At 72.8% G+C, this 56254-nt stretch carries 47 protein-coding genes and 1 pseudogene (2 of these 48 cut by a window edge); 17 read left to right on the forward strand and 31 right to left on the reverse strand.

What is annotated here, in order from left to right:
* Positions 1-233, forward strand: partial view of a baeRF3 domain-containing protein gene (locus JK361_RS31105; protein WP_201824558.1) — the 3' end only. The gene continues 862 nt to the left of window position 1, outside the view; the window shows 233 of its 1095 coding nt (coding positions 863-1095); its start codon lies off the left edge, out of view; its stop codon occupies positions 231-233.
* An 82-nt stretch (positions 234-315) separates the two neighbouring features.
* Positions 316-1341: a Gfo/Idh/MocA family protein gene (locus JK361_RS31110; protein ID WP_201824560.1), complete on the forward strand. Its 1026-nt coding sequence runs from the start codon at positions 316-318 to the stop codon at positions 1339-1341.
* On the opposite strand, the pseudogene JK361_RS31115 reads toward JK361_RS31110, so the two are convergent.
* Positions 1331-1435, reverse strand: a pseudogene (locus JK361_RS31115) (phospholipase domain-containing protein); the annotation flags it as partial. The gene JK361_RS31110 and the pseudogene JK361_RS31115 overlap by 11 nt on opposite strands.
* 69 nt (positions 1436-1504) lie before the next feature.
* Complete coding sequence (locus tag JK361_RS31120) at positions 1505-1918, reverse strand: SsgA family sporulation/cell division regulator (protein WP_201824562.1); 414 nt, start codon at positions 1916-1918, stop codon at positions 1505-1507.
* Between the two features lie 353 nt (positions 1919-2271).
* On the opposite strand from JK361_RS31120, the gene JK361_RS31125 reads away from it, so the two are divergent.
* Positions 2272-3708, forward strand: coding sequence for a PP2C family protein-serine/threonine phosphatase (locus JK361_RS31125; RefSeq protein ID WP_201824569.1), 1437 nt, complete (start codon positions 2272-2274; stop codon positions 3706-3708).
* A gap of 122 nt (positions 3709-3830) precedes the next feature.
* Here JK361_RS31125 and JK361_RS31130 read toward each other — a convergent pair whose 3' ends face one another.
* The gene (locus tag JK361_RS31130; protein WP_201824571.1) at positions 3831-5324 is read right to left on the reverse strand and encodes a DNA-binding protein NsdB; all 1494 of its coding nucleotides are present in this window, start codon (positions 5322-5324) and stop codon (positions 3831-3833) included.
* A gap of 333 nt (positions 5325-5657) precedes the next feature.
* On the opposite strand from JK361_RS31130, the gene JK361_RS31135 reads away from it, so the two are divergent.
* Complete coding sequence (locus JK361_RS31135; protein WP_201824574.1) at positions 5658-6803, forward strand: aminoglycoside phosphotransferase family protein; 1146 nt, start codon at positions 5658-5660, stop codon at positions 6801-6803.
* A gap of 275 nt (positions 6804-7078) precedes the next feature.
* Positions 7079-9079 carry an N-acetylmuramoyl-L-alanine amidase gene (locus tag JK361_RS31140; protein ID WP_201824576.1) on the forward strand — a complete coding sequence of 667 codons (2001 nt, stop codon included), beginning with the start codon at positions 7079-7081 and terminating at the stop codon, positions 9077-9079.
* A gap of 14 nt (positions 9080-9093) precedes the next feature.
* Here the strand turns inward: JK361_RS31140 and JK361_RS31145 are convergent, their stop codons facing one another.
* The 9 genes from JK361_RS31145 to JK361_RS31185 form a co-directional block, all read right to left on the reverse strand.
* Positions 9094-9591 (reverse strand): glycosyltransferase family protein, encoded by a 498-nt coding sequence (locus JK361_RS31145; RefSeq protein ID WP_070026621.1) that lies wholly within the window; start codon positions 9589-9591, stop codon positions 9094-9096.
* A 58-nt stretch (positions 9592-9649) separates the two neighbouring features.
* Positions 9650-11077, reverse strand: coding sequence for a 3-hydroxybutyrate oligomer hydrolase family protein (locus tag JK361_RS31150; RefSeq protein WP_201824583.1), 1428 nt, complete (start codon positions 11075-11077; stop codon positions 9650-9652).
* A 190-nt stretch (positions 11078-11267) separates the two neighbouring features.
* Positions 11268-12542 carry an extracellular catalytic domain type 1 short-chain-length polyhydroxyalkanoate depolymerase gene (locus JK361_RS31155; RefSeq protein WP_236053845.1) on the reverse strand — a complete coding sequence of 425 codons (1275 nt, stop codon included), beginning with the start codon at positions 12540-12542 and terminating at the stop codon, positions 11268-11270.
* A gap of 363 nt (positions 12543-12905) precedes the next feature.
* Positions 12906-13808 carry a universal stress protein gene (locus JK361_RS31160; protein ID WP_201824590.1) on the reverse strand — a complete coding sequence of 301 codons (903 nt, stop codon included), beginning with the start codon at positions 13806-13808 and terminating at the stop codon, positions 12906-12908.
* Between the two features lie 337 nt (positions 13809-14145).
* Entirely contained in the window at positions 14146-14388 is a 243-nt protein-coding gene (locus JK361_RS31165; RefSeq protein ID WP_201824592.1) for a DUF397 domain-containing protein, read from the reverse strand.
* Between the two features lie 118 nt (positions 14389-14506).
* The gene (locus tag JK361_RS31170; protein ID WP_201824594.1) at positions 14507-15673 is read right to left on the reverse strand and encodes a thiolase family protein; all 1167 of its coding nucleotides are present in this window, start codon (positions 15671-15673) and stop codon (positions 14507-14509) included.
* The gene (locus JK361_RS31175; RefSeq protein ID WP_201824597.1) at positions 15670-16740 is read right to left on the reverse strand and encodes a thiolase family protein; all 1071 of its coding nucleotides are present in this window, start codon (positions 16738-16740) and stop codon (positions 15670-15672) included. The genes JK361_RS31170 and JK361_RS31175 overlap by 4 nt, the downstream gene beginning before the upstream one ends.
* The gene (locus tag JK361_RS31180; protein ID WP_201824604.1) at positions 16737-17678 is read right to left on the reverse strand and encodes a Zn-ribbon domain-containing OB-fold protein; all 942 of its coding nucleotides are present in this window, start codon (positions 17676-17678) and stop codon (positions 16737-16739) included. Before JK361_RS31180 ends, JK361_RS31175 begins: the two co-directional genes overlap by 4 nt.
* Positions 17679-17692: 14 nt before the next feature.
* Positions 17693-18493 (reverse strand): crotonase/enoyl-CoA hydratase family protein, encoded by an 801-nt coding sequence (locus JK361_RS31185; protein WP_201824606.1) that lies wholly within the window; start codon positions 18491-18493, stop codon positions 17693-17695.
* 187 nt (positions 18494-18680) lie between these two features.
* Here JK361_RS31185 and JK361_RS31190 point away from each other — a divergent pair, with 187 nt between their 5' ends.
* Positions 18681-20297, forward strand: a complete 1617-nt coding sequence (locus JK361_RS31190; RefSeq protein ID WP_201824608.1) for an acyl-CoA synthetase — start codon at positions 18681-18683, stop codon at positions 20295-20297.
* Positions 20298-20337: 40 nt separating this feature from the next.
* On the opposite strand, the gene JK361_RS31195 is transcribed toward JK361_RS31190, so the two are convergent.
* Entirely contained in the window at positions 20338-21174 is an 837-nt protein-coding gene (locus JK361_RS31195; protein ID WP_201824609.1) for an alpha/beta fold hydrolase, read from the reverse strand.
* A 251-nt stretch (positions 21175-21425) separates the two neighbouring features.
* Between JK361_RS31195 and paaK the strand changes: the two genes are divergently transcribed.
* The gene (gene paaK, locus JK361_RS31200; RefSeq protein WP_201824613.1) at positions 21426-22745 is read left to right on the forward strand and encodes a phenylacetate--CoA ligase PaaK; all 1320 of its coding nucleotides are present in this window, start codon (positions 21426-21428) and stop codon (positions 22743-22745) included.
* Between the two features lie 116 nt (positions 22746-22861).
* Here the strand turns inward: paaK and JK361_RS31205 are convergent, their stop codons facing one another.
* The 3 genes from JK361_RS31205 to JK361_RS31215 form a co-directional block, all read right to left on the reverse strand.
* Positions 22862-24370: an acyl-CoA synthetase gene (locus tag JK361_RS31205; RefSeq protein WP_201824615.1), complete on the reverse strand. Its 1509-nt coding sequence runs from the start codon at positions 24368-24370 to the stop codon at positions 22862-22864.
* 176 nt (positions 24371-24546) lie between these two features.
* Positions 24547-26097, reverse strand: a complete 1551-nt coding sequence (locus tag JK361_RS31210) for an acyl-CoA synthetase (RefSeq protein ID WP_201824618.1) — start codon at positions 26095-26097, stop codon at positions 24547-24549.
* Entirely contained in the window at positions 26094-27203 is a 1110-nt protein-coding gene (locus JK361_RS31215; protein ID WP_201824620.1) for an NAD(P)H-dependent flavin oxidoreductase, read from the reverse strand. The genes JK361_RS31210 and JK361_RS31215 overlap by 4 nt, the downstream gene beginning before the upstream one ends.
* Before the next feature lie 162 nt (positions 27204-27365).
* Here JK361_RS31215 and JK361_RS31220 point away from each other — a divergent pair, with 162 nt between their 5' ends.
* Positions 27366-29153, forward strand: coding sequence for a serine hydrolase domain-containing protein (locus JK361_RS31220; RefSeq protein ID WP_201824621.1), 1788 nt, complete (start codon positions 27366-27368; stop codon positions 29151-29153).
* A gap of 83 nt (positions 29154-29236) precedes the next feature.
* On the opposite strand, the gene JK361_RS31225 is transcribed toward JK361_RS31220, so the two are convergent.
* Complete coding sequence (locus tag JK361_RS31225; RefSeq protein ID WP_201824623.1) at positions 29237-30799, reverse strand: phytoene desaturase family protein; 1563 nt, start codon at positions 30797-30799, stop codon at positions 29237-29239.
* 158 nt (positions 30800-30957) lie between these two features.
* Here JK361_RS31225 and JK361_RS31230 point away from each other — a divergent pair, with 158 nt between their 5' ends.
* Entirely contained in the window at positions 30958-32082 is a 1125-nt protein-coding gene (locus JK361_RS31230; protein ID WP_201824625.1) for a hypothetical protein, read from the forward strand.
* Positions 32083-32085: 3 nt separating this feature from the next.
* Here JK361_RS31230 and JK361_RS31235 read toward each other — a convergent pair whose 3' ends face one another.
* Complete coding sequence (locus JK361_RS31235; protein ID WP_307787363.1) at positions 32086-32964, reverse strand: oxygenase MpaB family protein; 879 nt, start codon at positions 32962-32964, stop codon at positions 32086-32088.
* A 364-nt stretch (positions 32965-33328) separates the two neighbouring features.
* Between JK361_RS31235 and JK361_RS31240 the strand changes: the two genes are divergently transcribed.
* Positions 33329-33787 carry a cyclic nucleotide-binding domain-containing protein gene (locus tag JK361_RS31240; protein WP_201824629.1) on the forward strand — a complete coding sequence of 153 codons (459 nt, stop codon included), beginning with the start codon at positions 33329-33331 and terminating at the stop codon, positions 33785-33787.
* Between the two features lie 61 nt (positions 33788-33848).
* On the opposite strand, the gene JK361_RS31245 is transcribed toward JK361_RS31240, so the two are convergent.
* Both JK361_RS31245 and JK361_RS31250 read right to left on the reverse strand, forming a co-directional pair.
* On the reverse strand, positions 33849-34547 hold the full coding sequence (locus JK361_RS31245) for a CBS domain-containing protein (RefSeq protein WP_201824703.1): 699 nt from the start codon (positions 34545-34547) through the stop codon (positions 33849-33851).
* A gap of 86 nt (positions 34548-34633) precedes the next feature.
* Complete coding sequence (locus JK361_RS31250; RefSeq protein WP_201824631.1) at positions 34634-36409, reverse strand: sensor histidine kinase; 1776 nt, start codon at positions 36407-36409, stop codon at positions 34634-34636.
* 366 nt (positions 36410-36775) lie between these two features.
* Here JK361_RS31250 and JK361_RS31255 point away from each other — a divergent pair, with 366 nt between their 5' ends.
* Positions 36776-37219, forward strand: a complete 444-nt coding sequence (locus JK361_RS31255) for a pyridoxamine 5'-phosphate oxidase family protein (RefSeq protein WP_201824633.1) — start codon at positions 36776-36778, stop codon at positions 37217-37219.
* 161 nt (positions 37220-37380) lie between these two features.
* Here JK361_RS31255 and JK361_RS31260 read toward each other — a convergent pair whose 3' ends face one another.
* Positions 37381-39774, reverse strand: coding sequence for a phosphoketolase family protein (locus JK361_RS31260; RefSeq protein WP_201824705.1), 2394 nt, complete (start codon positions 39772-39774; stop codon positions 37381-37383).
* A 132-nt stretch (positions 39775-39906) separates the two neighbouring features.
* Positions 39907-40095, reverse strand: a complete 189-nt coding sequence (locus tag JK361_RS31265; protein ID WP_372448761.1) for a hypothetical protein — start codon at positions 40093-40095, stop codon at positions 39907-39909.
* A gap of 535 nt (positions 40096-40630) precedes the next feature.
* Between JK361_RS31265 and JK361_RS31270 the strand changes: the two genes are divergently transcribed.
* Entirely contained in the window at positions 40631-41329 is a 699-nt protein-coding gene (locus JK361_RS31270) for a response regulator (protein ID WP_201824635.1), read from the forward strand.
* Between the two features lie 146 nt (positions 41330-41475).
* Here JK361_RS31270 and JK361_RS31275 read toward each other — a convergent pair whose 3' ends face one another.
* Positions 41476-42342 carry a universal stress protein gene (locus JK361_RS31275; RefSeq protein WP_201824638.1) on the reverse strand — a complete coding sequence of 289 codons (867 nt, stop codon included), beginning with the start codon at positions 42340-42342 and terminating at the stop codon, positions 41476-41478.
* 451 nt (positions 42343-42793) lie between these two features.
* Positions 42794-44206 (reverse strand): short-chain fatty acyl-CoA regulator family protein, encoded by a 1413-nt coding sequence (locus tag JK361_RS31280; protein WP_201824640.1) that lies wholly within the window; start codon positions 44204-44206, stop codon positions 42794-42796.
* A 378-nt stretch (positions 44207-44584) separates the two neighbouring features.
* Between JK361_RS31280 and aceA the strand changes: the two genes are divergently transcribed.
* The 3 genes from aceA to JK361_RS31295 all read left to right on the forward strand — a co-directional run bounded on the left by aceA (position 44585) and on the right by JK361_RS31295 (position 48419).
* Complete coding sequence (gene aceA, locus JK361_RS31285; RefSeq protein ID WP_201824642.1) at positions 44585-45868, forward strand: isocitrate lyase; 1284 nt, start codon at positions 44585-44587, stop codon at positions 45866-45868.
* Between the two features lie 104 nt (positions 45869-45972).
* Positions 45973-47553, forward strand: a complete 1581-nt coding sequence (aceB, locus tag JK361_RS31290) for a malate synthase A (protein ID WP_201824643.1) — start codon at positions 45973-45975, stop codon at positions 47551-47553.
* Complete coding sequence (locus JK361_RS31295) at positions 47550-48419, forward strand: 3-hydroxybutyryl-CoA dehydrogenase (protein ID WP_201824645.1); 870 nt, start codon at positions 47550-47552, stop codon at positions 48417-48419. The genes aceB and JK361_RS31295 overlap by 4 nt, the downstream gene beginning before the upstream one ends.
* Positions 48420-48784: 365 nt before the next feature.
* On the opposite strand, the gene JK361_RS31300 is transcribed toward JK361_RS31295, so the two are convergent.
* Positions 48785-49738 carry an ArsR/SmtB family transcription factor gene (locus tag JK361_RS31300; protein ID WP_307787364.1) on the reverse strand — a complete coding sequence of 318 codons (954 nt, stop codon included), beginning with the start codon at positions 49736-49738 and terminating at the stop codon, positions 48785-48787.
* Between the two features lie 102 nt (positions 49739-49840).
* Between JK361_RS31300 and JK361_RS31305 the strand changes: the two genes are divergently transcribed.
* Entirely contained in the window at positions 49841-50749 is a 909-nt protein-coding gene (locus tag JK361_RS31305) for an oxidoreductase (RefSeq protein WP_201824647.1), read from the forward strand.
* A 244-nt stretch (positions 50750-50993) separates the two neighbouring features.
* Here JK361_RS31305 and JK361_RS31310 read toward each other — a convergent pair whose 3' ends face one another.
* Both JK361_RS31310 and JK361_RS31315 read right to left on the reverse strand, forming a co-directional pair.
* On the reverse strand, positions 50994-52172 hold the full coding sequence (locus JK361_RS31310; protein ID WP_201824649.1) for an acyl-CoA dehydrogenase family protein: 1179 nt from the start codon (positions 52170-52172) through the stop codon (positions 50994-50996).
* A 123-nt stretch (positions 52173-52295) separates the two neighbouring features.
* A complete protein-coding gene (locus JK361_RS31315) occupies positions 52296-52667 on the reverse strand; it encodes a four-helix bundle copper-binding protein (protein WP_201824651.1) in 372 nt (123 codons plus the stop codon).
* A 155-nt stretch (positions 52668-52822) separates the two neighbouring features.
* Here JK361_RS31315 and JK361_RS31320 point away from each other — a divergent pair, with 155 nt between their 5' ends.
* Positions 52823-53188, forward strand: coding sequence for a DUF6479 family protein (locus JK361_RS31320; protein ID WP_236053847.1), 366 nt, complete (start codon positions 52823-52825; stop codon positions 53186-53188).
* Positions 53189-53254: 66 nt separating this feature from the next.
* Here JK361_RS31320 and JK361_RS31325 read toward each other — a convergent pair whose 3' ends face one another.
* The 4 genes from JK361_RS31325 to JK361_RS31340 all read right to left on the reverse strand — a co-directional run.
* On the reverse strand, positions 53255-53710 hold the full coding sequence (locus JK361_RS31325) for an RpiB/LacA/LacB family sugar-phosphate isomerase (protein WP_201824658.1): 456 nt from the start codon (positions 53708-53710) through the stop codon (positions 53255-53257).
* A 523-nt stretch (positions 53711-54233) separates the two neighbouring features.
* Entirely contained in the window at positions 54234-54428 is a 195-nt protein-coding gene (locus JK361_RS31330; protein ID WP_201824660.1) for a hypothetical protein, read from the reverse strand.
* Between the two features lie 154 nt (positions 54429-54582).
* Positions 54583-55833, reverse strand: a complete 1251-nt coding sequence (locus JK361_RS31335; protein ID WP_201824664.1) for an ANTAR domain-containing protein — start codon at positions 55831-55833, stop codon at positions 54583-54585.
* 196 nt (positions 55834-56029) lie between these two features.
* Positions 56030-56254 carry the 3' portion of an STAS domain-containing protein gene (locus tag JK361_RS31340; protein ID WP_236053848.1) on the reverse strand. 222 nt of this gene lie beyond the right edge of the window, so only the last 225 of its 447 coding nucleotides appear in the window; the start codon falls outside the window, past its right edge; it ends in the stop codon at positions 56030-56032.

Below are 56254 nucleotides of genomic sequence, written 5' to 3' on the forward strand. Positions count from 1 at the left end.
AGAACGCGCGCGACGGCCGGGTCCGGCTGCTGGCGGTGGAGGAGAACTTCCGGGCCACCGTCCGCGACCTCGGCGAGCATCTCGTCCCGGCCGAACCCGGCGACCTGGACGCCCGCGACGACATCGTGGACGAGATCGTCGAGCAGTGCCTGGAGACCGGTGCCGAGGTGCGCTTCGTGCCCGACGGCGCGCTGGGCGACGAGGACGGGATCGCGGGAGTGCTGCGGTACTGACCCGCCGCGCCACCGGCCCCGGGGAGCGGCCCTCGCGTCGGCGTACGCTACGGCGTGATCGTCGGCGTGAGGGAGCGCGTTCATGGCTGACCTGCTGGGAGTTGCGGTACTGGGTGCCGGACACATGGGGGCCGACCACATACGACGCCTCGACCGGGTGGTCAGCGGCGCCAGGGTCGCGGCGGTGGCCGATCCCGATGCCGATCGGGCCGCGGAGGCCGCGGCCGGGCTCGACGGGGTCACCGTGCTCAAGGACCCCGTGGCGGCACTGGACGCGCCCGGAGTGGAGGCCGTCCTGATCGCCTCCCCCGGACCCGACCACGAGGAGGCCCTGCTCGCGGCCTTCCGCAGGGGCCTGCCCGTGCTGTGCGAGAAGCCCATGGTGCCGGACTCCACAGGCGCCCTGCGGGTCCTGGAGGCGGAGGCGCGGCTCGGCCGCCGGCTGGCGCAGATCGGTTTCATGCGCCGCTACGACACGGAGTACCGGCGGCTGAAGGCCCTGCTGGACGGGGGCGGCCTGGGCCGGCCCCTGATGCTGCACTGCACCCATCGCAACGTCTCCTCCCCCGCCCGTTTCACCAGCGCCATGCTGGTCGACAGCTCGGTCTCGCACGAGATCGACGCGGCCCGCTGGCTGCTCGGGCAGGAGCTGACTGCGGTGACCGTGCTGCGGCCCACGCCGTCCGGGGGCGCGCCCGAGGGGCTGCTCGACCCGCAGTTCGTGCTGTTCGAGACCGACGGGGGCGCACTGGTCGACGTCGAGGTCTTCGTGAACTGCGGCTTCGGCTACCAGGTGCGTTGCGAGGCCGTGTGCGAGAGGGGCAGCGCGCGGATCGGCGACGAGCACACCATGGTGGTCACCACGGCGGGCAGCGCCCGCGAGGAGGTGGCGCAGGACTATCTCGTCCGCTTCGCCGACGCCTACGACCGCGAGGTGCAGACCTGGGTCGACGCCACCCGGAGGGGCGAGGTCACCGGTCCGAGCGTCTGGGACGGCTACGCGGCGTCCGTCGTCGCCGAGGCGGGGGTCCGGGCGCTGGAGACCGGCGCCCGGACGACCGTCGAGCCGGCACCGCGCCCGGACCTGTACGCCGGGGTCAGCCGCTGACGCTCGCGGCGCCCGTCTCCAGGTGGCCGGTGAACCGACGCGACCAGGTCCCGCCGGAGTCGACGGTCACCGTGAAGTCGTACCAGCCGTTCTCCGGTAAGCGATCGGGGCCGGCCATGGTCAGGCTCTCGCGGCGGGGCGCCCGGCCGGGTCCCCGGGCGGCTCACACCCCGCCAAAGAGCGTGCTCAGCCCCCGCTCCACCACCGCCGACACGTCTTCCTGGCCGCACGGCACCAGTTCGTACGTGCTCACCAGGAAGCGCCGCAGCGCCGCGGCCTGGAACAGCAGCAGGGCCATGCCGTGCGGGGAATGGAACTCCAGTACCGTCCGGGTTCGCCCGTACGGCCATATCTGCACGTCCCCGTGGCCGGCCGGGGCCCGCAGCCCCTGGTCGAGCAGGGAGCGCGCGAAGGTCCAGGTCACCTCCTCCCCGTGCAGGGCGGCCTCGGCCGGGAAGTCCAGGAACACGGCGAGGGGGTCGCCCGCGGAGTAGCGCAGGGTGGCCGGTACCGGAAGCTCCCGGTCCTCGGCGGTGACGAGTCTGGCCTGGGCGAGTTGTTCGACGGTGACGTCCATGCCCATAAGGAGTGCGCGAGGGCCTGCCCCATGCCGCGAATTCCGGTCAGAGTTCGGCGGGTACCGGCCGCTCTGCCGCACCATGGAACAGAGGAGCGTCGAACACATGCTTGAACCCCGGGCGGAGGTCGTTCGCGATCGCCTCAACTCACGTAAGCGTTCTACGACTTGACGGCCACGGCGCGTACGTCATTCGTCCCCGCGGATCCCCCCGAGAAGACTCTGGCATATGCCGAAAGCACCACCGTATCGTGTGTTGCCAAATCCCTTACAGGGCGTCGCGGGCTGTGCAAGAGTCGTAATGGTCCCCCCGTCGTCCCCCGCCGTACCGTCCCCCTCATTCGGAGTGCGTCATGCCGTCCCCAGTCTCCGCGGACCGCCCAGCCGCCCAGCCGCCAGGACGCGGCTCGGTCGAGGCGCTGATAACGCAGGCGCGGCGGCTCAAGGGCGACGTGGACGCCGTACGGCGGGACACCCGGAGCGACGGTTCGGACCCCGAGGAGCGCTGGCAGCGCGCCCTGTGCGATCTTGCCCTGCATCAACTGGACGACCTCGACGCCCACTTGGCCCAGCTCCGGGACGGTCCGCCGCCCGCTCCGGCCGAGTCCCCCGTGCCGCCCGCCGGCCGGTCCGGGCCGGCCGCGGCCCCGGGCGGTTCGCTGCTCAGCCGCGTCGGCAGCGCCGAGTGGAACCTGCTGACGGACGAGGCCACCTGGTCCGGGGAGCTGTACGAGATCCTCGGCCTCGACCCGGACCGCCCGGCCCTGACCCTGGACGAGCTGCCCAGCCTGGTCCTGGACGAGGACCGGCCGAAGCTCACCTCGATGGTGACGGACTGCCTGGTCGACGCCAGGCCGATCGACGGCGAGTTCCGCGTCGTACGGCCCGACGGCTCCGCGCGGACCGTGCACATGATGGGCGAACCCGTGCTCGGCGCCGACGGCGGCACGGCCTCCATGTGGGCCGTGCTGCGCGACGTCAGCGAACTGCGCAGCAGCCAGCGGACGGTACGCGAGACCCGTGACTCGCTGACCCGCCACCGCAGGCAGGAGCAGACCGAGCACCGGATCGCGGCAGAGTTGCAGGAAGCCGTGCTACCGCCATGGCGCGGCTCCCTGCGGCTCCCGCACCAGGGACCGGTGGCCCTGGACCTGGCCGCCCACCGCCTCCCGGTCGCGACCGCGACCGCCACCCTGATCGGCGGCGACTGGTACGAGGCCCTGGAGCTGTCCGACGGCCGGACCCTGCTCAGCGTGGGCGACCTAACCGGCCAGGGTGTGGCCGTCGCCTCCGGCATGGCGATGCTGCTCGGCGCCGTACGCGGCATGGCGATGGCCGGCACGGAGCCCGGCGAGCTGCTCACCCTCCTCAACCAGTTACTCGACACCGCCGTACAGCCCGCCCTCGGCAGCGCCGTCTGCTGCCGCTACCAGCCCGAGACCCGCACCCTGGTCTGGGCGCAGGCAGGACACCCCGCCCCGCTGCTGTACCGCGACGGGACGGGGCGCCTGCTGAACACACCCGGCGGCGTCCCCCTCGGCGCCTCCCCGGGGGCGGTCTACGGGCAGTCCGTCGTCACCCTGCGACCGGGCGACGTGCTCCTCCTGCACACGGACGGGCTGGTGTCGGGCCACGGCAGGACGGCGGCCGTGGACCGGCTGCTCGACCTCGCACCCCGGTTCGGCGCGGCGCGCACCGCGCAGGACTGTGTGCGAACGGTCGTCGAGGAGTTCGGCGGAGCCGGGCGCGAGGACGACGCGTGCGTGCTCGTCGCCAAGGTCACCGCGTGAACCGACCCGCCGGGTCACGACACGACATGACCGGCCGGGATCACCGAACGAACTGAACCGACGAGGTCACCGGCCTGCCAAGGTCACGGCCCGGACGGTCCGGCGGACGGCGCACGGGCCCCCTAGGCCCGTGCGCTGTTGCCGTCTCCCTTGGCCCTGGGCTTGGGCAGGGCGAGCCTGATCTCCTCCCGCAGCTGGTGGATCTTCGGATAGCCGGCGTACTCCGCGGTCAGCCGGTACATCTGCCGCAGTCGGTCCCAGGTACGACGGGAGGAGTTCGAGCCCATCGACATGAGTGCCAGCCGGGCGTAGCGGTCGGCCTGTTCGGGGTCGTCGGCGATGAAGCAGGCCGACGCCATGGAGAGATGGTCGAAGATCTTCGACCGCTCCCGCCCGTCGACGCGCAGGGCCAGGGCCTTCTCCGCGTAGTGCTGGGCGTGCGCGGCCGCACCCGGGTCGAACTCCGCCAGCGTGCGATAGGCGAGGGCCTGCATGCCGTACAGGTCCTCGTCCCTGAAGGTCTGCATCCAGTCCGGCGTCTCCGCGTCCCGGTCGGAGACGAAGAGGTCCTCCGCCCGGCCGAGCGTGCGGCGCATCGCCTGCCCCTTGCCCATCGACGCCTGCGCCCAGGCCTCGATGGTGTGGAACATCGCCTTCGTACGCGGTTGCAGACGTTCGCCGGCGCCGGACTGGGCGAGCTTCATCAGGTCCAGGGCGTCGTCGGGACGGCCGAGGTGCACCATCTGGCGGGCCGCCCGGGACAGCGCCTCACCGGCACGCGGCCGGTCACCGCCCTCCCGGGCGGCATGGGCGGCGATGACGAAGTACTTCTGCGCCGTGGGCTCCAGGCCGACGTCGTGCGACATCCAGCCCGCGAGGACGGCGAGGTTGGCGGCGACGCCCCACAGGCGCCGCTGGAGGTGGGGTGGATGGTGATAGGCGAGCATGCCGCCCACTTCGTTGAGCTGGCCTACGACCGCCTTGCGCTGGAGCCCGCCGCCACGGGCCGCGTCCCAGGCGCGGAACACCTCGACCGAGCGTTCCAGTTCCTCGATCTCCTGCGACCCGATGGGGGCCGCCTCGTACCGGTCGAACCCGGCGGGGTCGGCGTGCAGGGGGTCGTCGAGGACAGGGGCGTCGGCCCGCAGGGCCGGGTCGGTGTGCAGCCAGTCGTGCATGGCGCTGCTGAGTGTGGATCCCGCGGCGAGCGCGGCACCCGCGCCCACCAAGCCGCGTCGGTTGAGCATGAGGTCCATTCCCGTGAATTCGGTGAGGACCGCGGCGGTCCGCTCGGGCGGCCACGGCACGCCGTCGGGATGTTCCTCGATCCCGTCGCCCTGCCGCTTCCCCGCACGCCCGTGCCGTACCAGACCGATGTCCTCGATGGTCACGACACGGCCGAGACGCTCGGTGAACAGGGCCGCCAGCACCCGCGGCACGGGATCGCGCGGGATCTCTCCCATGTCGATCCACCGCCGCACCCGGGAGGTGTCGGTCGCCAGCTGGGGGTGGCCCATGGCCGCCGCCTGCCGGTTGACCAGTCTCGCGAGTTCGCCCTTCGACCAGCCGGCCAGGCCGAACAGGTCCGCAAGGCGGGTGTTGGGTTGTCCGCTCACGTCAAGCCCCCAGGTTCTCGGCTGAGTTGACAGTAGCCCCGTGCAGGTTGCCGGGCGACTATTCGCCACGGTTCGCCAGGGTCCGCCAGATGGTGTGCCACTGGCCATCGGGTGTCAGGTAGGAACGAGCCACCCCGACCCGGTCGCCAGGTCCATATGGCGGCCCCATAGCGGCATATGACGGGCACATTCCCCAGGGTGTGCCCGGGCGGCCGGGCCGGGTGGGCGCACGCTCCCGAAACCACGCTCATGGGTCACGCACCCGCGAGCACGGGTTCGGAACGCGGACGTACAGGCAGGCACAGCAGGCACACGAAGGGATCTGTATCTCCCATGTACGCAGCATCGTCCTCCGTGTCCGCCCCGCCCCGGCCGCTGCGCTCCCGTCCCGCGGGCGGCGGGCCGTACCTCGATCCGGCGGCGCGTCCGGGCGGTCCCGTGCTGGGCGCGGGCCGGCCCCGACGGATTCCGGGCCAGCCAGGCGCCCAACCGCTCAGTGGCAGGCTCGACCTGTCGGGGCCCCAGGGCGCTCAGTTGCGCACCGCGCTCGCCTCGGTGCACCGGATCTGCCCGGAGTTCGCCCCGGTGCAGGTCCTGCGGCGCAGCGGACGGTCCGTCCTCCTCGTGGGGACGACGGGGCGCAGCACGGCCGTGGCGAAGTGTCTCCTGGACCACTCGCCGGCCTGGGTGGAGCGGAGCCGGCAGGAAATAGCCGCATACCGCTCGTTCGTCCGGCACCGGCCGCCGGTCCGGGTGCCGAGGCTGATCGCGGCGGACCCGGACAACTGCACGCTCGTGATCGAGCGGATGCCGGGCCGTACGGCGGCGTTCCAGCGGCATCCGGTGGAGGCGCCGCCGCGCGCGGACATCCGGGCCGCGCTCGGCGCGATCTGCCGGGTGAACGCCTGGCGGCCCCCGGCGGGCACCTTCGACATGCCGCTGGACTACGCGGTCCGGATCTCGAGGTACCACGAACTGGGCCTGCTCACCGACCGGGACCTCGGCGATCTCCAGAAGCTGCTGCACGGCATCGCCCATGAGGTGGGCCGGCACGGCATGCTCCAGTTCTGTCACGGCGATGCCCTGCTCTCGAACATCCTGCTCTCACCGGCCGGTCCAGTGCTGGTGGACTGGGAGCACGCGGGCTGGTACCTGCCGGGGTACGACCTGGCGACGCTGTGGCTGGTCCTCGGGGACGCGCCGGTGGCGCGACGGCAGATCAGTCAGATCGCCCAGTCGGCGGGCCCGGCCTCCCGGGACGCCTTCCTGGTGAACCTGATGCTCCTGCTGACCCGGGAGATCCGCACCTACGAGACGGCCGTGCAGCGTTCGATGCACGAGACGACCCCGGCGGCACCGGGCACGGCCCACCCGGGTGCTGCGCCGTCCGGCGAGGAACAGCGGCTGCTGCTGAGGCGGTTGCACGACGACTGCCAGATGGCCCGCAGGGCCGTCCGCGCGGCGGTCGGCACTCGCTGACGGGGACGATGGCTCCGCGGTGTGCCCTGAGCGGCGGCGCACCGCGGACCTTCGTGTTCGGGCCCTGCTCCCGGATGTCCGGCAGGGCCACTGGTGTATGCCAGTGACGCCTCGCAGGCCCGCGCTCCGCCGCCGCGAAACTCGCCGAAAACCCTCCGTGACATGGGAAATCGCCCTTCTGTCGGCATCATTGACGGATCGTCGGCAAGCCGGTAGCACTGACCCAGCTCGGCGCCGCACACCCCGCCACGCTCCGCCCGTCACAGGAGGTCGCATTGCGAGGATCCGTCACCGACCCCACGTCCACACCCGGCACCAGACGCCTGCGGCGGACCGCCGTCCCGCTCGCCTCCGTGGCCCTGCTGCTGCCTCTGCTCGGCGCGACCCCGGCCCACACCGCCACGAACTCCGCCACGAACTCCGCGACGAACTCGGCGGCCTCCGCCACGAACCGGTTGCAGCAGGCGTTCGCGACCGCGGCGGCCGACTATCACGTACCGCAGAGCGTCCTGCTGGCCGTCTCCTACCTGCAGTCCCGCTGGGACCGGCACGCCGGTGCGCCGAGTGTGACCGGTGGCTACGGCCCGATGCACCTCACCGACGCCCGGACCGCCCTCGCCACCGCGGAGCACTTCGCCGAGGGGACGGAGGACGCCCGGGGCGACAGCGCCCGTGCCGCGCTGCACCCCACCGCCGAGGCGCCCGGGACGGCGGTCCCGGACCGCCTGCGGACGCTGCCGAAAGCCGCGGAGCTGACCGGCATCCCGGCCGACCGGCTGCGCACCGACCCCGCGGCGAACGTGGCCGGGGGCGCCGCCCTGCTCGCCGCCGCGCAGAAGGAGCTGGGTGAACCGCCGAGCGCCGATCCGGCCGAGTGGTACGGCGCGGTGGCCCGGTTCTCCGGCGCCGACGACAGGGCGACCGCCGCCGCGTACGCCGACGACGTGTACGACGTGCTGCGCACCGGCGAGGAGCGCGTCACGGACGACGGCCAGCTGGTGACCCTGGCGGCCCAGCCCCGGCTGACCGCCGACACCGCCCAGCTGGAGCGGGCCGGTCTGGGCACGCTGCCCTCGGACGGCACCGAGTGCCCGAGGTCGGTGTCCTGCGAGTCGGTCCCGGCGCCCTACGCGGAGTTCGGGAACGACGACTACGGCAACCACGATCTCGGCGACCGCCCGGCGTCGCAGCGCATCGAGTACATCGTCATCCATGACACGGAGGGCGCCTGGGACGGGGTCATGAAACTGATCCAGGACCCCACCTATGTGTCGTGGAACTACACGATCCGCTCGACCGACGGGTTGATCGCACAGCACGTCAAGGCGAAGGACGTGGCCTGGCACGCCGGCAACTGGGACGTCAACGCGCGGTCCATCGGCATCGAGCACGAGGGTTTCCTCGCCGAGCCGGACGCCTGGTACACGGAGGCCATGTACCGCTCCTCGGCGCGGCTGGTGCGCTACCTGGCCCGGACGTACGACATCCCGCTGGACCGGCAGCACATCCTCGGGCACGACAACGTGCCCGGCCCGACGACCTCCACCATTCCGGGGATGCACACGGACCCGGGCCCGTACTGGGACTGGCGGCACTACTTCCAGCTCCTGGGCCACCCGTTCCGGCGCACCGGCGGCAGGCACTCCGCGGTGGTGACGGTCCTGCCGGACTACGCCTCGAACCAGCCCGTCTACACCGGCTGCACCACCCGGGGCGAACCGTGCGCGGCGCACGGCTCCAGCGAGGTGCGGCTGTACACGGATCACGACGTGACCGCCCCGCTGGTCAAGGACATCGGTCTGAAGAAGGATCCGACCGACGGGGTGAACGACCTGTCGTCGCGGGTCTCCACCGGCCAGCAGTACGCGCTCGCCGACCACTGGGGCGACTGGACCGCCATCTGGTACCTCGGCCAGAAGGCCTGGTTCCACAACCCCCGCAAGGAGCCGGCGGCCGTTCCGGCGGCGGGCCTCGTGCTGACCCCGCGGGCCGGTCTGGCGAGCATCCCGGTGTACGGCCGGGCCTACCCGGAGAAGGAGGCGTACCCGGCGGGGGTGCCCGCCCAGTCGGTGGTGCCGCTGCCCTACACGATCCCGGCCGGTCAGCGTTATGTGGTCGGTGACGTGATGCCGGGCGAGTACTACTACGCGGTCACCTTCACCACCGACTCGCACCGGGTCGTGGTGGGCCAGGACCTGTACTACGAGGTTCAGTACGGCCACCGGATCGCGTTCGTGCGGGCCGCGGACGTGACACTCGAGGGCTCCGCCCGCTAGCTGGGCCCGTCTGCTCAGCCCTGCTGGAAAAGCTCCGCCGGGAGCGGCTTCAGCAGGGCGTACAGGTCGTCGGTGATGGGACGGTCCCAGGCGGCGATGGTCACGAGGACGCCGTCGCTCCGGTCGAACTGGACGCAGGAGATCCGGCTCTCCGAGAGCTTCAGCCGCCGCACGATGAGGAGGTTGTCGCCCTGGAGCACCGGCGTGTCCTCGGTGCCGACGACGGTGACCTCCTCGTCGTTCTCCAGCGCCAGCAGCAGCTGGCCCACCTCGAACGGGATCTCCCCCTCGGCGACCTCGCGGGCCGGGGAGCCCTCGGGGAGGTTGCCGATGATCATGGCGGGGCCGCGTCCGCCGAACAGGTCGTAGCGCAGGAAGACGCCCTGGCAGGTGCCGTCGGGGGCGGGCAGCAGGCCCGCGCCGAGGTTGCCCGGCCAGTCGCCCGGGTCCATGGCCAGCACGTCGAAGTCGGGTCCGGCAGGGGTCGCGCTGCGGCGGCGGAGGAACGACATGCGGCCATGGTACGTGCCCGTGCTCCGGTGGGTGACCTGCGGGCGCCCGGAAGATCACCTACCTCAGGGGGCAGCGGGTGAGCAGGGTTGCCGGGTCCGCGCCGGCCGGGCGCGCCACCGTGTGGTCCGCGGGCGGGCGGCCCGCTCCGGCGGTCCACCGTTCCAGGGCCGTGAACGCGGAGCGGTGGCAGGGCACCATCGGACGGAGCCGGTCGGGGAAGGCGTCCGCCAGGGAGTCGGTGTGGGTGCCGTCCTCGATGCGGTAGTAGCGCAGCAGTGAGCCGCGGCCGGCCCGGTGCACCATGCGGGCGTAGACGTCGGAGTCCTCGCTGATCGGCAGCAGCACGTCGAGGGTGCCCTGGAGGGTGATCAGGGGCTTGCCGATGCGTCCGGTGAGGGCGATGCGGTCGACCGCCCGGTGGACGGCGGCGGGGCGGGCCGGGTAGGCGTAGTCGGCGTCGCAGGCCGGGGTGCCGGAGGCGCAGTACGGGGTGCCCGCCTCGGTGTCCCCGTCGTAGCCGGGGTCGATCTCCTCACGGTAGATGCGCTGGGTGAGGTCCCAGTAGACCTGGTGGTGGTACGGCCACAGGAACTCGGAGCCGGCCGGGAAGCCGGCCCGGTGCAGCGCCGCCGCGGCCTCGTCGGCTCCGGGGCCGCCGGCGGCGTAGGCGGGGTAGTGGCGCAGGGCGGCCGGCAGGAAGGTGAACGGGTTGGGGCCGTCGGAGCGCCAGAGGGTGCCTTCCCAGTCGACTCCGCCGTCGTACAGCTCGGGGTGGTTCTCCAGTTGCCAGCGGACCAGGTAGCCGCCGTTGGACAGGCCGGTGGCGATGGTGCGGGCCGGGGGCCGCTCGTAGCGCTGGGCGACGACGGCGCGGGCCGCGCGGGTGAGCTGGGTGAGGCGGGTGTTCCACTCGGCGATGGCGTCGCCGGGCCGGCGGCCGTCGCGGAAGAAGGCGGTTCCGGTGTTGCCCTTGTCGGTGGCGGCGTAGGCGTAGCCGCGGGCGAGCACCCAGTCGGCGATGACCCGGTCGTTGGCGTACTGCTCGCGGTTGCCCGACGTGCCGGCGACCACCAGGCCGCCGTTCCAGTGGTCGGGCAGCCGGATGACGAACTGGGAGTCGTGCTGCCAGCCGTGGTTGGTGTTGGTGGTGGAGGTGTCCGGGAAATAGCCGTCGATCTGGATGCCGGGGACTCCGCTGGGCGTGGACAGGTCCTTGGGGGTGAGCCCCGCGTAGTCGGCCGGGTCGGTGTGGCCGGAGGCCACTGTGCCGGCGGTGGTCAGCTCGTCCAGGCAGTCGGCCTGCTGGCGGGCGGCGCCCGGCACGTGCAGCCGGGACTGTCCGGCGCAGTGGGCGTCCGCCGGCCCGGGGCCGGCGGGTGCCGCGGTGGCCGGGGTGATCAGGAGGGAGCAGACCACGGCGAGCGACAGGGCGCCCGGGGCGGTGCGCCGGGCCGGCCGGCTCGGGGGTGAGGTGCGGTGGGGCATATGGTTCCTCCGGCGGGTTGGGAACGCGCTGGAGGCTAAGGGGCGTGCAGTGGCTGCGGACATGTGTGGGGCCGCCATGATGACGGCCCGTTGGGGGGTGTCGGCCACCATGGCGACCCGGTGCGGCTGCTGACTTGTGGTCAGGGGACTGCGGCTGACCGGTGGTCAGGGGGCTTCGGCTGACCGGTGGTCAGGGGCAGCCGGTGTCGGCGAGGGTGAACCAGCCCGGGGGCGACTCCTTCAGGGTGTGGGTGACGAACGTGTTGTACAGGCCCATGTTCTGGCCGGAGCCGTTGGCGTAGGTGTAGCCGCCGCTGGTGCCGGCCCGTCCCGCCTGCACGTGGGCGTAGTTGCTCGCCGTCCAGCAGGCCGCCGTGCCGTCGCCCGGATCCGGGTCTCCGGGGTCGGAGCCGCCCGACTCGGTGGTGTCCACGCCGAAGAACCGGGCGATCCAGCGGCTGGAGCAGATCGAGTCGAGGAAGTAGGGGGCACCGGTTCCGCCGCACTGCTCGCCGCCGGTGCCGGGGTCGACCGGGGTGCCGTGGCCGATGCCGGGGACGCGGTCGACCTCGACGGCGACCGTGCCGTCCGCGGCCAGGTACTGGTCCTGCCGGGTGGCGTCCGGCCCGATGGTGCCCGTCCGCGTGGGTGTCTGGGACAGGCCGTGCAGTGCCGTCCACTGGTCGCGCAGTTCGGTGGCGTCGCGCGGTACGACGGTGGTGTCCTGGTCGCCGTACCAGATGGCCGCCCGCGGCCACGGCCCGGTGTACGACGGGTAGGCGTCGCGCACGCGCCGGGCCCAGTCCGCCGGGTTCAGGTCGACGCCGGGATTCATGCAGAGGTAGGGGCTGTTGTCCCGGGTGCAGTCGTAGGGCAGGCCGGCGACGACCGCGCCCGCGGAGAAGACGTCGGGGTAGGTGGCCAGCATGACCGCGGTCATGGCGCCGCCGGCCGACAGGCCGGTGACGTAGACGCGCTGCGGGTCGGCGCCGTAGGCGGTGACGGCGTGGCTCACCATCTGCCGCACGGACAGGGCCTCTCCCTGGCCGCGCCGGTTGTCGCCGGACTGGAACCAGTTGAAGCACTTGCTCGGGTTGTTCGCGGTGCCGGTCTCGGCGAGCACCAGCAGGAAGCCGTCCTGGTCGGCGAGGCGGGGCAGGCCGGAGTTGTCGGCGTAGACCTGGGCGCTCTGCGTGCAGCCGTGCAGGGCCACCACCACCGGGGGGTGGGCGGGCAGGCCGGCGGGCCGGTACACGTACATGGTGAGGGCGCCCGGGTTGGTGCCGAAGTCGCTCACCCGGGTGAGCGTGACGGAGGCGCGGGCGGCGGGTGCGGGGCCGGTGAGCACGGTAGCGAGGACGACGGCGACGACGGCGAGAAGACGGGGCAGGAGACGGAGGGCAGGACGGCGTGGCGGCCGGGCACGGGGTGGCGCCGGCGCCCTGCGGGACAGCGGCTGTGACATGGCGGCTCCTTCGGTGGACACACGGTCCCGGCCGCTCCGGTGGGAGACGGTGCCGGGGAGTGGCGGAACCATAGGTTCGGGTGTGTCCGGGCACCATGGCGCCGCACCCCACAGCCGCCGGGGCGCCAGTCGGCACCGCACGGATTGCTACGCGCCACGCGGTCTGCTAAGCCGACCCGGCCGACCTCGCCCCTCGGGCGGGCCGGTGGCCCACCTCGACCGGGGCGACCTCACTCGTCCCGCAGGGCCGCGCCGTAACTCGCCCAGGGCGGCCCCACTCCTGCGCTGGACCGGTGGCCTCCCTCGCCCCGGCCGGCCTCACTCCTCCGGTGGGGCCGGTGGTCTGTCTCGCCCCGGCCGGCCTCACTCCTCCGGTGGGGCCGGTGGCACCACCGCGACCGGGGCGGCCGAGTGCAGCAGCACGGCCTGGGTGACCGAGCCCATCATGCGGGCCGGGGCGAGCAGCCGCCGCCGGTGCCTGCCGACGACGACCAGTTCGGCGTCCTTGGACGCGGCGACCAGGTGCCCGGCGGCGTCGCCGGGCAGTGCCTCGGCGTCGGCGCGGACCTCCGGGTGCCGCCCGCGGTGCGGGGCGACGTAGCCGTCGGCGAGGACGCGGGTCTCGTGCTCCACGGCCTTCTGGTCGGCGAGGAGCGGCACCACCTGGCCGGGGGCGGACCAGGTCTGCACCGGCCACGGATAGGCGGCGATCACCTGGAGCCGGGCGCCGCGCAGGGCGGCCTCGGCGAACGCGAAGGCGAGCACACTCTCGTCGGGGCTGTCGGCGTGCAGTCCGACGACCACGCGCGGCCCGGGCTCGGCGGGCCCTTCCCCGTGCACCTCCCGGCCGGGCCGGGGCACGACCACCACCGGGCAGTCGGCGTCCCGGGCGGCGGCGAGGCTGTTGGAGCCGAGCAGCAGGCTGGCGAAGCCGCCGCGGCCCCGGGAGCCGAGCACCAACAGCTGTGCGTCCTCGCCCAGTTCGGGCAGGACGGCACCCGGTACGCCCTCCAGGGCGACATACTCCACGGCCGGCTCCCCGGGACCGTCCCCGATCCGGGTGCGGACCTCGTCGAGCACCGGGTCGCCCTCCCTCTCGGGCGGGGCGGCGACCAGCACGTCGGCCTGGCCCCAGGCCGCGTACTGCCGTACGTGCACCACGCGCAGCGGTGCCGCGCGGCGGCGGGCGGCGTCCAGGGCCCAGTCCAGGGCGCGCAGGCTGTCCGCGGAACCGTCGACCGCGGCGATGACCGGGGCAGCGCTCATCCTTCCTCACCTCCGGAACACGACCTTCCCCTTACTGGGGCCAGCCTCGCTCAGGTCGGGGCCCCGGCAGGGCGCTGCTGATCGCGTGTCCGAAAATCCGGCCGCGACACCCCCGGTTCAGGTGAGGCGGCCCGAGCGAGGTTCCGTTGAGGCGGCCCGAGTGAGGTTCCGATGCGTCTCAGGACGAGCCCCGGGGTTGCGGACCCCTGGGTCCACAGGTGCCCAAGGGTCATGAAGTACCCAGAGGTCCCCTAGGGTCCAGAGGTGCCAAGGGTTCAGAGGTGCCCTGGGTCCAGAGGTGCCAGGGATCCAGAGGTGCCCAAAGGTATGGCGGGCCTCAGGTCAGGTCGAACTCGCCCTCCCGTGCGCCGGAGACGAAGGCGCCCCACTCCGCGGGGGTGAAGATCAGGGAGGGACTCTCCGGCCGGTCGCTGTTGCGCATCGCGATGAAACCCTCGACGAAAGCGATCTGGACATCGCCCAGACCTCGGCTGCTGGACTGCCACTCCGCCCTGCTCAGGTCCAGCTCCGGCTTGTCCCAGCCCACGAGCGGCTGCTGCTGGGTGATGCTCTCGGCCACGTCCGTGCTCCTCCCGGTTCGTCGTCCGCGGGCCAGCCTAGCGACCGCTTCCTACGGCGGACAGGGCACGCGGGGACGATCTTTGCGGCGGTCCGGCCGGCCCCTTGCGGCCGGTCCGTCAGGAGTCGGGGGGCTCGGACCCCACGAGCCACATGGAGAAGAACTGCGAGCCGCCGCCGTACGCGTGGCCGAGCACCCTGCGGGCCCTCGCCACCTGGTGTTCTCCGGCCTGCCCGCGCACCTGGAGGGCGGCCTCGGCGAAACGGATCATGCCGGAGGCGCCGATGGGGTTGGTGGACAGCACCCCGCCGGACATGTTGACCGGCAGGTCGCCGTCGAGTTCGGTCACCCCCGCCTCGGTGAGCTTCCAGCCCTCGCCCTCCGCGGCGAAGCCCAGGTTCTCCAGCCACATCGGCTCGTACCAGGAGAACGGCACGTACATCTCGACGGCGTCGATGTCCCGGCGCGGGTCGGCGATGCCGGCCTGCCGGTAGACGTCGGCGGCACAGTCCTTTCCGGCCTGCGGGGAGACGAAGTCCTTCCCGGCGAACAGAGTGGGTTCGCTGCGCATGGCGCCGCCGAGGAGCCAGGCGGGCGGGCGGGGCGCGCGGGCGGCTCCGGCGCGGTCGGTGAGGACCATGGCGCAGGCGCCGTCGGAGGACGGGCAGGTCTCGGAGTAGCGGATGGGGTCCCACAGCATGGGCGAGGCCTGGACCTTCTCCAGGGTGATGTCGTGCTCGTGCAGGTGGGCGTAGGGGTTCAGCAGGGCGTTGCGGCGGTCCTTGTAGGCGACGAGGGAGCCGATGGTGTCGGGGGCGCCGCTGCGCCGCATGTAGGCGCGCACGTGGGGGGCGAAGAAGCCGCCGGCCCCGGCGAGCAGGGGCTGCTGGAAGGGGATCGGCAGGGACAGCCCCCACATGGCGTTGGACTCGGACTGTTTTTCGAAGGCGAGGGTGAGGACCGTGCCGTGGACGCGGGCGGCGACCAGGTTCGCGGCGACCAGCGCGGTGGACCCGCCGACGGAGCCCGCGGTGTGCACCCGCAGCATGGGTTTGCCGACGGCACCGAGCGCGTCGGCGAGGTACAGCTCGGGCATCATCACGCCCTCGAAGAAGTCGGGCGCCTTGCCGATGACGACGGCGTCGATGTCCGCCCACGTCAACTCGGCGTCGGCGAGGGCCCGTAGGGCGGCCTCCCGGACGAGTCCGGCGATCGACACGTCCCGGCGTGCGGCCACGTGCTTGGTCTGGCCGATCCCTGTGACGGCCACGGGCTCCTTGCTCATCGTGGATCCCCTTCGAGTACGGCGACCAGGTTCTGCTGGAGGCAGGGGCCGGAGGTGGCGTGGGCGAGGGCACGGTCGGAGGCGCCGCGGTGGATGCGGGCGGCGGCCTCGCCGATGCGGATGAGTCCGGCGGCCATGACCGGGTTGGCGGCGAGGGCACCGCCCGAGGGGTTGACGCACACGCTGTCGTCGAGGCCGAGGGCCTTGCGCAGGACCACCTCCTGCGAGCTGAACGGCGCGTGCAGCTCGGCCGTGTCGACGGGGCGTTCGAAGGCACCCGCCTTCGTGGCGGCCAGCCGGGTGGAGGGCGATTCGGTGAGGTCGCGCACACCGAGACCGTGGGCCTCGATGCGGTGGTCGATGCCCCGGATCCAGGCGGGCCGCGCGCACAGCTCCCGGGCCCGGTCCCCCGCCACCAGGATCACGGCGGCGGCGCCGTCGCCGACGGGCGGGCAGTCGCCGGTGCGCAGCGGCCGTACGACGTATTCTCCTTGTCGCACCTGCCCCTTGAGCTGGGCGTGGGGGTTGGCGGCGGCGTCGGCGCGGCTGCGGGCGCCGACGGCGGCGAGGGCCGGTTCGTCGGTGTGTCCGGCGTCGACGAGTGCCTGTGCCTGGAGGGCGGCGAGGGCGACCGCGTCGGGCCACAGCGGGGCCACGTAGTACGGGTCGAGCTGGCGGGTGAGGACGTCCCGGACCGAGCCCGGCGAGCACTTGCCGTAGGAGTAGACGAGCGCGGTGTCGGCGTCCCCGGTGAGCAGCTTGGTCCAGGCCTCGTACAGCGCCCAGGCGCCGTCCATCTCGACGTGCGACTCGGAGATCGGCGGCCAGGCGCCGACACCGTCCAGGGCGAGGGTGAAGGAGAAGGCGCGGCCGGCCAGGTAGTCGCTGGAGCCGGAGCAGGTGAAGCCGATGTCGGCGGCCTTCAGTCCGGTCCCGTCCAGGACCTCGTGCAGGACCGGCATGAGCATCTCGGCCTCGGACGACTCCTCGGTGGAGCGCCGGTGGTCGGTCTGGGCGAAGGCGACGACGGCGATGTCCCGGGCGGCGGGGGCTTCCTCGCTGGTCACAGCAGCTCCTTGTACGTCTCGTAGTCCGCGTCGGGTTCGCCGGTGGGCCGGTAGTGGTCGGGGTAGCGGGCGCCCTCGGTCCACACCGGTTCCACGCGCAGGCCCATGCGGACCCGGTCGTAGGGGATGCCGCCGATCCGGGCGTGCAGGGCGAGGTCGGCGCCGTCGAGGGCGATGTGGGCGTAGACGTACGGCACCTCGATGTCGAGGTTCTTCGCCTTGATGTTGACGATGCAGAAGGTGGTGACCGTGCCCCGGGGGCCCACCTCGACCTGTTCGGCCGTGGCCACGCCGCAGGTGGGGCAGGCACCCCTCGGCGGGACGTACACCTTGCGGCAGGACGGGCAGCGTTCGCCGACGGTGCGCCGGGCGGAGAGGGCGTCGATGTAGGCGGACTGGGCGCGGCCGGGCGAGTAGGTGTAGTCGAGGCGGGCGGGCGCGACGATGCCGGTGAGCGGGTTCTCGAACACACCGCTGTGACCGCCCGGTTCGACGGCCTCGCCCTCGTACGGTTCGAAGCAGGCGATGTCGGTGATGGCGCCGGTGCGCTCCGCCGCCCAGCGGACGCGCACCCGCATGCCGGTGTGTACGGCGTCCGGGCCGGGGACGTCGAGGACGTGCAGCAGTGCGGTGTCGGCGCCGTCGAGCCGGACCAGGACCCAGGCGAAGGGGGTGGCGAGCGGCTGCCCGCGGCGGGGTTCGTGGTTCCAGGCCCAGGTGGTGACCGTGCCGGTGGGGGCGACCTCCACCAGGTCGCTGAGGTCGTCGGCGGTGACGGGGTCGTACTCGACGGGCGGCACGAGGACGCGGCCGTCGGTGGTGCGCACGCCGAGCACTGTGCCTTCGCGCAGGCCGGTGAGGAAGGCGCTTTGGACGGGGCCGAGGGAGCGGGTGAAGGGGAACTCGACGACGAGTGGCGCTTTGAGGACTTCGGGCATCGGGGCTCCTCGGGTCAGGCGCGCTTGTAGACGGGGGGCCGCTTCTCCGCGAACGCGCGGGCGCCTTCCTTGGCGTCGGCGGTGTCGAAGACGGGCCAGCCGCGGGCGAGTTCGGCCGCGAGTCCGTCGGTCTCCGTCATCTCGGCGGTCTCGTAGACGGACGCCTTGACGGCCTCGACGGCGAGCGGGCCGCAGGCGTTGATCCGCTCTGCGATGGCGAGGGCCTCGGCGAGCGCGGTGCCGTCGGGCACCACGTGCCCGATCAGGCCGATGTCCGCGGCCTCCCGGGCGCTGTACGGCCGGCCGGTGAGCAGCATCTCCAGGGCGTGGGTGCGCGGGATCTGGCGCTGGAGGCGGACGGTGGAGCCGCCGATCGGGAAGAGGCCGCGTCTGACCTCGAAGAGGCCGAAGGTCGCGGACTCGCCGGCGACCCGGATGTCCGTGCCCTGGAGGATCTCGGTGCCGCCGGCGACGCAGTGCCCCTCGACGGCGGCGATCACCGGTTTGCGGGGGCGGTGGTGGCGCAGCATCGCCTTCCAGTGCAGGTCGGGGTCGGCCTTGAGCCGGTCGCGGTACCGCTCCCCCCGCATGCCGTCGCCGGCCAGCGCCTTCAGGTCCATTCCGGCGCAGAAGGCGGCGCCCGCCCCGGTGAGCACGATCGAGCGGATCGTGTCGTCCGCGTCGGCTTCGAGCCAGCCGTCGTACAGGCCGACGAGCATCGGCAGGGACAGCGCGTTCCTGGCATCGGGCCGGTTGAGCGTGAGCACCAGTGTGGCGCCCTCTCGCTGCACGGTGAGGTGTTCCGTCCCACCCATGGGCCATCTCCCCTCGGTCAGAACGAGAACAGGTTGCAGGAGGCGCGTGGGCACTTCAAGGGTTTTCTGACAGTCAGTCAGATTTGTTGGTGCGAGCCCTTCCCAGTTGCCGTGCGCTTTGCTCTGATGACCGGCGAGCCGACGGATGCGCCTCTCTTCGCCAGGGCTGCCGGGTCAGGAGGAAGCGGTGGAGTACAACCTTGCCGACCTGTTCGAGTCGGTCGTCGACGTGGTTCCGGACCGCGAGGCGCTCGTGTACCTCGACCACCCCGGCACCGGCGCCGAGCGCCGGCTGACGTACGCGGGGCTGGACTCCGCCGCCAACCGCGTGGCGCACCATCTGCTCGACAGCGGGGTGCGGCCCGGCGAGCATCTCGGGCTCCACCTGTACAACGGGGTCGAGTACCTCCAGACGGTGCTGGCCTGCCTGAAGGCCAGGATCGTCCCGGTGAACGTCAACTACCGCTACGTCGAGGAAGAGCTGGTCTACCTCTACCGGGACGCGGACCTGGCCGCGCTGGTCTTCGACGCGGAGTTCGAGGACCGGGTGGCGGGGGCGCTGCCCCGGGTGCCCGGGCTGCGGCATCTGCTGCGGGTGGGCGCGGGGACGGAGCGGGTGGCGGGGGCGGTGCCGTTCGCCGCGGCCGAGGCGTCCGGATCACCCGGGCGGGGCTTCCCCGCGCGCTCCGGGGACGACCAGTTCATCATCTACACCGGCGGTACGACGGGCATGCCCAAGGGGGTGATGTGGCGTCAGGAGGACTTGTTCTTCGCCGGCCTCGGCGGCGGGGCGCCGACCGGGGAGCCGGTGAAGGCGCCGCAGGAACTGGCCGAACGGGTGGCGGCGGGCGGCTCCGGGATCACCTTCTTCCCCACTCCCCCGCTGATGCACGGCACGTCGACACTGACCGCGTTCATCGGCTTCAACTTCGGGCAACGGATCGTGCTGCACCGCAAGTTCGTGCCGGAGGAGGTGCTGCGGACCATCGAGCGGGAGCGGGTCACGAGCGTGTCGCTGGTCGGTGACGCGATGCTCCGGCCGCTGATCGACGCGCTCGGCGGGCCGTTGAAGGGCACGGACTGCTCGGCCCTGTTCAGCGTCTCCTCGTCGGGCGCGATCATGTCGGAGACGGTGCGCCGGCAGTTCCGTGAGCTGGTGCCGAACGCCCTGCTGCTGAACAACTTCGGTTCCTCCGAGTCCGGGTTCAACGGCACCGCCACCGAGGACTCGGGTCCCGAGCGCGGCTTCCGCATCCGGGTCAACACCCGTACCCGGGTGGTGGATCCGGCCACGCACGAGCCGGTCGCCGCGGGTGAGGTGGGCCGGGTGGCGCAGTGCGGACATGTGCCGCTCGGCTACTACAACGACCCGGCGAAGACCGCCGAGACCTTCTTCCGGCGGGACGGGCAGCGCTGGGTGCTGCTGGGCGACATGGCGACGGTCGACGAGGACGGTGTGGTCACCGTCCTGGGCCGGGGCTCGCAGTGCATCAACACCGGGGGCGAGAAGGTGTACCCGGAGGAGGTCGAGCAGGCGCTCAAGGCGCATCCGGATGTGTACGACGCGCTGGTCGCCGGTGTGCCGGACGCCCGGTGGGGCAACCATGTGGCGGCCGTGGTCCAGCTGCGCGCGGGGGCGCCGCGCCCGTCGCTGGCCGACATCCAGGGTCACTGCCGTACCCGGCTGGCCGGTTACAAGGTCCCGCGCCAGCTGGTGATCACGGAGACGATCCAGCGGTCCCCGAGCGGCAAGGCCGACTACCGGTGGGCGCGGGAGGTGGCGGGGGCCGCGGAACAGCCGTAGCCGCGGGCGCACGTGCGGCCCGCGGCCGCGCCGGTGCGCGTCACCGGTCGAGGAAGGCGATCGTGCCGCTCAGGAACCGCTCAGGATCGTCCAGCCAGGGATAGTGGGCGGCGCCCGGCTGGACGGCGACCTCGGCCCGCGGGAAGGCCTCGGCGGTGCGGCGGACGAGGGCCGGGTGAACATTGCCGTCGGCCTCGCCCCCGTACACGAGGACCGGCGCGGTCAGTGCGCAGAGCGCGGCCCGGGTCTCCTCCGGGGTGAAGGCACCTTCAGCGAAGTAGCGCTCCCCCGCCTCCTCGTTGGTCTCCTCCAGCTCGGCCTCGGCGTGCGACCGGGCGGTGTCGTCCCAGCGGCCGTAGAAGAACGGCAGGAACACGTCGTCGAAGTCCGCCTCGCCCGCCAGCCAGGCCCGGAAGGCGGGGAACGCCTGCGCGAACCAGGGCTCGTCCGCGCGCAGGCGGGCCGCGGCCAGCCGCTCCTCGGGCGTGGCCCGCAGACCGAGGGCGGAGGGGTTGGGGGTGATCAGCACCAGCCGCCGTATCCGGTGCGGGTGGCGGGCCGCGTAGAGCATCGCCAGGGCGGCGCCCGCCGAGTGGGCGAGCAGATCCATGTGCTCCAGACCCATGTGGGCCCGCCACGCCTCGACGTCCTCGACCATGCGGTCGCAGCGGTACGTCGCCGGGTCCGCGGGCGTCGCCGAGTCACCGGTGCCCCGCAGATCGAGCAGCGCCAGCCGGCGGTGCGCGGTCAGCCCGCCGAGATCCCCGAGGTACTCCGAGGCGCGCATGGGGCCGCCCGGCAGGACGGCGAGGGGCTCTCCGGCCCCGCGCAGGTGGTAGGCGAGCCGGGTCCCGTCGGCCGCGGTGAAGATCGGCATGCGGTGATCCTCCCGGGTCGCGCCGCCTCACCGCAACGGCTTTCGCCGGGCCCGCTCCCGAAGATCCCGCAGACCCCTTACCGGGAGGCTCGGTGGTCGAAAATCCCGCAGACCGCTTGCCCGGAAGCTCGGTGGTCGAAAATCCCGCAGACCCCTTGCCCGGAGGCTCGGTGGTTTGAATTACTGACCTGGAACACGGCGACCGAATGATCGGTCGCCCGGAATGTGCGGATGGCGAGGGAGACGTCCCGATGGCGGATGCGACGGACCTGCTCGACGCGGGCGAGCGGCTCGGACCCGATGAGCTGCGGGCGCTCCAGCTGGAGCGGCTGCGCGCCTCGCTGCGGCACGCGTACGAGCACGTGCCGTTCTACCGGGAGTCCTTCGACAAGGCCGGCGTCCGCCCCGAGGACTGCCGTTCGCTCGCCGACCTGGCCCGCTTCCCCTTCACGACCAAGGCCGACCTGCGGGCGAACTACCCGTACGGCATGTTCGCCGTGCCCCGGGAGAGGATCCGCCGGCTGCACGCCTCCAGCGGCACCACGGGCCGCCCCACGGTGGTCGGCTACACGGACAACGACCTCGCCATGTGGTCCGACATGGTGGCGCGCTCCATCCGGGCGGCCGGCGGCCGGCCGGGCGACGTCGTGCATGTGGCCTACGGCTACGGGCTGTTCACCGGCGGCCTGGGCGCCCACTACGGTGCAGAGCGGCTGGGCTGTACGGTCATCCCGGCGTCCGGCGGCATGACCGCCCGGCAGGTGCAGCTGATCCAGGACCTGGAACCGTCCGTCATCATGATGACGCCCTCCTACATGCTCACGCTGCTGGACGAGTTCGAGCGGCAGGGTGTGGACCCGCGGGCCACCTCGCTGCGGGTCGGCGTCTTCGGGGCCGAGCCCTGGACCGAGCAGATGCGGCAGGAGATCGAGGAACGGTTCGCGATCGACGCCGTCGACATCTACGGGCTGTCCGAGGTGATCGGTCCCGGCGTCGCCCAGGAGTGCGCGGAGACCAAGGACGGCCTCCACGTGTGGGAGGACCACTTCTACCCGGAGATCGTGGATCCGGTCACCGGCGAGGTGCTGCCGGAGGGTGAGCGGGGCGAGCTGGTGTTCACCTCGCTGACCAAGGAGGCCATGCCGGTCGTCCGGTACCGGACGCGGGACCTCACCCGGCTGCTGCCCGGCACGGCCCGGGCGTTCCGGCGGATGGAGAAGATCACCGGGCGCAGCGACGACATGGTGATCCTGCGCGGGGTCAACCTCTTCCCGACCCAGATCGAGGAGATCGTGCTGCGCACGCCCGGCGTGGCACCGCACTTCCAGCTGCGTCTCACCAGGGAGGGCCGCCTCGACACCCTGACCGTCCGGGCCGAGGCCCGTCCGGACGCCCCTTCGGAGGTCCGGGAGGCGGCGGCCCGGGCCATCGTCGCCGCGGTCAAGGACGGCATCGGGGTGTCGGTCGGCGTGGAGATCGTGGAGCCGGAGTCGCTGGAGCGGTCGGTGGGCAAGATCCGCCGGATCGTCGACCTGCGCCCCCGAGACGCGGGCGGCCCCGGCGAATGCTGACCCACGCGGGCGCCCCCGGCGGATGCTGACCCACGCGGGCGCCCCCGGCGGATGCGGACCGACGCGGGGCGGCCCCGGCGGATGCGGACCGGCGCGCCGCCGCCGTCGAGGGCCGGCTAGTCGCTGAAGCGGTCGCGCAGTTCGCGCTTGAGGATCTTGCCGCTGGCGTTGCGCGGCAACTCGGTCACGAACACGACCCGCTTGGGCGCCTTGAACGGCGCGATCCGCTCCTTCACATGGGCGATCAGCTCGTCCTCCAGCCCCTCCTGCGACACCTCGCCGCGCGGGACGACGACCGCCGTGACGGCCTCGATCCACCGCTCGTCGGGCAGCCCGATCACGGCGGCCTCGGCGACCGCCTCGTGGGTGTACAGGGCGTCCTCGACCTGGCGGGAGGCCACCAGTACGCCCCCGGAGTTGATGACGTCCTTCACCCGGTCCACGATCGTGAAGTAGCCCTCCGCGTCCCGCACCGCGAGGTCCCCGGAGCGGAACCAGCCGTCGCGGAAGGCCGCGGCGGTCTCCTCGGGCCGGTCCCAGTAGCCCTCGCACAACTGCGGTGAGCGGTAGACGATCTCGCCGGGCGTGCCGGCGGGGACGTCCTTGCCGTCCTCGTCGACCACCCGTGCGTCGACGAACAGGACGGGACGGCCGCAGGAGTCCATCCGGCCCTGGTGCTCGTCGGGAGCCAGGACCGTGGCCAGCGGACCGATCTCGCTCTGCCCGAAGCAGTTGTAGAAGCCGAGCCGCGGCAGCCGTTCGCGCAGCCGCTCCAGGACCGGCACCGGCATGATCGAGGCGCCGTAGTAGGCCTTGCGCAGGCCGGACAGGTCCCGGGTCGTGAAGTCCGGGCGGCCCGCCAGTGCGATCCACACCGTCGGCGGGGCGAACAGGCTGTCCACGCGCCCCGCTTCGATCAGGTCGAGGAGCCGGTCCCCGTCGGGCCCGTCGAGGATCAGGTTGGTGGCGCCGACCGCCAGGTAGGGCAGCAGGAACACGTGCATCTGCGCGGAGTGGTACAGCGGCAGGGAGTGCGCCGGCCGGTCGCCGGCGCTGAGGTCGAGGGCCGTGATGGCGCTCAGGTACTCGTGGACCAGGGAGCGGTGCGTCATCATGGCGCCCTTGGGGAGGGCGGTGGTCCCCGAGGTGTAGAGCAGCTGCACCAGGTCCTCGGTGCGCGGCTCGGGGCCGTCGTACACGGGCGCCGACGCCAGCCGTGCCGGCAGGGAGTCCTCGGCGTCGCGCAGGGGCAGGGTGCGGACGCCGTCGGGGAGCCGGCCCGCGAGGCCGGGGTCGGCGAGGACCAGGGAACTGCCGGACTGGTCGAGGATGTAGGCGAGGTCGTCGCCGGTCAGGTTCTGGTTGACCGGCACGTGCACGAGGCCGGCGCGGGCGCAGGCCAGGAAGCCGATCAGGTACGCGTCCGAGTTGTGGCCGTAGGAGGCGACCCGGTCGCCGGCGGTGAGGCCCTCGCCGAGCAGGACGCTCGCCGCGCGGGAGACGGCCTCGTCGAGTTCCTCGTACGTCCACGTGCGGTCGCCGTACTCGATCGCGACCCTCGCCGGGGTGCGCCGGGCGCTGCGCCGCAGCACCCCGTCGACCGTGCTGCCCTGTCCCTGCGTCATGACCCATGATCCTGGGTCCGCAGGCGGGACAGGTCAAGCACCCAAAAGCCCGGACGCGCACGGGCCGGCCACCGAACCACCGGCTTCGCAGATGCCGTTGAGCCGTGCCGGGCCCCCGCGCACGGGCGAGCGTCCCCCGCGTGGTCGGCCGGGCCGTGCGTCCGTGAGGCGGGCCGTCACACCGGGCGCGTACGGCCCTGCCAGTACGGGTCGCGCAACCGGCGCTTGTACAGCTTGCCGTTGGGATCGCGGGGCATCTCCGCGATGAAGTCGACGGTCCTCGGCCGCTTGTACCCGGCGAGCCGCGCGGCGCAGTGGTCCAGGATCGCGGCGGCCAGCTCCGGCCCCGGCTCGTGACCGGGGGCCGGTTCGACCACGGCCTTGACCTCCTCGCCCCAGTCGTCGTGCGGGATGCCGAAGACGGCGGCGTCGGCGACGGCGGGATGGGCGAGCAGCGCGGACTCGATCTCGGCCGGATAGATGTTGACCCCACCGGAGATGATCATGTCGATCTTGCGGTCGCGGAGGAAGAGGTAGCCGTCCTCGTCCAGGTAGCCGAGGTCGCCGACGGTGAAGAAGTCGCCGATCCGGTTCTTCCTCGTCTTCGTCTCGTCCTTGTGGTACGAGAAGCCGCCGGTGTTCATCTTCAGGTAGACCGTGCCCAGTTCACCGGGCGGCAGCCGGTTGCCGTCGTCGTCGAAGACCGCGAGTTCGCTGATGGGCCAGGCCTTGCCGACGGTGCCGGGTTTCTTCAGCCAGTCCTCGGCGGTGGCGAAGGCCCCGCCGCCCTCGCTGGCGGCGTAGTACTCCTCCACGCAGTGGCCCCACCAGTCGATCATGGCCCGTTTGACGTGGTCGGGGCAGGGCGCGGCGCCGTGGACCGCGTGCCGCATGGACGAGACGTCGTACCGCCCGCGCGCCTCCTCCGGCAGGGCGAGCAGCCGGTGGAACTGGGTCGGGACCATATGGGTGTGCGTGCACCGGTGGGCGTCGACGAGGCGGAGCATCTCCTCGGGTGTCCATTTGTCCATCAGCACCAGACGGTGGCCGATGTGCAGCGAGGCGCCGGCGAACTGGAGCACGGCGGTGTGGTAGAGGGGCGAGCAGACGAGGTGCACGTTGTCGTCGTGCGGCTTGATGCCGAAGATGCCGAGGAAGCCGCCGAGGTACGCCTCCTCGGGGCGTCTGCCGGGCAGTGGGCGGCGGATGCCGCGCGGGCGGCCGGTCGTGCCCGAGGTGTAGTTCATGACCCAGCCGAGTTCGCGATCCCCGGGCGCCGACGCGGGCTGTCCGTCGAGGAGTTCGGCGTAAGGCCGGAAGCCCTCGACCTTGCCGACGGCGTACCGGTGGCCCGCCGGGAGCCCGGCCTCGTCGGCCGCCTGGCGGGCCGGCCCGGCGAATCTCTCGTGGGCGACGAGCACCTTGGCGCCGCAGTCGGCGACGATCCAGGCGATCTCCGGTCCCACGAAGTGGTGGTTGACCGGCACGAGGTAGAGACCGGCCTGGCTGGCGGCCAGGTACGCGGTGACGAACTCGGGCCCGTTGGGCAGGACGACCGCGAAGGCGTCCCCGCGCTCGAGGCCGGCCGCGCGCAGGCCGTGGACGAGGCGGTTGGCCGCGGCGTGCAGCCGTCCGGCCGTCCACTCCTCGCCGTCCGGTGCGATCAGGACGGTGCGGTCGGGGTCCTGGGCCGCCTGGGCCCAGAAGCCGACGGGGGGTGTGCTCACTGGCCGCTCCTTCCGGCGATGCGGTTGATGCGGTCCACGGCCTGCTCGAAGCCGCGGGTGAGGTCGTCGAAGACGGCCTGGACGCTGCGCTCGCGGGTCATCCGGCCGACGATCTGGCCCACGGGGGTGCCGAGCAGTGGCTCGACCTCGTGCTTCTGGATGCGGGAGACCGCCTCGGCCACCAGCAGGCCCTGCAACGGCATGGGCAGGGTGCCGGGACCGGCCGGATCGTCCCAGGCATCGGTCCACTCGGTGCGGAGCTGGCGCGCGGGTTTCCCGGTCAGGGCCCGGGAGCGCACGGTGTCCCCGGACCCGGCGGCGAGCAGCTTGCGGGTCAGGGCGGCCGAATGGAGGTCGGCTTCCGTGGTGGTCAGCCACACGGAGCCCAGCCACACACCTTGGGCACCGAGGCTGAGCGCGGCCGCCACCTGCGGCCCGCTGCCGATGCCCCCGGCGGCCAGGACCGGCAGCGGGTCGACGGCTTCCACGACCTCCGGGGTGAGCACCATGGTGGCGATCTCCCCGGTGTGTCCGCCGGCCTCGTAGCCCTGGGCCACGACGATGTCGATGCCCGCCTCCCGGTGCTTGCGGGCGTGCCGGGCGCTGCCGGCGAGCGCGGCGACCAGGACGTCCCGCTCGTGGGCGCGCCGGACGATGTCGGCGGGCGGCGAGCCCAGGGCGTTGGCCAGCAGCCGGATCGGGTAGTCGAAGGCGACGTCGAGCTGGGTACGGGCGACCTGCTCCATCCAGCCGGTGATGCGCCAGCCGGACGCCTCGCCCTCGGCCAGTCCCGGCACGCCGTACCGGGCGAGGGTGTCCTCGACGAACTGCCGGTGCGCCGGCGGGATCATCGCCTCGACGTCGGCCTCGGTGACGCCTTCCACCTTCCTGGCCGGCATGACGACGTCCAGGCCGTAGGGCCGGCCCCCGGCGTGCGCGTCGAGCCAGTCGAGGTCGCGTTTGAGGTCGCCGGGGGCGGTGTAGCGGACCGCGCCGAGCACGCCGAAGCCGCCGGCCCGGCTGATGGCCGCGGCGACGGCGGGGAACGGCGTGAAGCCGAAGACGGCATGCTCGATGCCCAGTTTCCTGCTCAGCTCCGTCTGCATGGGCGCAGGATGCCGCAGCCGGCCGGACGACGGAAGACCTTTTCTGATGCTCCGTCAGATTGCTGCCACCGGTACGCGCCCCGTTGACACACCCCCCGCCTGACAGGAAAGTTTCACCGGCAGGGAAAGGCCCGAAAGATACTTTCAGGCGGGAGGCCGCGCATGACGGACGACCTGGCAGGCAGACGACCGGGCGGACTGACCCGCCGCCGGCTCGTGGTGGGCTCCCTGGCCTCGGGCGGCGCCCTGGCCCTCGGCGCGCTCCCGGCGGGCCCCGCGACGGCCGCGCCCCCCTCCGGCCGCCGCACCACCCTGCGCCACGGCTCGCCCGAGCACGCCGGGCTGCTCCCCGCGCAGCTGCGCCGACTCGTCACCGACGCCGCGTCCTTCCTCGCTCCCTCACCACGGCACCCCTGGTACGCGGGCGCCGTGCTGCTCGCCGGGCGCGGCGGCACCGTGGCGCTGCACGAGCCGATCGGCATGGCGGTGCGCTACGCCGCCTACGACGAGAAGACCGACACCGGTGTCGAGTTCTCGCCGGGACGACAGCTCCCGATGACCCGGGACACCGTGTGCGACCTGGCCTCCGTCTCCAAGCTGTTCACCTCGGTCCTCGCCGTGCAGCAGATCGAGCGGGGCACGCTGGACCTCGCCGGGACGGTCGCCTCGTACCTCCCGGATTTCGCCCGCGCGGGCAAACAGGACGTGACGGTCCGCCAGCTCCTCACCCACACCTCGGGCTTCCGTTCCTGGATTCCGCTGTACACCGCGCCGACCTACGAGCAGAAGCTGGAACTGATCTGGAACGAGGCCCCGCTGCACCCGCCCGGCACCGCCTACCTCTACTCGGACCTGAACCTGATCTCCCTTCAGCTCGTCCTGGAGCGGATCACCGGCCGCCCGCTGGACGCGCTGCTGCGCGACGGGATCACCCGTCCGCTCGGCCTGGACAGCACCCGCTACAACCCGCCCGCCTCGTGGAAGCCGCGGATCGCGGCCACCGAGGACGCCCGCCGGCCCTGGTCGGGGCTGGACCGCGGGCTGGTGTGGGGCGAGGTGCACGACGAGAACGCCTACAGCCTGGGCGGTGTCGCCGGCCACGCCGGGGTGTTCTCCTGCGCCTGGGACCTCGCGGTCCTCGGCCGTACGCTGCTCAACGGCGGCTCCTACGGCCGGGCCAGGATCCTGCGGCCCGAATCGGTGGACCTGATGTTCACCGACTTCAACACGGCCTTCCCGGGTGACGAGCACGGCCTCGGCTTCGAGCTGTACCAGCACTGGTACATGGGCGCGATGGCCACCCCGCGCACGGCCGGCCACACCGGCTTCACCGGCACCTCGCTGGTGCTCGATCCGACGACCGACTCCTTCCTGGTCGTCCTCGGCAACTCCGTGCACCCCGTGCGCACCTGGCGATCCGGCTCGGCTCCCCGGGTCGCCGCCGGCAACCGTCTCGCCCGCGCGGTACCGGTCCGGCCGGCGCGGGGACGCACGGCCTGGTTCTCGGGCATGGCGAACGCCACGACGGCGACGCTCACCCTCCCGGAACTGGACACCTCGCCCGGCACGGCGGGGCTGCGCTGCGCCCTGTGGTGGGACACCGAGCCCCGGTCCGACGTGGTGGCCCTGGAGTCCTCGACGGACGGCGGCAGCACCTGGTACCCGGTCCCCTTCACCACCACCCGCGACGGCAAGGACCCCGAGGACCACCCGACGGGCACGGTGACCGGCTGGTCGGGCCGGGTCTGGCACCGGGTGACCGCGGCCGTGCCCGCCGCTCCCCGGCTGGTCCTGCGCTGGCGCTACGGCACCGACCCGCGGTACGTCGGCCGGGGCGCGTACGTCGACGCGCTGTGCGTCGAGGCGGGCGGGACGGTGCTGTTCGACGGGGCACGCCCGGCGGACACGGCACGCATCACGGCGGTGGGCTGGCAGGGCTCGGCCGACTGAGCCGACCGGGGCGGTGGACCGGCGGGAACCGGCCCACCGCGGCGACCCGGGGGGCGGGCCGGCCGAGGGGCGGCAGGTGGTGGTCAGTCCCGCTCCAGCACCGCCATCGCCGCGTTGTGCCCCGGTACCCCGCTGACGCCGCCCCCGCGCACCGCGCCCGCCCCGCACAGCAGGACGCGGGCGTGCCGTGTCTCCACGCCCCAACGGCCGCCGCCCGGCTCGGCGTACGGCCAGGACAGGGCCCGGTGGAAGATGTGGCCGCCCGGCAGCCGCAGGTCGCGTTCGAGGTCCAGCGGGGTCTTGGCCTCGATGCAGGGGCGGCCGTCGGCGTCGGTGGCCAGGCAGTCCGCCAGGGGTTCGGCGAGGTGGGCGTCGAGCTGGGCGAGGGTGGACTTCAGCAGTTCCTCGCGTACGGCGTCGTTGTCCCGGTCGAAGAGCCGGGCCGGGGTGTGCAGGCCGAACAGGGTGAGCGTCTGGTAGCCGCGCTCGGCGAGTTCGGGGCCGAGGATGGTCGGGTCGGTCAGGGAGTGGCAGTAGATCTCCGAGGGCGGCGCGGTGGGGAGTTCACCGGCGGCGGCCTGGGCGTGGGCGGTGGCCAGCTGCCGGTAGCCCTCGGCGATGTGGAAGGTGCCGGCGAACGCCTCCCGGGGGTCGGCGTCGGGGTCGCGCAGCCGGGGCAGCCGCTCGAGCAGCATGTTGACCTTGAGCTGGGCTCCCTCGGCGGGCTCGGGCGCCGCGTCGCCGGTCAGGGCGGCCAGTTCCCGCGGGGAGGCGTTCACCAGGACGTGCCGTCCGACGGCTGCGCCCTCGCCGTCCCGCGTGCGGTAGGCGACCTCGGCGGTGTGCCCGTCCGTGTCGATACGGACCGCCTCGTGGCCGGTCGCGATGACCGCGCCGGCCGCACGGGCCGCCGTGGCCAGCGCGTCCGTCAGCGCGCCCATGCCACCGACCGGCACGTCCCAGGCGCCGGTTCCGCCGCCGATGACGTGGTAGAGCAGGCAGCGGTTCTGCGCGAGGGAGGGGTCGTGGGCGTCGGCGAAGGTGCCGATGAGCGCGTCGGTGAGGACGACGCCCCGGACCAGGTCGTCTTCGAAGGTCTCCTCGATGGCGACGCCGACGGGTTCCTCGAACAGGACCCGCCAGGCGGCCTCGTCGTCGATGCGGCGGCGCAGTTCGTCACGGGTGGGCAGCGGTTCGGTGAGCGTCGGGAAGACGCGCCGGGCGACGTGGCCCGTCATGCCGTAGAAGCGCTGCCAGGCCGCGTACTCGCGGTCGCCGCCGGTCAGCCGGGCGAACGCCGCCCGGGTGCGCTCCTCACCACCGCCGACCAGGAGTCCGGTGGGCTTTCCGGCCCGCTCCACCGGGGTGTACGAGGAGATGGTGCGCCCGCGGACGCGGAAGTCGAGCCCGAGATCGCGCACGATCTTCTCCGGCAGCAGGCTGACCAGGTACGAGTAGCGCGACAGCCGGGCGTCGACGCCGGCGAAGGGGCGGGTGGACACGGCGGCGCCGCCGGTGTGGTCCAGACGCTCGAGCACCAGTACGGAGCGGCCGGCCCGGGCCAGGTAGGCGGCGGCGACCAGTCCGTTGTGGCCACCGCCGACGATGACGGCGTCGTACGCGTGGGTTCCCTCGGTGGCAGACATGGTCCTTCGTAACACGTACTGATCGGCCTGGGAAGCCAAACGTTTCTGTGGTGACTTGCTCCCGCCAATCGGACCAGGGGCCGTCAAGTCGTCCGGCCCGGCCGTCGACCTCACTCCCGCGGGCCTTGCACGACGGAGGCGTGAGCGAGGAGTCGGACATGGGCAGAACGGCGGAGTGGGCGGCCAAGGGGCGCGGCTTGTTCGGGAAGCTGCCGTACTGGTCGTCCCGGGGCGAACTGGGACCGTGGGAGCAGCGGGAGGTGCTGCGCGCGCGGATCACCGAGCTGGAGGCCGTGCTCGACGCGATCTCGGCGCGGGCGCAGGCGGACCCCGAACGGAGCGATCTGGCTCCGTCCTATGTGGCCAAGGCCCGCCTGGAGCTGGATGCCGCGCGTGACGTCCTCGCGCACCGGGCGCATCCGATGATGCGGCGGGCGGCGCATCTGGGTGTGGCCCGCTCGCATCTCGACGTCGCGCTGAACCTCATGGTGTGGACGGCCTCGCTCGACGACGTGAAGGCGCTCCTGCCGGACCTGGCGGCCCGGGTCGACGAGCACTTCGCCCCCCGCGACCCGCGCCGCATCCGCGTCAGGGAGATCTCCCAGCGGCTGAACCAGCCGGACAACAGGACCCTGGAGCCCAGCGAGCGCGCCTTCCTCGCCGACACGGTCAGCCTCGCCCGGCGGCTGCTGCGCAAGGAGACCCTCCGGGTGCGCAGCTTCGTGCGGATCGTGCGGCTCGTGACCATCGGCCTGGGTATCGCGGCCATCGCGGTGGCGTGGGCCGGCTGCTACTGGGACGACATGGTTCCGCTGTGCTTCACGCCCGAGTACCGCAACACGTACTCGGTCGTGTGTCCCACCCGGACCGTCAGCGGCTTCAGGTCGCCGCCCGGGACGGGCGCCATCGCCGAGGCGTCCCGGCCGGCCGACTACCTGGTCGTCGAGCTGGTCGGTCTCGTGTCCGCGGGTATCGCCTCCGCCGCGGCGCTGCGGCGGATCAGGGGGACGGCGCTGCCCTACGGCGTCCCGGTCGTGCTCGCGCTGCTGAAGCTCCCGACCGGTGCGCTCACGGCGGTGCTCGGGCTGCTGCTGATGCGGGGCGGTTTCGTGCCCGGACTCAGCGCCCTCGACTCCACGGCCCAGATCATCGCCTGGTCGGTGATCCTGGGCTACTCCCAGCAGGTGTTCACACGGTCCGTCGACAGCCAGGGCCAGGCCGTCCTGGACTCCGTCCGCGGCCCGCAGAGCCGGGCCAAGCCCGGCGAGGACGGCAGATCCTGAGCTTCACGCACCGCGGCCGGGCTGTCGCGCCGCTCGGTGCGAGGCCGGCCGCGCGCCCGGGCCGAGCCTCGCCATCGCGCGCAGGATGTGCTTCGGCGGCAGCTGCCAGCGCACGCGTGCGGGTATCGCGCGCAGCACCGCGCCCGTGGCGCGCAGTCGCCGGGCGACGACGGCGGACGCGGGGGCCGGTCTGCCGTACAGCTCGTGGGCGTACGGGGGCAGGGAGGCGTACGCCAGCCGCGCCACCCACCGCCACAGCAGCTCGCGGGCCGGTACGAGGAGAGGGGGCGTGGGCGGGCGGAGCAGGAAGTCGTCCACCGTCCGGGCCTCGGGCCCCGCGGACAGTTCCGGCCGCACCTTCTCGAAGTACGCGGCCAGTTCGGCGCGGCTCGCCGGTACGGTCGCCGGGTCGAGCCCCACCAGCCGGGCACTGACGCGGTGTTCGGCTATGTACCGGTCGGCCTGGGCGTCGGTGAGCGGGTAGCCGGAGTGGCGCAGGACGTGCAGATAGGAGTCGATCTCCGCGCAGTGCACCCACAGCAGCAGGGCGGGCTCGTCGACGCCGTAGTGCTCGCCGGTGTCCGGGTCGGTGACCTGGATCATGCTGTGGATCTTCCGGACGCGGGCGGCGGCGCGTTCGGCCGCCTCGCGCGTGCCGTACGTCGTCGTCCCGACGAAGCTCGCGGTGCGGATCAGCCGCCCCCAGGCGTCGCGCCGGAAGTCGGAGTTCTGCACCACCCCGCGGACCGCGCGCGGGTGCAGGGCCTGGAGGTAGAGCGCACGGACGCCGGCGACCCACATCATGGGGTCGCCGTGCACCTGCCACGTCACCGAGCCGGGGCCGAACAACCCCGGGTCCCCACGGGTGTCCCTGTCGTCCACACCGGCAGTGTGAGCGGGGTGCGGGCCCGCCGGCAAGGCCGCAGGGCCGCGGACGGTGAGCCCCCTGGTCATGGGCGGGCTCGCCGATGCCGCCGGCCCGCACCGGCTGTCGGCTCTGGCGCGACGGCTCGTCCGGTGGTGTGCTGGTGGTGGCGGGAAGGACCTGTTGCAGACGCGGGGAAGCGGCCGGCAGCCGCGCACCGCGCAATCCGGATCCGCGAGAAGCGGGTGGCGTCCTTCCCGCCCTGCCGGCGCAGGCGGCTCCCGTGGGCCGATGGGCCCACGGCCTGGCCCGAGTGGCCCGTGGCGGCCCGCGGCGGGCGAGGTCACGCTGGAGGCCGAACCCAGGAAGGGAGCCGGTGCGATGACCTCCGCCACCACCATGAACACGGCGCTTGAGCCCGTGCACCGCGAACGGCTGATGACCCTGGCCCGCGAGGTCGCCTTCGAGCCGGGGGGCCGGGTGTTCGAGGAGGGCCGGCGCGCCGACCGCTTCTGGATCGTGCGTACCGGCACCGTCGCCCTCGACCTGCACGTACCGGGCCGCCGATCCGCCGTCATCGAGACCCTCGGCCACGGCGAACTCCTCGGCTGGTCCTGGCATTACCCACCGCACCTGTGGCACCTGGGCGCCGAGGCGGTGAGCCCGGTCCGGGCCTGGGAGTTCGACGCCGAGCAGGTGCGGGCGGTGTGTGCCGAGGACCCCGAGTTCGGCAGGGCGGTCGCCGTCTGGGTCGGACGTGTCGTCGCCCGGCGGCTGCACGCCTCCCGGGTCCGGCTGCTCGACCTCTACGCCCCCTACGGCAGCGGCAGCCTCCTCTGACCGCACGGCGCCGGTGAGCAGGACGCCGTCGGTGCCGGTCCGGCGGCCGCACGACCCCGCCTCAGGGGGTGTGGACCCGGCCGGTGTCCGGGAGGTCGGGGTCGAGGTCGGGCCGGCGCGGCGGCCCCGCCAGGGCGTTGCGCACGTCCACCACGCCCGGCACGGATCGTGCGAGGCGCGCGGCGAGCGGGATCAGGGCGGTTTCCCGGACTCCACCGGCGAGCGTGACGACACCGTCGCGCACCTCCACGCGCACGGTCGTGGCGCGCGCGCCGAGGAGACGTACGACGTCGCGCCGCACCTCCTCGGCGATGTCCGCGTCGTCGCGCAGGAAGACCCGCAGCAGGTCGGACCGGCTGACGATGCCCTGCGGCAGGCCCTCACGGTCGACGACCGGCAGCCGCTTGACCCGGTGGCGAGCCATGAGGCGTGCGGCCTGGGCGAGCGTGGCGTCGGCTGCCACGGTGACGGCCGGTGCGGTCATCAGCTCGGCGGCGGTCACGGCGTTCGCCTTGCGTGCCTCGGCGGAATGCCGGTCCTGTGCGTGCCCGCCGGTGTCTCCGTCCCGGTACTCCTCCTTGAGCAGCAGATCGCTCTCGGACACCACCCCCACGACGCGTCCGGCGTCGTCCAGCACCGGGAGGGCGCTGACCCGCCACTCGCGCATGACCTTCACGATGTCCTTGAAGACCGCCCCGGTGCGCAGGGCGACGACCCGTTGGGTCATCACGTCGTTCACGAGGGCCGGAGTGCCGTTCATGCCGTCCTCCAGGGCTCGGATCCCGTCGTCGGACACGCTCGGAGCGCGGCGGCGGACACCCGCGCGGCAGGGGCCGGACGGGCCCGTCACGGACCCGGCCGGCCCTGCACCGGCCGCGCCGGGGAAACGGGCGAGCGGGGTTGTTCGGCGGGCAGCGGGACGCGCCATTCCAGCGTAGCGCCGCCGCCGTCCGGGCTGCCCAGCTCGAGCCGCCCGCCGCGCCTCTCCGCCCGCTCGGCCATGTTGCGCAGCCCGCTGCGCCGGCCGCCGGGCGCGATGCCCACTCCGCTGTCCGAGACCCGCAGCCGCACCTCGTGGCCGTCGGTCGTCAGGAGGACCTGTGCCCGGTCGGCACGGGCGTGCCGGGCGATGTTGGTGAGGGCCTCGGTCAGCACGGCCACGACGTCGTCGGCGATCTCGGCCGGCACGTCGGTGTCGACCAGGCCTTCCATGCGCACGCTGGGGCTGAAGCCCAGTACGGGCGAGGCCTCGCCGACCGCCCGGACCACTCTCGCCCGCAGTCCGCTTCCGGCGGTGCCCGTACGCACCCGCAGACCGAAGATCGTCGACCTGATGATCTTGATGGTCTCGTCCAGGTCGTCGACGGCCCGCAGCACCCGCTCGCACGCCTCGGGATGCTCGATGAAACGACCTGCGCTCTGCAGCGTCATCCCGGTGGCGAACAGCCGTTGGATCGCCAGGTCGTGCAGGTCCCGCGCGATGCGGTCGCGGTCCTCCAGCAGAGCGATCTGCTGGGCGTCGCGCCTGCGCTCGGCCAGTTCCATCGCGATGGCGGCCTGGGCGGCGAAGCCCTGAAGCATCTCGGTCTCCGTCCGGCGGAAGACCGGCCGGCCCTCTTTCCGGGCCACCAGGACGACCCCGCGCACCCCTCCCCCGCCCGTGCCGATCGGGACGGCGGCGGCGGGGCCGAGTCCGCAAAAGCGCGGCGGCTCGGGGCTGATCCGCGGATCGCGGAGGACGTCGTCGCTGGTGACCGGGGCGACCGCGGTGTACGCCATGCCCATCAGGCTTTCGTGCATGGGCAGCACCAGGCCGCGGTGGGCCTCCGCGTCCACGCCGACGGCGATCTCCACGGTGAGCGATTCGGTGTCCTCCATGGGCAGGGCGACCGCCGCCAGCGCCGAACCGGAGATCTCCCGGGCGCGCTCGGCGATCATGCCCAGGGAGTCGGCGCGGTCGGTGCCGGACATCAGGCCGTGGCTGATCTCCGCGTTCGCCCGCAGCCAGCGCTCGCGCAGCCGGGAGTCCTCGTAGAGCCGCGCGTTGTCGATGGCCACGCCGGCCGCCACGGCCAGCGTGGAGAGCACCGACTCGTCCTCCTCGTCGAACTCCGCGTCACCGCGTTTCTCGGTCAGGTACAGGTTGCCGAAGACCTGGTCGCGGACGCGGATCGGGACACCGAGGAAGCTCTTCATCGGCGGGTGGTTCGGCGGGAAGCCGTACGAGGCCGGGTGCCCGGAGATCTTCCCGAGCCGGAGCGGCTGCGGGTCCCGGATCAGCTCGCCCAGTATGCCGTGGCCCTCCGGGAAGGGACCGATCGCGGCGATCTGCTCCTCGCTGACGCCGAACGTGTGGAAGGCGGACAGCCGTGTGCCGTCCGGCCCGATGACGCCGAGGGCGGCGTACTCGGCGTCCACGAGCACCGCCGCCGCCTCCACGATGGAGTGCAGAACCTGTTCCAGGTCCAGTTCCCGGCCGACGGAGAGGACCGCCTCCAGGAGGCTGTGCACGCGGTCCCGTGTGCCCCGGGCCGCGTCGATCCGGGCCTGCAGCTCCTCGAGCAGCTCGTCGAGCTTGAGCTGCGGCAGTCGTACGCGGGGCTCCTCGGGGCCTGCCACCATGTCCCTCCAGGTCCGGTCGGCACTCGGACCCCACCGGCGGGTCGTCTCCACGATATCCGCATCCCCTGGGGGCGCTGCGCCGGACCGGCCCTTCCCGGACACGAGGAGGGCCGGCCGGACCGGGGCCGGTCCGGCCTCGTCCGACCCGGCAGCGGCATGGGCGACCGCGGGCGGGGGAACCCGGGCCGACCGGCCCTCGACCCGGGCCCGAACGGCACTGGAGGCGACAAGGGGCCGTGGGCGACGGTGGATCCAGGAGCGGCACCCATCCCCCGTGGTGTCGCTCCGCCCGCACGGCGCCGCGGCATCCGCGCCCGCCACGGCATCCGACGGGACGAGAGTCACGCACGCGCGAAGAAGCCAGCCATGATCCGTGATCACAGTCCGACGCGCCGCCGCATCGACCTCGACCGGGCCGAGGCACTGAGGCTGCTGGGCAGTGTCCCCCTCGGACGGCTCGTCTTCACCCGCCAGGCGTTGCCCACCGTCCGCCCCGTCATCCACATCGTCGACGGTGACGACATCGTGATCCGTACGCACGAGGGATGCGCGGTGACCTCGCGGACCCGACAGCCCGGCGGCGGGGTCGTCGTCGCCTACGAGGCCGACGTGATCGACCCGTTGACGCGCGCCGGCTGGAGTGTGGTGATCACCGGTTACGCCCGCCTGGTCACCGACCCCGGCGAACTGATGCGCATTCGAGGGCTGTTGGAGCCCCTGGTGCCGCAGCAGGAGACCGACCACACGGTCCGCATCCATCCCGAGATGGTCACGGGGGTGCTGATCACCGCGACGGACGAGGCGCGATGAGACGACGGCGACGACACGACGGCGCGGCGGCGGAAGAACCGGCCGGGGCGGTGCGAGTGACCTTCTCCTCGCACCGCCCCGCCCGTTCGCTCACCCCGCGGGAACGGCCCGGCACCGCCCCGGCCGTTCGCTCACCCCGCGGGAACGGCGACCGGGCGGGCTCAGCTGTTCCAGCTCCACTCGGCGACCTCCGGCAGGTCGGTGCCGTTCTCGCGGATCCAGGCGTGGTGGCGGGTGCGGGCGTCGGCCATGGTCTGGCGCACCGAGGCCGCCGGCACGGCGAGGCCGGGGACGCGGTCGATGACGTCCATGACGAGGCGGTAGCGGTCGAGGTCGTTGCGTACGACCATGTCGAAGGGCGTCGTCGTGGTTCCGGACTCCTGGTACCCGCGCACGTGCAGGTTCCGGTGACCGGCACGGCGGTAGGCGAGGCGGTGGACCAGCCACGGATAGCCGTGGTAGGCGAAGATCACCGGTTTGTCGGCGGTGAACAGGCCGTCGTACTCGAAGTCCGGCATCCCGTGCGGGTGGCTGTCGTGCGGCAGCAGCCGCGTCATGTCCACCACGTTGACCACGCGCACCGCCAGCCGGGGCAGGTGCCGCCGCAGCAGCTGGGCCGCCGCCAGCACTTCCTGGGTGGGTACGTCGCCGGCGCAGGCGAGTACGACATCGGGCTCACCGCCGTTCTCCGTGCCGGCCCAGTCCCAGATGCCGGCTCCCCGCGCGCAGTGCACCCGGGCCTGGTCCGGCGACAGCCAGTCGAAGCAGGGCTGTTTGCCCGCCACGACGACATTGACGTAGTCCCGGCTGCGCAGGACGTGGTCGGCGACGGAGAGGAGGGTGTTGGCGTCCGGCGGCAGATAGACCCGGACGACGGCGGGGCTCTTGTTGAGGACGTGGTCCACGAACCCGGGGTCCTGGTGGGAGAAGCCGTTGTGGTCCTGGCGCCACACGTGGGAGGTGAGGAGGTAGTTGAGGGACGGGACCGGGGCCCGCCAGGGCAGTTCCCGCGCTGTCTTCAGCCACTTGATGTGCTGGTTGACCATGGAGTCGACGATGTGCACGAACGCCTCGTAGCAGGAGAACAGCCCGTGCCGCCCGGTGAGCAGGTACCCTTCCAGCCAGCCCTGGCAGAGGTGCTCGGAGAGGATCTCCATCACCCGGCCGTGCCGGTCGAGGTGCTCGTCCACCGGGAGCGTCCCCGCCTGCCAGGCCTTTCCGCCGGCGTCGAAGACGGCCTGGAGCCGGTTGGAGGCGGTCTCGTCCGGGCCGACGACGCGGAAGTCCCGCCGCAGGCGGGTGTCTTCCATGACCTGCGCCAGGAAGTCGCCCAGCACCCGGGTCGGTTCGTGCTGGGTGGAGCCCGGCTTGTCGACGGGTACGGCGAACGCGTCCAGGGAGGGCAGCGGCAGCTCGCGGGTGCGCAGACCGCCGTTCGCGTACGGGCTCGCTCCGAGCCGCTTGCCTCCCTCGGGAACGCAGGCGAGGACCTCCGTGACGGGCCGGCCGTCCGCGTCGAACAGCTCCTCGGGCCGGTACGAGCGCAGCCACTGCTCCAACTGCCGCAGGTGGTCCGGGTTCTCGCGCACCGTGGCCAGCGGGACCTGGTGGGCGCGCCAGGTGCCCTCGACCGGCCGGCCGTCGACCTCCGCGGGGCCGGTCCAGCCCTTCGGGGTCCGCAGTACGATCACCGGCCAGCGCACGCGCTCGGTGGCTCCCTCCTCCCGGGCGGTGCGCTGGGCCAGGGCGATCCGGTCCAGCGCCTCGTCCAGCGCGGCGGCCAGGGCGCGGTGCACCAGGGCGGGGTCGTCACCGGTGACGTGCAGGGGTTCATGACCGTATCCCCGCAGCAGGGCGTCGAGTTCGGGCTCGGGGAGCCGGGACAGCACGGTCGGGTTGGCGATCTTGTAGCCGTTGAGGTGCAGGATCGGCAGGACGGCGCCGTCGTGGACCGGATCGAGGAACTTGTTGGAGTGCCAGGAGGCGGCCAGCGGTCCGGTCTCCGCCTCGCCGTCACCGATCACGCAGGCCACCAGCAGGTCCGGGTTGTCGAAGGCGGCGCCGTAGGCGTGTGCCAGGGAGTAGCCCAGCTCGCCGCCCTCGTGGATCGAGCCGGGTACCTCCGGGGCCACATGGCTGGGTACGCCGCCGGGGAAGGAGAACCGGCGGAACAGCCGCTCCATGCCGGCCGCGTCCCGTGACACGTCGGGGTAGATCTCGCCGTAGCTGCCCTCCAGCCAGGAGCCCGCGAGGACTGCGGGCCCTCCGTGCCCCGGACCCCAGACGCACAGCGCGTCCAGTCCGCGGGCCTTGATCACGCGGTTGATGTGGGTGTACACGAGGTTCAGGCCGGGCGAGGTGCCCCAGTGGCCGAGCAGCCGCGGCTTGATGTGCTCAGCGGAGAGCGGTTCGGTCAGCAGCGGGTTGGCCATGAGGTAGATCTGGCCGGCCGCGAGATAGTTGGCCGCGCGCCAGTGGGCGTCCAGGGCGCGTAGTTCCTCGTCGGTGAGTGCGTCTGCGGGTGGCGTGGCGTCCGGGTGGGCGGCCGTGGGCATGGGACCTCCGGATTCGTCGTCCATGGACGGCAAGTCTGCCGGGAATGTGAGGAGATTTCGCTTTCTGCGGCCGCTCATGCGTGGCCGCCTGTCGTGGGCTCACCGCCTTACCGGGTACCTCCGGGTGACGGTTCAGTCGTGCGGGATCACGGCCACCGGGGCCTCGGCGTGGCGCAGGAAGGCGTGCGCGACGTGGCCGGTGTGCGTGCCGAGGCGGCTCATGCGGATGCGCCGGCCGACGACGGCCAAGGAGGCGGTCTCGACACCGGGGTGGCGCAGCCGCAGTCCCTCGTCGAGACCCACCGTGACGGTTCGGTTCATCGTCTCCACCTCCCGGTGCCGGGATCCGCTTTCAGGGTGGGGACGCGGTGCGCCCGGCGTGAGGGGCCGCAAGTCCCCGCAGGGGGCCGAACGGCCCCGAGTCCGCCCGGGGCGGTGCCGCGTGCCCGTGCACGGCGTCACGGCCGCCCGCCCGCCGTGCGCCTCCGGGCGGCATGAAGCCGCCGTCCGGGCGGCATGAGCCGAAGGGCCTGCCCGGGGGCCTGCCGGCCCCTGGCCCCTGCCCCGGCACCGGCACCGGCACATGCTGGGAGGGGGACGGGCCGCCGCGGACGGACTGCACAGACTCATGGAGCCACCATGTACGGCACTCCGCACATCGTCAGCGCCGTCATGACGCCCACGGCCGCCGCCGTCGGCCGGCGGCCCCCCTTCGAAGAGATCGCGCGGCCGACGCGGGAGTGGCGGGTCGGCGTGAGTGGGGCCGGTCGGCCCTAGTCCGTGCGGCACCGCGGGATGGATGATCGGCATCCAGGGCAGCCCGCGGTCTGCCCGTCCCCGGGAACGAGAGGTCGTCATGACCGAGACACGCACCTTCACGGAGCAGCACCCGATCCGCGTGTTCCTGCTGGACGACCACGAGGTCGTGCGGCGCGGCCTGTCCGACCTGCTCGACGCCGAACCCGACATCTCCGTGGTCGGCGACGCGGACACCGCCGAGCACGCCCTCGTCCGCGGCCCCGCCCTGCGCCCGCACGTCGCGGTGCTCGACGTGCGGCTGCCGGACGGCGACGGCATCACGGTCTGCCGCGAACTGCGCAGCCGCATGCCGGAGCTGGCCTGCCTGATGCTGACCTCGTTCGACGACGAGGACGCCCTGCTGGACGCCATCATGGCCGGAGCCTCGGGCTACGTGCTCAAGCAGATCAAGGGGTCCGACCTGGTCTCCGCGGTCCGTACCGTCGCCTCCGGGCAGTCGATGCTCGACCCGGCGACCACGGCCAGGCTCATGCGCTCCCTGCGCACCGATCCGGCGACCCCGTCGCTGCCGCCCGAGCTGGCCGGTCTGTCGCCCCGTGAGCGGGACATCCTCGCCCTGGTCGGGGACGGTCTCACCAACCGTGAGATCGGCGAGCGGCTGTTCCTGTCGGAGAAGACCGTGAAGAACCACATCTCGCGCATGCTGGCGAAGCTGGGCGTCCGCCGCCGTGTCCAGGCCGCCGTCCTCGCGTCGCACCTGGAGCCGCAGGAGCCGGGTGAGCGTCTGACTCGCTGAGGTCGCCGTCACCGAGGCCGGGTCGCCGCCCGGTGAGTCGCCGCTCCCCGAGGCCGCAGCTCGGTGAGTCGCCGCTCCCCGAGGTAGGGTCGCCGCCCGATGAATCGCCGCTCACCGAGGCCGCCGCCCGGGGGCCCGCGGGGAGTTCACGAGCGCCCGGGCACCACCGCGACCGGGCACTGGGCATGATGCAGCAGCGTGTGGCCCACCCGGCCGAGCTGGAGGCCGAAGCGGCCCGTCCTGCGGAGGGCGCCGACGATCACGAGGTCCGAAGCCGCCGACCTGTCCACGAGGATCCGGCTCGCGTTTCCCTCGATCACCGAACGGTGCACCCGGACCTTCGGATGGGCGACGATCAGGTCGCCGAGCGACGTGTCGAGCAGCGCCGAAGCGTCCGCGTCGGCCCGCTTGTCCGCCGGCAGCGGGTCTCCCTCCGCACCGTAGGCGGGATGGCGCCAGGTACGCACGATGTCCAGGGTGCAATCGCGTACCGCGGCCTCGCGGAAGGCGAAGCGCAGGGCCTCGGCGCCGGTGTCGGCGTCGGCGAGGCCGAGCATGATCCGCCCGTGCGTACCGGCGAGTCCCGCTCGGTCACCCCGTACCACCACGACGGGGCAGTGGGCCCGGGCCGCGACGGCCAGTCCGACCGAGCCGAGCAGCAGACCCTTGAGCAGACCGCGCCCGCGGGAGCCCGTCACCAGCGCGAACGCGCCGTCGCTCTCGCGTACGAGGGCGGCCGCGGCGTCCTCCGGGACGATGTCGGTGGTGACCTTCACATCCGGGTTGTGCCGCTCGGCGCGGTCCGCCGCCGAGGTCACGATGTGCTGGGCGAGCACCTCCTCGGAGGGGCGCTCCCCACCGCCGGGTGGCAGTGCGCCCTCGTAGCGCTCCCAGAGCGAGGCGTAGACCAGTCTGAGCGGCAGATCGTGGCGGGCGGCTTCGTCCACGGCCCAGTCGACCGCGAGGAGGGAGGACTCGGATCCGTCGACACCCACGACCAGGGGGAGTGCCATCGTCCCCACCGCCTTTCATGGGGCTGCCTCTTCGTACAGCACGCGGGGGACGGTCTCACGGTCGCACCTGCCCCCGCCCGGGACGAGGGCCCTTCGGCTCCACCCGAGGCTTCGAGGCGCCGCCGGTGAGAGCGATCGCCGCCGTGCGCCACCGTGTGCCCGACGGTTCCAGTGTGACCGGGCTTGCCGGTCGGCACCAGGCAACGTTCGCTGTCCGCACCGGCCCGGCCACTCGTCGGCCTGTGGAAACGGCGTGGACAGGAAGCCCGTGCGTGGGCCGTCTTCGCGAAGGTCGGAGGGTGATGTTCTCAACGGTCGGAGGGCGAGATCCTCGACGGAGGGTGAGGTTCTCGGCGGAGGGTGAGGTCTCGGAGCCCGTGGCGGACAGGCGCAGCGGAGCGGCCGGCCACTCGTGCTCACGCCGCCGGCGACGACGGCCCCTCCGGTCCGGTCACTTGGGCCCGCCGCCGTCCTCGACCGGGTACGGCACGAACGTACTGCTGTTCTGATCGACGAGGAGCGGATGGCCGAGCGGGGGCGCGGCTCGCTGGGAGCAGTTCAGGCGCTCACAGACGCGGCAGCCCATGCCGATGGGGGTGGCGACGGAGGTGTTGCCGAGGTCGAGGCCCTCGGAGTAGACCAGCCGTGAGGCGTGGCGGATCTCGCAGCCGAGGCCGATGGCGAAGGTCTTACCGGGCTCGCCCCAGCCACCGCGGTGCCGGGTGACGGCTCGCGCGGTCCACAGGTAGCGCTGCCCGTCGGGCATTTCGGCGATCTGGACATGGATGCGGCCGGGGGCGGCGAACGCCTCGTAGATGTTCCACAGCGGGCAGGTGCCGCCGGCCCGGGAGAAGTGGAAGCCGGTCGCCGACTGCCGCTTGGACATGTTGCCGGCCCGGTCGACGCGGACGAAGGAGAAGGGCACGCCGCGCAGCCGGGGCCGCTGGAGGGTGCTCAGGCGGTGGCAGACGGTCTCGTAGCCGAGGCCGTAGCGGTCGGTGAGGCGTTCGATGTCGTAGCGCACCTCCTCGGCGGCGGCGTGGAAGGCGCCGTACGGCAGGATCAGGGCCGCCGCGAAGTAGTTGGCGATCCCGATGCGGGCCAGGCGGTGGGCCGGCGAGCCGGGCTCGAAGTCCTCGGCGGCCTGGCGGTCGAGTTCGTCGCCGTGTTCCAGCAGGGCGAGCTGGGTGGCCATGCGGAAGGCGCGCTGGCCGGGCCGCAGGCGGCTGGACAGGCGCAGGGTGCGGGTGGCCTCGTCGTAGCGGTGCAGGTGGTCGCCGGGGTCGGCCGAGAAGCGGATGCCGTGGACCGCGGTCAGGCGGTCCGTGAGTACCTGTACGACCTCGCCGGGCCGGATGCCGATCTCCCCGGCCAGGCGCTCGGCCGCGAGGTCGGTGTCGTGGAGGTAGTTCTGGCGGCGGTAGAAGAAGTCCCGGATCTCCTCGTGGGGTGAGCGGGGCGTCTCTCCCGCCGTGCCGCGGCCGTCGGCCGCTCCGGTGAGGCCCTCGGTCAGGAGCTGGTTCCGGCGGCCCAGGTCGAGGAGGACCTGCGCGACGGCAGGCAGACGCGAGGCCAGTTCGGCGAGGTCGGACGCGGAGATCCGGGCGGCGGCGATCTCCCGCGTCAGCGCCTCGCGCAGGTCGGCGACGAGGCGGGTCGTGTCGCGCTCGGAGAAGAAGCCGGGGTCGATGCCGAAGGTCTCCGTCAGCCTGAGCAGGACGGGCACGGTGAGGGGGCGGGAGTCGTGCTCCATCTGGTTGAGGTAGCTGGGGGAGATGCCCAGGACGCGGGCGAGTTCCGCCTGGCTCATGCGGCGCTCCTCGCGCAGTCGCCGCAGGCGCGCTCCCGCGTAGGTCTTGCCCACGGTGTGATCCTCCGGGTCCGGGTGATCGCGAGTGTAAGCCACCCGGGATCCGTGAAGTCCTTCGCAACCTTGGCAAAAGGCGGCGAGAAGATTCGCAGAAGTTGGCAATCGTCCACGGTTGTTGACACTCAGTGCCACTGCCAGAGTTTCCGTGCGGCCCGCCGGACCCCCGGCAGGAACCGCCCGGAACCGGGGCCCGACTCACTGCCCTGACGTCGGCGATCCCGGCCGTGGCGGCGTTCTGCACCGGCAGCACTGCTCGCTCTCGCCCTCCGGGGTGACGGCGGGCCGCACCCCAACGAGACGACACACCGTGCCACCCCTGCTTCCAGCCGCACGGGCTTGGCAGACCGCACAGATCGAGGAGACGTGACAGTGATGGCAGAGGCGAGGACGCAGGCGGCCGAGGAACTCGCGCGGCGCTGGGGCACCGACCCGCGGTGGCGGGGCATCGAACGCACCTACGGCGCCGCGGACGTGGTCCGGCTCTCCGGCAGTGTCCGTGAGGAGCACACCCTGGCTCGGCGCGGCGCCGAGCGACTGTGGCGCCGGCTGCACGAGCAGGACTACGTCCACGCCCTCGGCGCCCTGACCGGCGGCCAGGCCGTCCAGCAGGTCAGGGCCGGCCTCCAGGCCATCTACCTGTCCGGCTGGCAGGTCGCCGCCGACGCCAACCAGGCCGGCCACACCTACCCCGACCAGAGCCTGTACCCCGTCAACTCCGTTCCCCAGGTGGTGCGCCGGATCAACAACGCGCTGCTGCGCGCCGACCAGATCGCCACCGCCGAGGACGCCGGGGACACCACCGACTGGCTGGCCCCGATCGTCGCCGACGCCGAGGCCGGGTTCGGCGGTCCGCTGAACGCCTTCGAGCTGACCAAGGCGATGATCGCGGCCGGCGCGGCCGGCATCCACTACGAGGACCAGCTCGCCTCGGAGAAGAAGTGCGGCCACCTCGGCGGCAAGGTCCTGGTTCCGACCTCCCAGCACATCCGCACACTGAACGCGGCCCGGCTCGCCGCCGACATCGCCGACGTGCCCACGCTGATCATCGCCCGCACCGACGCGCTCGCCGCGAACCTGCTGACCAGCGACGTCGACGAGCGCGACGCCGAGTTCGTCACCGGTGAGCGCACCGCCGAGGGCTTCTACCGGGTCCGCAACGGCATGGCACCGGTCATCGCGCGTGGCCTGGCCTACGCCCCGTACGCCGACCTGATCTGGGTGGAGACGGGTACGCCCGACCTCGCGCAGGCCCGCGAGTTCGCCGAGGCGATCCATGCGCGGTACCCGGACCGGATGCTGGCCTACAACTGCTCGCCGTCCTTCAACTGGAAGGCGGCGCTGGACGACGACCAGATCGCCAAGTTCCAGCGGGAGCTGGGTGCGATGGGCTACCGCTTCCAGTTCATCACCCTGGCCGGCTTCCACTCCCTCAACCACGGCATGTTCGACCTGGCCCGCGGCTACGCCGAGCACGGCATGACCGCCTATGTCGACCTTCAGGAACGGGAGTTCGCCGCGCAGGAGCACGGCTTCACCGCGGTGAGGCACCAGCGCGAGGTCGGCACCGGCTACTTCGACCTGGTCTCCACCGCCGTGAACCCCGCCTCCTCCACCACCGCCCTGACCGGCTCCACGGAGGAGGAGCAGTTCCACTAGGCCCTGTCGGGACCTGTCCGGCCCGACAGGCCGAGCGGGGCCGTACGACCGTCCCCGTCCGGCCCCCGCTTCCGTACCGTCCCGCCCCTCCTCCAGGAGAAGCGATGTCCACCAGTGCCCCGACCCACCACGTCCGTGTTCTCGCGCCCCTGGGCGACCGGCACGACGAGATCCTCACGCCCGCCGCCCTTGACTTCGTGGGCCGTCTGGCCGCGGCCTTCGGCACACGCAGGCCGGACCTGATGAGGGAGCGCCGCCGGCAGGTACTGCGGCTGGCCGCCGGCGCCCCGCTCGACTTCCCGATGGTCACCTCCGCCGTCCGCGCCGACCCGTCCTGGCGCGTCGCACCACCAGCCCCCGGACTGACCGACCGCCGCGTCGAGATCACCGGCCCGCCGGACCGCCGGATGACGGTCAACGCCCTCAACTCCGGTGCGCGGGTGTGGATGGCCGACTTCGCGGACGCCACCGCCCCCACCTGGGACAACGTCATCGGCGGCCAGCTCGGCCTGCTCGACGCCATCGAGCGCCGCATCGACTTCAGCACCCCCGAGGGCAAGGAGTACCGGCTCGGCGAGCGGCTCGCCACCATCATGGTCCGGCCGCGCGGCTGGCACCTCGACGAGGAGCACCTGGAGTACGACGGACGTCCCGTGCCCGCCGCGCTCGTCGACTTCGGCCTGTACTTCTTCCACTGCGCCCAGCGGCAGATCGACGCCGGCCACGGCCCGTACTTCTACCTCCCGAAGCTGGAGAACCGGTACGAGGCCCGGCTGTGGAACGACATCTTCGTCACCGCACAGGAACTCCTCGGCATCCCCCGCGGCACCGTCCTCATAGAAACGATCACCGCCGCCTTCGAGATGGAGGAGATCCTTTACGAGTTGCGCGAGCACAGTGCCGGGCTCAACGCGGGCCGCTGGGACTACCTGTTCAGCCTGATCAAGACCTTCGGCCACCGCACCGACTTCCTCCTGCCCGACCGCGCCAAGGTCACCATGACCGCCCCCTTCATGCGCGCGTACACCGAACTCCTCGTGCGCACCTGTCACAAGCGCGGCGCACACGCCATCGGCGGCATGGCCGCACAGGTGCCGGACAAGGACCAGGCCGCCCACGAGGCCGCGCTCGCCAAGGTCCGGCTGGACAAGGAGCGGGAGGCCGAGGACGGCTTCGACGGATCCCGGGTGGCCCACCCCGGTCTCGTGCCCGTCTGCCGCAAGGTCTTCGACGGGGTCCTCGGCGACCGGCCGCATCAGATCGACCGGACCAGGGAGGACGTGGAGGTGACGGCTGCGGACCTGCTGTCGGTGCGCCGGATCGATGGGCCGCCCACCGCGGAGGGCGTGCGTACGAACATCGCCGTCGCCCTGCGCTACTTCGCCGCCTGGCTGCGCGGCCAGGGCGCCGTCGCCCTGTACGGCCTCATGGAGGACGCCGCCACCGCGGAGATCGCGCGGGTGCAGATCTGGCAGTGGCTGCGGCACCGGATGATCGACCGCGAGACGGTCATCGAACTGCTCGGCGACGAGATCGCCGCGCTCGGCGCCGAATACCCGTGGGCACCCGTCGACGCCATCCGCGCCCTCTTCGAACGCACCGCGCTGACAGGCGAGCTGCCACTCTTCTTCACCCCGGACGCCTGCAGCCGGCACCTCGTGCGCCGGACGGAGGCCGCGGCATGAGCGGGGACATCAGACGCGTCGGCGTCGTGGGCGGCGGCCGGATGGGTGCCGGCATCGCCGAGGTCTGCGCAAGTGCCGGGCTGGACACCGTGGTGTGCGAAGTGCACGCGGTGGCGGCCCGCGCCGCGCGGGACCGAGTCGCGGCAGCTCTCGACCGCGCCGTACAGCGCGGCAGGCTGGAGCAGGCCGCCGCACAGGACGCCTTCGCCCGCCTCGTCTTCACCGGTGACCTGGAGGACCTGGCCGACCGGCAGCTCGTCGTCGAAGCGGTTGTGGAGAACGCGGATGCCAAGGCGGAGCTGTTCGCCGCCCTCGACAAGATCGTCGAGGATCCTGCCGCGGTTCTCGCCACCAACACGTCCTCCCTCCCGATCATGCGGCTCGGCATGGCCACGAGCCGCGCGGACCGGGTCGTGGGACTGCACTTCTTCAACCCCGTCCCCGTGCTGCCGTTGGTGGAGGTCGTGACCTCGCTGCACACGTCGGCCACCACGACGGCCACGGTCGAGGACTTCGCGGCCCGTGTGCTCGGCAAGACCGTGATCCGCTCCCAGGACCGGGCCGGCTTCGTCGTCAACGCGCTGCTCATCCCGTACCTGCTCTCCGCCGTCCGGATGGCGGAGTCCGGTTTCGCCACGGCCGCAGACATCGACACCGGGATGGAACTGGGCTGCGCTCACCCGATGGGCCCCCTGAGACTCGCCGACCTGATCGGTCTGGACACCGTCGCCGCGATCGCCGAGTCCCTCTACGACGAGTTCCGCGAGCCGCTCTACGCGCCACCGCCGCTGCTCCACCGGATGGTGGAGGCGGGGCTGCTCGGCCGGAAGAGCGGACGGGGGTTCCACACCTACGACCAGGGCTGAGGACCTGGTGCGAGGCACGGGCTGAGGGGCCCGTACCGCCGGCGGGGTGAGGGTCCCGCACGGCGTCACAGGGGAAGGGCGGGAAGCGCGAGTGCGGGCGCTTCCCGCCCGGTGGCGTTCCTGCCCTCGGTGTCCGGCTTCACCATCCGGATGGTGGACGCTCTGCCCGAAGCAAGTCCGCCGTGCGCGATGGGGCGGCTGCGGAGGCGCTCCACGAGCCTTCGGCGTCCCTCTATCTTCAAGGGGGTGTTCGCTTGCGTCACCGGAGCACCTCGTCGCGCCGGCCAGTCGACTGGGTGACGCAGCCGGCGCTGGACCGATCGTCACCTGGCCCGTGGCGGCGCGCTTCGCCGAACTGTCGCTGGTCACCGGCTGGCGGCGAGGACGGATTCTGCGACGGACGTGCGTGCGTACAGCACCGAGCGGCCGGCCCGGTGGGCGGTGACGAAACCGGCATCGCGTAGTGCCGTGAGGTTCTGAGAGACCCCGGCCTTGGAGATCCCGGTGCGGTGAGCCAGTTCCGTCGTTGTGGCCGGAGCGACCAGTTCGGTGAGCAGGAGGGTCCGTGCACGGCCGAGCACGGCGACGATCGCCGCGGTGCTGGTGACGGCGCGGCGTTCCCACAGTGTGCCGGTGCCGCGGGCTCGGTAGGCGAGTTGCGGGGGGTCCGGCGGGGCGACGCGTGTGGACAGGCCGGGCCCGTTGAAAGCCGAGGGGATCAGGAGCAGCCCTGCACCTGCCGTCTCCCGGGACAGGGACCTCGGCCAGCGGACGAGCCGCAGTACGTCGTCGTTCCAGCTGACCTGCGGGTGCAGCTCGTTGAAGAGGTGGCCGGGTCCGTACTGCGCGACCTGGCGGGCACGGTGGAAGATGTCGGCGTCCAGTACCGTGCGGATCCGCGCCCAGTACGGAGCGAGTGCCAGTTCCCAGTAGGTCTCGATCTCCTCCGCGACCCGTGCCAGGCGGGTGGGCGGATCGGCGTACAGGGACCGCAGCCGGGGCCCGATGCCGCCCTGGTGGTGTCCGAGGTGGTCGAGGTCCTTTCGGATACGGTCCGCAGGAGCGGCCACGACCGCGGCCAGCTCCGCCGCCAGTGTGGGAGCCGGCCCGGTAGGTGCCGGGTTGAGGAAGTCCGGGGCGTAGCCCGAGGGCGGGATCAGTTCGGCGAGCCACGCCTTGTCCAATCCAGCTGCCGCGACCCGTGGCCGCACCTGCTCCAGCCAATGCCGGTGCACGGGATCCGCGGTACCGGAGGCCAGCAGCCGGAAGCTGCTCCCGACGTGCCACATCGGCGAGACGGCGAACCGCACCTGCGCCACGTCTCCAGCCGAGAACGCAAGCTCCGCCAGGAGTCCTCCCCCAAGGATTCACCCATACCTGAATCAATGGCGGCCACCATAGCGTGTGGAGATCATTCCCGCATGACCTCAGAGACGATCACCGCCGCCGCGTCGGGAAACTGGAAGCTGGGCGACCTCACGGTCAACCGGATCGGCTTCGGGGCGATGCGCCTGCCACAGACCGGCAAGGCGCTGGTGCCCGACGCCGTCCCGCGCGACCGCGACCAGGCGATCAGCGTGCTTCGCCGCGCTGTCGAGCTCGGTGTGAACCACATCGACACCGCCGCGTTCTACTTCTCAGCGTTGCGCTCGGCCAACGAACTGATCAACCGAGCCCTGGCCCCCTACCCGGACGACCTCGTCATCACCACCAAGGTCGGGGAGCCGCGCGACCCGTCGGGAGCGTGGCTGCCCCACGCCAGGCCGGATCAGTTGCGCGGACTGGTCGAGGAGAACCTGCGCCAGCTCGGCCGTGACCACTTGGACGTGGTGAACCTCCGTATCGTCGGCGCCGATTCGATCGCCGAGCGCTTCGGTGCGCTGGCCGAGCTGCGCGAAGCCGGGCTCATCCGCCACCTCGGCATCTCCAACGTCCTCCCCCATCACCTCGCCGAGGCCCAGGCCATCGCGCCCGTGGTGTGCGTGCAGAACATGTACGGTCTCGGACTGCGGCCCGACCAGGACGCGTTCGTCCGCACCTGCGGTGAGCAGGGTGTCGCCTTCGTGCCGTTCTACGCGATCGCCGCCACCGGGCGCCAAGCCGGGGCGAGCGACAGCGACCATCCGGAGATCCTGGCCGTCGCCCGGGCGCATGAGGCCAGCCCTGCCCAGGTGCGGATCGCCTGGACCCTGCACCGCGGCCCGCACGTGCTGGCCATCCCGGGCACCGGTGACCCCGACCACCTGGTAGCGAACGTAGCCGCAGGCGCCCTCCGGCTCTCCGAGGACGAGGTCGCCCTCCTCGACTCCCTGCACCGCCGGAATCCCTGAGTGGCTCTCGGGGTCGCCCAGGGGCGTACTGCCGATGACCCCGTTCCATGCGGGAGAGCTCCTTGCTCGCGCTGATGCAGCGAGCGTGAGGTTGAGCAGGAGGCCATACGGCGCACGGCGTGGTGGACGTCGTCGTCTCTGCGACGGCGGTCGCGCGAAGCCTTCCGGGAGTTCATGCGGGGCGGGGCGAAGGGGTAGCGGCGACGGAGTCGAACGAGGCGGTGACGGTGCGGGCCACCGGCCGTCAGCGGCGTACGCGGGGCATTCGCAGGCCTATCCAGGAGATGATCTCGCGCTGGATCTCGTTGTTGCCGCCGCCGAAGGTGAAGATGACCGCCGAGCGGTAGCCGCGTTCCAGTTCGCCGTGCAGGACGGCGCCGGCCGAGCCCTCCTTCAGCGGGCCGGCCGCGGCGACGATCTCCATGAGCCAGGCATAGGCGTCGCGGCGGGCCTCGGAGCCGTAGACCTTGACCGCCGAGGCGTCCTGCGGGGTGAGCGTGCCGTCCTGGACGGCCGTGACCATCTGCCAGTTGAGGAGCTTCAGGGCGTCGAGCCGGACGTGCGTGCGGGCGAGCAGCCGGCGCACCCAGGACAGGTCGGCCACCCTGCGGCCGTCGGCGAGCTTCGTCTCCCGTGCCCAGCGCTGCACGTCGTGCAGGGCGCGGATCGCCATGGTGCCGTGGGCGGCGAGGGTGACGCGCTCGTGGTTGAGCTGGTTGGTGATCAGCCGCCAGCCCTCGTTCTCCTCGCCGACCCGGCGGGAGACGGGGACGCGGATGTCCTCGTAGTAGCTCGCGGTGGTGTCGTGGGAGGCCAGGGTACGGATGACCGTGCAGGAGTAGCCGGGGTCGGAGGTCGGCACCAGCAGCATGGTGATGCCCTTGTGCGGCGGGGCCTCGGGGTCGGTGCGCACCGCCAGCCACACCCAGTCCGCGGTGTCGCCGTTGGTCGTCCAGATCTTCTGCCCGTTGACGACATACTCGTCTCCGTCCCGCACGGCGCGGGTCCTGAGCGAGGCGAGATCGGTACCGGCGTCGGGCTCGCTGTAGCCGATCGCGAAGTCGATCTCGCCGGAGAGGACGCGGGGCAGGAAGTACGCCTTCTGCTCGTCGGTGCCGTACCGCATGATCGTCGGCCCGACCGTGTTCAGCGCCATCAGCGGCAGCGGTACGCCCGCCTGCGCGGCCTCGTCGAAGAAGATGAACTGCTCCATGGCCGTCATCCCGCGCCCGCCGTACTCCTCGGGCCAGCCGACGCCGAGCCAGCCGTCCGCGCCGAGCCGGCGGATGGTGGCGCGGTAGAACCGCTTCTGCGCGGCCGGGTCGGCGTACCGGGCGTAGACGTTGTCCGGAACCAGCTCGGCGAAGTAGGCGCGCAGCTCTGTGCGCAGCCGCTGCTGCTCGGGCGTGTGGTCGAGGTGCACGGCGCCTCCAGGCTCCCCAAGGGCGGTCCTGACGGCGCACACCGTAGAACGTGTTCCAGAAATTGGGAATGCCGGGACCCCGGCGAATTCCGCTCACGGACCCGGCGGCCACCGCGCGGTGGCTCACTTGAGCATCTCGAGGAAGTCCACGCAGGCGTCGGCACAGGTCCGGCAGGTGGCCGCGGCCGATTCGGCGCCGGGGTGCTCGTCGAAGGCGCGGGCGCACTCCAGGCAGATCGAGCGGCACCACTCCACCCGGACCCGGATGCCCTCCTCGTCCTGCCGGTTCTCCTCGCACAGCACCCGGCAGGTGGCGTCGCACACCTCGGCGCACATGATGCCCAGCCGGCGCACCCGCTCCTGGTGCTCGGTGCCGTCCGGGTCGACGAGGCTCGCCCGCACCGCACAGGCCCGGGCACACTCCGTGCACGCCTGCGCACAGGTGAAGCGGTCCTCCAGGAACCGGTAGAGCTGCTGCGAAGTCGGCGATGTCACCCCGTGCGGGTAGCCGGGGCGGGCGGCCGCAAACCACCCCTCCGGCATGTACGGTAACGGCCGCACGGAAACCCGGCCACACGGTCACTCCGCATCACCTCCGGCAACCCATAGTGTCCGGATTCGCCCGGTTATGGGTGGGGTATCCCTGTTCTATGAACACCGCATCGATGCAGCTGGCCGCGGCGAGCGGCCTGATGAGCCTCGTTCTGTTCATCGTGGCCATGGCCCTCCTCGCGCTGCTCGCCGGCGGCTTCTGGATGACCTCCCGCGTCAAGTCCCAGGAGTCCCCGCGGCCCCGCCCCGAGGAACAGCCCCAGATGCCGCCGGGCGGGCCGGTACGCGAGATCCAGGAGAACCGGGAGTCCGCCGAGGTGCCACGGACCGCCAAGGGCGAACGCCCGCTCACCCCCTACGACCTGTCCAACATGGACTCCAGGCCCAGCGCTTCGAAGGAGCGGCCACGCTGGAGCAAGGGCTCCAGCGGCTCGTTCGGCGGCGGCGGACTCGGCGCCCACTGAGCCCCTGACCACCCTCTCCCCGCTTCTCCTCCGGCAACCCGGCCCGCGCCGGACCGCCGTACGCCCCTAGGAAGCGTCCCGGGCGGCGTCCAGGCGGCCGACGCGGGCCACGTTCTGCCGGTCCTCGGGGTCCTGGCTGGGCTCGGCCGCGAACCAGGCGTCGAGGATCTCCTTCAGCACCGGTTCGGAGGTCAGCCTGAGACTCAGCGCGAGGACGTTGGCGTCGTTCCAGCGACGTGCGCCGTCGGCCGTGGCGGCGTCCGTGCACAGCGCCGCGCGGACGCCGGGCACCTTGTTGGCCGCGATGGAGGCGCCGGTGCCGGTCCAGCAGCACACCACCGCCTGGTCGGCCGCCCCCTCCGTCACCTCCCGGGCGGCGGCCTCCGAACAGACCGCCCACCGCGCGTCGGCGCCGGGCCGCAGCGCGCCGTGCTCCCGGACGTCGTGGCCACGGCGCCGCAGTTCCGCCACCAGGAGGCGGGCGACGGGTTCGTCCATGTCGGAGGAGACGGAGATCCGCATGTCGGGAGCGTAGCGCCTGCCCCGCGGCCGCCGGGACACCCCCGGCCGCCGAGGCGCGCGGTGCACGGCACCCGGTACTCCCGGCGCACGACACCCGCCATCCATCCGGCATCCGAACCGGCGCTCTCGGTAGCTCCCGTCCCGGCACACGGCATCCGGCATCCGGCCCGGCGCTCTCGATACCTCCCGTCCCGGCACACAGCAGCCGGCATCCGGCCGGCGCTCTCGGTACTTCCTCCTGGCACCTGGCGAACGGCACACCCGGGGTCACCCGGGAACGCGGGCGAACGGCGCACCCGTCATACCCGCACACCCCGCACATGGCGAACGGCCCGTGCGGGCCGTTCGGTAGGGCGTTGCGCCCGGTCGAGGGGGCCGTCGACAGATCACGGTGGTCGACGGGACCACAGTGGTCGACGAATCACGGTGGTCGACGGATCACGGTGGTCGACGGATCACGGTGGTCGACGGATCACGGTGGTCGACGGATCACGGTGGTCGACGGATCACGGTGGTCGGCGGATCAGGGATGGTCGGGCTGCTGGGCCGGCGGCACCCCTCCGCCCTCTCCCCCGCCCTTGGCGCCCTTGTCCGAGCCGTGCGGGCGGGCACCCGCGCCGTGGTCGGGCCTCTGGCGGGCCTTCAGCTCGCCGCTGTCCTGCGGGGTGGCGCCTCCCTTGTCACTGCGCCGCTGTTCGGGCTGCTGCGGATTGGACATGCGCCGGACTCCCTCCGGGTGGTGCGTGCTACGTGCGGGGTCCGGGTTCCCAGGGCGGCGCGGGTGACGCACGCCGCCGGCGGATCCGCTCTCGGCGGCCGGCGGATCCGCTCACGGCGCGGCCGGGTGGCCCGGGGTGACCGGGCGGTCCGGCTCACCGTGCCGAGCGGGTCAGCACCCGGTGGAGGTGTTCGAGGGCGTCCAGGAGCACCGAGCGGTGGTACCAGCTCATCCAGGCCGCCGTGTCCGAGGCCAGCAGGGCGAACGCCTCGGTCTGCGCGGCCGTCGGCAGGTGGCCGGCGTCGGGCCAGTGCACGGTGATCACGCCGGTGCAGCAGCCGGAGGAGGAGAGCACCGGGACGCTGTGGACGGCACGGGTACCGGTGGTCAGCAGGACGCGGCGGCAGTCGTCGGAGAGCAGCGTGTCGGTGGCGACGTCGGCGACGCCCACCTGGCGGCCCCGGGTGCGGGCCGCCGCGTCGGCGGTGCCGTCGCCCCGGCCGCGTACGAGGTGGTCCAGGAAAGTGTCCGCGCAGCCGTAGTGGGTCTCCAGCATCAGGGCGTTCACGGCCGGGTCCACGCACTGCACGTACCCGGCGGGCGCCCGGCCGATGGCCAGTGCCTCGTTCAGGACGGCGTCGATCATCTGCCGCCGGTAGCGGGGGTCACGGCCGCCGCGGGCCAGGATCCGCAGCTGCGGCACGGGCAGGCAGCGGCGGCCCGGGAACCACACCTCGCCGCTCGGGGGCCGGGCCACCACCACGGCCGAGACGAGGACGCGCAGCGGCACGTTGAACCGCTGCGAGACCTCGCGCAGCACCCGGAAGGCGCTGCCGGAGTCCGGCAGACCGTAGCGGACCATGAGCGCGCCCTGCGCCATGCCGATCACCGGCGCGGTGCGCACCCGGGCGCGCAGCGCGCGGACCTCCTTGGCCAGGTCCTCGTAGGAGGGGCGCAGCGGGTCCGCCATCTGCGACCGCCAGGCGGGCAGCTCCTCCACCCGGGAGGTGGCGCGGGCCAGCTCGTGCAGCGCCTCGTCGAGGGTGGCGTACAGCCGGACGCCGGTCAGACGGGCCAGGTGCACCGCCTCGCGCACCCCGGGCCGGGCGCGGACGATGATCAGGTCCGGGCGTCCGGTGCGGGTCCGGGTCGTCTCGCTGAGCGTGCGCAGCACGGCGGCGCCGCCGAGCTGCACATGGGCCATGTCGAGCACGGGGCGCAGTCCGGCGCGGTCCGCCTGTTCCAGGTGGCCGCGCAGTTCGTCCGACCAGGCCTGTACGCCGTCGGCGTCGAGGCTGCCGGACATGCGCAACAGCAGGGCGCCCTCCGCGGGCAGGCCCTCCACGACGGAGGACTCGATGACGAGGGGGGCCGGTGCGGCCGACCGGCCGGAAGAGGGTTTCATCGCATCACCCAGACAGGACGTTCCCGAAGAAGTGGCTCGGCCCCTTCCCGACCTTGGCACCACTTTGCACGGTAGGTGCCCCGCCCTCAACCGCGCCATCCACCGCGCCGACGGGGTCGGCGGGTCCGGCGGCCGCGGGCCGGGGCGATCGGACCGCACACGCGACGGTCCCCGGGCCCGGCTGGTCCGGCGGTCGCTAGCCGGGTCCGCCGGGGTGGGCGCGCGTCGGTCCCCGGTCCGCCAGGGCCCGCAGGGCGGAGTCCAGGGAGGCGTGCACCCGGAGCCCCGGCAGACCGGCCGCGGTCAGGGGCTCCCGCACGTGCGGCCGGGGCTGTACGACGGTCAGCGCGCGGCCGGAGCGGGCGAGGTCCCCGGTCGCCCGGCCCAGGAGGTCCGCGGCGGGGCAGGCGAGATACACCTC

The organism is Streptomyces musisoli (assembly GCF_016741855.1).
GTDB lineage: Bacteria > Actinomycetota > Actinomycetes > Streptomycetales > Streptomycetaceae > Streptomyces > Streptomyces musisoli.

What these genes read in the sequence shown, in the direction of transcription:
- JK361_RS31110 (WP_201824560.1), top strand. Translation starts at nt 316, where the DNA reads ATGGCTGACCTGCTGGGAGTTGCGGTACTGGGTGCCGGACACATGGGG.
- JK361_RS31120 (WP_201824562.1), bottom strand. Translation starts at nt 1,918, where the DNA reads ATGGACGTCACCGTCGAACAACTCGCCCAGGCCAGACTCGTCACCGCC.
- JK361_RS31125 (WP_201824569.1), top strand. Translation starts at nt 2,272, where the DNA reads ATGCCGTCCCCAGTCTCCGCGGACCGCCCAGCCGCCCAGCCGCCAGGA.
- JK361_RS31135 (WP_201824574.1), top strand. Translation starts at nt 5,658, where the DNA reads ATGTACGCAGCATCGTCCTCCGTGTCCGCCCCGCCCCGGCCGCTGCGC.
- JK361_RS31145 (WP_070026621.1), bottom strand. Translation starts at nt 9,591, where the DNA reads ATGTCGTTCCTCCGCCGCCGCAGCGCGACCCCTGCCGGACCCGACTTC.
- JK361_RS31150 (WP_201824583.1), bottom strand. Translation starts at nt 11,077, where the DNA reads ATGCCCCACCGCACCTCACCCCCGAGCCGGCCGGCCCGGCGCACCGCC.
- JK361_RS31155 (WP_236053845.1), bottom strand. Translation starts at nt 12,542, where the DNA reads ATGTCACAGCCGCTGTCCCGCAGGGCGCCGGCGCCACCCCGTGCCCGG.
- JK361_RS31160 (WP_201824590.1), bottom strand. Translation starts at nt 13,808, where the DNA reads ATGAGCGCTGCCCCGGTCATCGCCGCGGTCGACGGTTCCGCGGACAGC.
- JK361_RS31170 (WP_201824594.1), bottom strand. Translation starts at nt 15,673, where the DNA reads ATGAGCAAGGAGCCCGTGGCCGTCACAGGGATCGGCCAGACCAAGCAC.
- JK361_RS31180 (WP_201824604.1), bottom strand. Translation starts at nt 17,678, where the DNA reads ATGCCCGAAGTCCTCAAAGCGCCACTCGTCGTCGAGTTCCCCTTCACC.
- JK361_RS31185 (WP_201824606.1), bottom strand. Translation starts at nt 18,493, where the DNA reads ATGGGTGGGACGGAACACCTCACCGTGCAGCGAGAGGGCGCCACACTG.
- JK361_RS31195 (WP_201824609.1), bottom strand. Translation starts at nt 21,174, where the DNA reads ATGCCGATCTTCACCGCGGCCGACGGGACCCGGCTCGCCTACCACCTG.
- paaK (WP_201824613.1), top strand. Translation starts at nt 21,426, where the DNA reads ATGGCGGATGCGACGGACCTGCTCGACGCGGGCGAGCGGCTCGGACCC.
- JK361_RS31205 (WP_201824615.1), bottom strand. Translation starts at nt 24,370, where the DNA reads ATGACGCAGGGACAGGGCAGCACGGTCGACGGGGTGCTGCGGCGCAGC.
- JK361_RS31215 (WP_201824620.1), bottom strand. Translation starts at nt 27,203, where the DNA reads ATGCAGACGGAGCTGAGCAGGAAACTGGGCATCGAGCATGCCGTCTTC.
- JK361_RS31220 (WP_201824621.1), top strand. Translation starts at nt 27,366, where the DNA reads ATGACGGACGACCTGGCAGGCAGACGACCGGGCGGACTGACCCGCCGC.
- JK361_RS31225 (WP_201824623.1), bottom strand. Translation starts at nt 30,799, where the DNA reads ATGTCTGCCACCGAGGGAACCCACGCGTACGACGCCGTCATCGTCGGC.
- JK361_RS31230 (WP_201824625.1), top strand. Translation starts at nt 30,958, where the DNA reads ATGGGCAGAACGGCGGAGTGGGCGGCCAAGGGGCGCGGCTTGTTCGGG.
- JK361_RS31240 (WP_201824629.1), top strand. Translation starts at nt 33,329, where the DNA reads ATGACCTCCGCCACCACCATGAACACGGCGCTTGAGCCCGTGCACCGC.
- JK361_RS31245 (WP_201824703.1), bottom strand. Translation starts at nt 34,547, where the DNA reads ATGAACGGCACTCCGGCCCTCGTGAACGACGTGATGACCCAACGGGTC.
- JK361_RS31250 (WP_201824631.1), bottom strand. Translation starts at nt 36,409, where the DNA reads ATGGTGGCAGGCCCCGAGGAGCCCCGCGTACGACTGCCGCAGCTCAAG.
- JK361_RS31255 (WP_201824633.1), top strand. Translation starts at nt 36,776, where the DNA reads ATGATCCGTGATCACAGTCCGACGCGCCGCCGCATCGACCTCGACCGG.
- JK361_RS31260 (WP_201824705.1), bottom strand. Translation starts at nt 39,774, where the DNA reads ATGCCCACGGCCGCCCACCCGGACGCCACGCCACCCGCAGACGCACTC.
- JK361_RS31265 (WP_372448761.1), bottom strand. Translation starts at nt 40,095, where the DNA reads ATGAACCGAACCGTCACGGTGGGTCTCGACGAGGGACTGCGGCTGCGC.
- JK361_RS31270 (WP_201824635.1), top strand. Translation starts at nt 40,631, where the DNA reads ATGACCGAGACACGCACCTTCACGGAGCAGCACCCGATCCGCGTGTTC.
- JK361_RS31275 (WP_201824638.1), bottom strand. Translation starts at nt 42,342, where the DNA reads ATGGCACTCCCCCTGGTCGTGGGTGTCGACGGATCCGAGTCCTCCCTC.
- aceA (WP_201824642.1), top strand. Translation starts at nt 44,585, where the DNA reads ATGGCAGAGGCGAGGACGCAGGCGGCCGAGGAACTCGCGCGGCGCTGG.
- aceB (WP_201824643.1), top strand. Translation starts at nt 45,973, where the DNA reads ATGTCCACCAGTGCCCCGACCCACCACGTCCGTGTTCTCGCGCCCCTG.
- JK361_RS31295 (WP_201824645.1), top strand. Translation starts at nt 47,550, where the DNA reads ATGAGCGGGGACATCAGACGCGTCGGCGTCGTGGGCGGCGGCCGGATG.
- JK361_RS31305 (WP_201824647.1), top strand. Translation starts at nt 49,841, where the DNA reads ATGACCTCAGAGACGATCACCGCCGCCGCGTCGGGAAACTGGAAGCTG.
- JK361_RS31320 (WP_236053847.1), top strand. Translation starts at nt 52,823, where the DNA reads ATGAACACCGCATCGATGCAGCTGGCCGCGGCGAGCGGCCTGATGAGC.
- JK361_RS31325 (WP_201824658.1), bottom strand. Translation starts at nt 53,710, where the DNA reads ATGCGGATCTCCGTCTCCTCCGACATGGACGAACCCGTCGCCCGCCTC.
- JK361_RS31330 (WP_201824660.1), bottom strand. Translation starts at nt 54,428, where the DNA reads ATGTCCAATCCGCAGCAGCCCGAACAGCGGCGCAGTGACAAGGGAGGC.
- JK361_RS31335 (WP_201824664.1), bottom strand. Translation starts at nt 55,833, where the DNA reads ATGAAACCCTCTTCCGGCCGGTCGGCCGCACCGGCCCCCCTCGTCATC.